Source organism: Asticcacaulis sp. AC402 (genome assembly GCF_000495835.1).
GTDB lineage: Bacteria > Pseudomonadota > Alphaproteobacteria > Caulobacterales > Caulobacteraceae > Asticcacaulis.
Map to the genome: position 1 here is coordinate 1 of NZ_AWGC01000034.1, position 57671 is coordinate 57671.

31 protein-coding genes and 1 pseudogene (1 of these 32 running past the window's edge) are annotated in these 57671 nt (G+C 60.4%); 16 read left to right on the forward strand and 16 right to left on the reverse strand.

Annotation, left to right across the window (positions count from 1 at the left end; translation table 11 throughout):
* Positions 1–73: 73 nt before the first annotated feature.
* Positions 74–226: a hypothetical protein gene (locus tag ABAC402_RS40345; protein WP_023450865.1), complete on the forward strand. Its 153-nt coding sequence runs from the start codon at positions 74–76 to the stop codon at positions 224–226.
* A 1147-nt stretch (positions 227–1373) separates the two neighbouring features.
* On the opposite strand, the gene ABAC402_RS36550 is transcribed toward ABAC402_RS40345, so the two are convergent.
* Complete coding sequence (locus ABAC402_RS36550) at positions 1374–2540, reverse strand: polysaccharide pyruvyl transferase family protein (RefSeq protein WP_023450867.1); 1167 nt, start codon at positions 2538–2540, stop codon at positions 1374–1376.
* Positions 2541–2738: 198 nt separating this feature from the next.
* Between ABAC402_RS36550 and ABAC402_RS36555 the strand changes: the two genes are divergently transcribed.
* The 3 genes from ABAC402_RS36555 to ABAC402_RS36565 all read left to right on the forward strand — a co-directional run bounded on the left by ABAC402_RS36555 (position 2739) and on the right by ABAC402_RS36565 (position 5593).
* Complete coding sequence (locus tag ABAC402_RS36555; RefSeq protein WP_023450868.1) at positions 2739–3488, forward strand: hypothetical protein; 750 nt, start codon at positions 2739–2741, stop codon at positions 3486–3488.
* 110 nt (positions 3489–3598) lie between these two features.
* Entirely contained in the window at positions 3599–4690 is a 1092-nt protein-coding gene (locus tag ABAC402_RS36560) for a glycosyltransferase 61 family protein (protein ID WP_162148539.1), read from the forward strand.
* 27 nt (positions 4691–4717) lie between these two features.
* On the forward strand, positions 4718–5593 hold the full coding sequence (locus ABAC402_RS36565; protein ID WP_023450870.1) for a hypothetical protein: 876 nt from the start codon (positions 4718–4720) through the stop codon (positions 5591–5593).
* A 22-nt stretch (positions 5594–5615) separates the two neighbouring features.
* On the opposite strand, the gene ABAC402_RS40350 is transcribed toward ABAC402_RS36565, so the two are convergent.
* The gene (locus ABAC402_RS40350) at positions 5616–8159 is read right to left on the reverse strand and encodes a glycosyltransferase (RefSeq protein ID WP_023450871.1); all 2544 of its coding nucleotides are present in this window, start codon (positions 8157–8159) and stop codon (positions 5616–5618) included.
* Positions 8160–8328: 169 nt separating this feature from the next.
* Here ABAC402_RS40350 and ABAC402_RS36570 point away from each other — a divergent pair, with 169 nt between their 5' ends.
* The gene (locus tag ABAC402_RS36570; protein WP_023450872.1) at positions 8329–12285 is read left to right on the forward strand and encodes a glycosyltransferase; all 3957 of its coding nucleotides are present in this window, start codon (positions 8329–8331) and stop codon (positions 12283–12285) included.
* Between the two features lie 241 nt (positions 12286–12526).
* A complete protein-coding gene (locus ABAC402_RS39505) occupies positions 12527–13864 on the forward strand; it encodes a hypothetical protein (RefSeq protein ID WP_023450873.1) in 1338 nt (445 codons plus the stop codon).
* Between the two features lie 181 nt (positions 13865–14045).
* Here the strand turns inward: ABAC402_RS39505 and ABAC402_RS36580 are convergent, their stop codons facing one another.
* The gene (locus tag ABAC402_RS36580; RefSeq protein ID WP_023450874.1) at positions 14046–17003 is read right to left on the reverse strand and encodes a glycosyltransferase; all 2958 of its coding nucleotides are present in this window, start codon (positions 17001–17003) and stop codon (positions 14046–14048) included.
* A 306-nt stretch (positions 17004–17309) separates the two neighbouring features.
* On the opposite strand from ABAC402_RS36580, the gene ABAC402_RS36585 reads away from it, so the two are divergent.
* The gene (locus tag ABAC402_RS36585) at positions 17310–18386 is read left to right on the forward strand and encodes a GSCFA domain-containing protein (RefSeq protein ID WP_023450875.1); all 1077 of its coding nucleotides are present in this window, start codon (positions 17310–17312) and stop codon (positions 18384–18386) included.
* Positions 18383–19282 (forward strand): WcbI family polysaccharide biosynthesis putative acetyltransferase, encoded by a 900-nt coding sequence (locus ABAC402_RS39510; protein ID WP_023450876.1) that lies wholly within the window; start codon positions 18383–18385, stop codon positions 19280–19282. Before ABAC402_RS36585 ends, ABAC402_RS39510 begins: the two co-directional genes overlap by 4 nt.
* A 13-nt stretch (positions 19283–19295) precedes the next feature.
* Here ABAC402_RS39510 and rfbA read toward each other — a convergent pair whose 3' ends face one another.
* The 7 genes from rfbA to cysQ form a co-directional block, all read right to left on the reverse strand.
* On the reverse strand, positions 19296–20165 hold the full coding sequence (gene rfbA, locus ABAC402_RS36595) for a glucose-1-phosphate thymidylyltransferase RfbA (protein WP_023450877.1): 870 nt from the start codon (positions 20163–20165) through the stop codon (positions 19296–19298).
* 13 nt (positions 20166–20178) lie between these two features.
* Positions 20179–21066 (reverse strand): dTDP-4-dehydrorhamnose reductase, encoded by an 888-nt coding sequence (gene rfbD / locus ABAC402_RS36600; protein ID WP_023450878.1) that lies wholly within the window; start codon positions 21064–21066, stop codon positions 20179–20181.
* A gap of 4 nt (positions 21067–21070) precedes the next feature.
* Positions 21071–22123, reverse strand: a complete 1053-nt coding sequence (gene rfbB / locus ABAC402_RS36605) for a dTDP-glucose 4,6-dehydratase (RefSeq protein ID WP_023450879.1) — start codon at positions 22121–22123, stop codon at positions 21071–21073.
* 20 nt (positions 22124–22143) lie between these two features.
* Positions 22144–22689, reverse strand: coding sequence for a dTDP-4-dehydrorhamnose 3,5-epimerase (rfbC, locus tag ABAC402_RS36610; protein WP_023450880.1), 546 nt, complete (start codon positions 22687–22689; stop codon positions 22144–22146).
* A gap of 79 nt (positions 22690–22768) precedes the next feature.
* On the reverse strand, positions 22769–24712 hold the full coding sequence (cysN, locus tag ABAC402_RS36615; protein WP_023450881.1) for a sulfate adenylyltransferase subunit CysN: 1944 nt from the start codon (positions 24710–24712) through the stop codon (positions 22769–22771).
* An 86-nt stretch (positions 24713–24798) separates the two neighbouring features.
* Positions 24799–25707, reverse strand: a complete 909-nt coding sequence (cysD, locus tag ABAC402_RS36620) for a sulfate adenylyltransferase subunit CysD (protein WP_023450882.1) — start codon at positions 25705–25707, stop codon at positions 24799–24801.
* 109 nt (positions 25708–25816) lie between these two features.
* A complete protein-coding gene (cysQ, locus tag ABAC402_RS36625; RefSeq protein ID WP_023450883.1) occupies positions 25817–26611 on the reverse strand; it encodes a 3'(2'),5'-bisphosphate nucleotidase CysQ in 795 nt (264 codons plus the stop codon).
* Positions 26612–26693: 82 nt separating this feature from the next.
* Here cysQ and ABAC402_RS36630 point away from each other — a divergent pair, with 82 nt between their 5' ends.
* Positions 26694–28262, forward strand: a complete 1569-nt coding sequence (locus ABAC402_RS36630) for an amidase (RefSeq protein WP_023450884.1) — start codon at positions 26694–26696, stop codon at positions 28260–28262.
* An 87-nt stretch (positions 28263–28349) separates the two neighbouring features.
* Here ABAC402_RS36630 and ABAC402_RS40355 read toward each other — a convergent pair whose 3' ends face one another.
* Complete coding sequence (locus tag ABAC402_RS40355) at positions 28350–28490, reverse strand: hypothetical protein (protein WP_023450885.1); 141 nt, start codon at positions 28488–28490, stop codon at positions 28350–28352.
* A 307-nt stretch (positions 28491–28797) separates the two neighbouring features.
* Here ABAC402_RS40355 and ABAC402_RS36635 point away from each other — a divergent pair, with 307 nt between their 5' ends.
* On the forward strand, positions 28798–31131 hold the full coding sequence (locus ABAC402_RS36635) for an RICIN domain-containing protein (protein ID WP_023450886.1): 2334 nt from the start codon (positions 28798–28800) through the stop codon (positions 31129–31131).
* Between the two features lie 269 nt (positions 31132–31400).
* Here the strand turns inward: ABAC402_RS36635 and ABAC402_RS36640 are convergent, their stop codons facing one another.
* From ABAC402_RS36640 to ABAC402_RS36650, 3 genes are all read right to left on the reverse strand, one after another.
* Positions 31401–31724: a hypothetical protein gene (locus tag ABAC402_RS36640; protein ID WP_023450887.1), complete on the reverse strand. Its 324-nt coding sequence runs from the start codon at positions 31722–31724 to the stop codon at positions 31401–31403.
* A 90-nt stretch (positions 31725–31814) separates the two neighbouring features.
* Positions 31815–33170 (reverse strand): L-serine ammonia-lyase, encoded by a 1356-nt coding sequence (locus ABAC402_RS36645; protein ID WP_023450888.1) that lies wholly within the window; start codon positions 33168–33170, stop codon positions 31815–31817.
* Between the two features lie 57 nt (positions 33171–33227).
* The gene (locus ABAC402_RS36650; RefSeq protein ID WP_023450889.1) at positions 33228–34388 is read right to left on the reverse strand and encodes an AGE family epimerase/isomerase; all 1161 of its coding nucleotides are present in this window, start codon (positions 34386–34388) and stop codon (positions 33228–33230) included.
* 172 nt (positions 34389–34560) lie between these two features.
* On the opposite strand from ABAC402_RS36650, the gene ABAC402_RS36655 reads away from it, so the two are divergent.
* The 5 genes from ABAC402_RS36655 (at position 34561) to ABAC402_RS36670 (ending at position 55494) form a co-directional block, all read left to right on the forward strand.
* Complete coding sequence (locus tag ABAC402_RS36655; RefSeq protein WP_023450890.1) at positions 34561–35133, forward strand: hypothetical protein; 573 nt, start codon at positions 34561–34563, stop codon at positions 35131–35133.
* A 364-nt stretch (positions 35134–35497) separates the two neighbouring features.
* A complete protein-coding gene (locus tag ABAC402_RS36660) occupies positions 35498–40612 on the forward strand; it encodes a M10 family metallopeptidase C-terminal domain-containing protein (RefSeq protein ID WP_023450891.1) in 5115 nt (1704 codons plus the stop codon).
* A gap of 170 nt (positions 40613–40782) precedes the next feature.
* On the forward strand, positions 40783–43269 hold the full coding sequence (locus tag ABAC402_RS40465; protein ID WP_023450892.1) for a M10 family metallopeptidase: 2487 nt from the start codon (positions 40783–40785) through the stop codon (positions 43267–43269).
* A gap of 746 nt (positions 43270–44015) precedes the next feature.
* On the forward strand, positions 44016–49415 hold the full coding sequence (locus ABAC402_RS36665; protein WP_023450893.1) for a M10 family metallopeptidase C-terminal domain-containing protein: 5400 nt from the start codon (positions 44016–44018) through the stop codon (positions 49413–49415).
* 469 nt (positions 49416–49884) lie between these two features.
* Positions 49885–55494 carry a M10 family metallopeptidase gene (locus ABAC402_RS36670; protein WP_023450894.1) on the forward strand — a complete coding sequence of 1870 codons (5610 nt, stop codon included), beginning with the start codon at positions 49885–49887 and terminating at the stop codon, positions 55492–55494.
* 342 nt (positions 55495–55836) lie between these two features.
* Here the strand turns inward: ABAC402_RS36670 and ABAC402_RS36675 are convergent.
* A pseudogene (locus ABAC402_RS36675) lies at positions 55837–56263 on the reverse strand (aldo/keto reductase); the annotation flags it as partial.
* A 102-nt stretch (positions 56264–56365) separates the two neighbouring features.
* Between ABAC402_RS36675 and ABAC402_RS36680 the strand changes: the two are divergent.
* Positions 56366–56926 (forward strand): hypothetical protein, encoded by a 561-nt coding sequence (locus ABAC402_RS36680; protein WP_023450896.1) that lies wholly within the window; start codon positions 56366–56368, stop codon positions 56924–56926.
* A 342-nt stretch (positions 56927–57268) separates the two neighbouring features.
* On the opposite strand, the gene ABAC402_RS36685 is transcribed toward ABAC402_RS36680, so the two are convergent.
* Positions 57269–57671, reverse strand: the 3' portion of a protein-coding gene (locus ABAC402_RS36685; RefSeq protein WP_023450897.1) for a macro domain-containing protein. The gene runs 221 nt beyond the window's last position; only the last 403 of its 624 coding nucleotides appear in the window; its start codon lies off the right edge, out of view; it ends in the stop codon at positions 57269–57271.

Genomic DNA, 57671 nt, shown 5'->3' on the forward strand with positions numbered 1-57671 from the left:
GACTCTGACCCCTTTATTTGAGGACTTGATCAGTTCTCGAGGATCCAGGTGAACGAACCGCGGCGAGCATTTCGTGGTTGCCAATCCGGGCAGCCTGGCTTCGCGCCTGACGGGGATCATCACGGGCGATATCCAGGTGACGGTGCCGCAGTTCGACCTCGAAGCCTATAACGGTGGCATCATGGCCAGCCTGACAGAGCTATATGGCGCGACAGCCGACCGTTAGCCGTCACCACTCAGGCCTGAAGGCAGAGGCGCAAACGATCGCGCGAGACAGTCTGGCCTGAATTTAGTATACTAAATCATGGCACCGTAATGCTCCCAACACAGCACCGGTGACACCGTATGCGTCCGTTGGCGTTGGTTGGTCCGCTCCAAATCCTACTACAAAAGGTGCAACATATCATGTGGCCAAAACTCAAACAGTGGCGGCTGACGTCAGTGTTCCAATGAGCTCTGGCGCGAAAGCTGCCTCAGTTAGATTCCAAGCATTGGTAAGTATGAGTAAGAAATTTTTGAAGGAAGTGGGGTTAAATTTTAATTAAAATGGGATGGATGGTGTTCGGTGTTATCTCGTTTGTGGTGTCGGCTAGCTCGATTGTTTGGGTTTACTCAACTGATTTGCTTGCGACGCTTGTTCTCATTTTTTGGGCCTCTTTATCTGTGATACTCGTATATGGGTGCAGGTGCCCTAAATGTAGAATGGGTATTGCCGAGAACGATACTCTTTACAGTCCGATGCAAGGTTTAAAGTCTTATTGTCCCAGATGTGGACGCACGCGAAAAGGGGTTTGGCCCTACCAATATCTAATTCAACAGGAACGCTGGGATGGCGATTGATTAGCCGCTGTAACGCAAAAATACGGTGAAAAATACCGTGACATGATATCATTTACATAATTTGCAGTGCTACTGCACTATCCTCAACGGGTTTGTGAAGGAGGTGTCATGGCCAGACGAGCACGCATAACGGTTCCGGGTGTTCCGTACCGCGTGACGTAACGCGGCAATCGTCGCGAAGCCATTTTCTTGGAAGCTGGCGACCAAGAGATTTATCTCGATCTGCTGGCGGAACAGCTGCGCCGGTGTGGTCGCATTCCCTTCGCGCCTTCGCGTCTTCGCGTGAGATATCTTGACGGTCTTTGTCCACCGCCACATGCTGTCCGAACTGTCGCAAAATTTCACGCGAAGACGCGAAGACGCGAAGAAGAAAGAAATTTAAGGGTCAGCGACAGGTTTTGAACATCAGAGCAGCGGTAATTGAGATTCAGGCGACGACCGGGTCTGATCTACAATGGCCTTTAACATCCGAGATCGAATCTCCGGTAATGTCACCACCGTACGCAACATCAGGAGCCCGGTCTGAAGCAGGATCAGGCCAGCGAGAGCAAGCGATCCGAAGCCGACAGATTGTTGTCGATCAGGAACTTGGCCAGACCGTCGGCGCGCATGCGGCGGTTTTCGTCAAAGGCCAGGCCTTCCTCGCGCGACCACGTCACCAGCCTCAAAGCCTCGTCGACACTGACATTTTTGAAGTCGGTCGCGGCCATCGACTTGATGCCGGTGGTGACCGATAACTCGCGCGTGCGGTTGTCGATATGGACGACCAGGCCCGGCCGCTTGGCCTGGACGGCGAAGGCGACGCCGTGATAGCGCGGGCCGATGGCGGCATCGTAGTGGCGCAGGAAGTCGATCCAGCTATAGCCGTCATAGAAGGCGAAGGCGTGGCGGCCGAACCAGCGCACCATCTCCTCGACTGACCCGAAACGGCCGCCGTAGGCTTCCAGGACGTTCGGCAGCTTCGACTCGTCGTCTTCCGTGAACTGGCCGGTGGCCAGCGAGATCATGATGTCCGGATGCTGGATGACATAGGCGCCATGCGTCGCCGTCACGATATCGACCAGATTGCCCTCCAGGGCGCGGGTCTGCGGGTGATAGGGGTTGCCGGCAGCCACCGCGATCTTGGCATCGGTGTCGCTGACCTCGGCGGCGGCAATGCTCTCGCCCAGGGTCTGGTCGGGCGAAATGAACAGGGACGGGCAGCCGGTGACGAAGGAGTCGAAGCCGATATCGGCCAGGACGCCGCGCGTATAGTCGCCGCGCACGCCGATATTGGACTGCGACGAGTCATTCAACTTGCCGACAACACTCAGAAAGTGACGTGTGCCTTCGGGTATCTCGATCTCGGTTTCATAGTTGGTCGTCTGGGCACCCAGTCCCACCAGGGTCACGGGCAGGCCGAACAGATCCAGGCGATCGCCCCAGCCCTTAAGGTCGGCATGCTTGCCGATCTGGTTGGCGCAGCAGATGACCAGGTGATCGAAATGCTGGCGGACACGGTCGGGATTTTCGTGCCAAGCGGTAACTGCGTACCTGTTTCCCAGCGATAGCTTGGTGCCCATGACGAAGGCAAGGTTGCCGGTATTGCCGCCGACAGCCGCACTGTAGCGCTTGGTAACCGGTTCAAAGGCTTCAAGTTCTTTAAAACTGCGGATATCCGCAAGATTATCGATAATGCCGACCCGCTTCGTCTTGTTCATTCGTCTTTGTCACCAACCTGCACAGGGAGAGTTTCTCTAGAGAAATTCCATCACCATGGCAAGCCGCGAGGTCGGCATAAATTCCCGGCGCGGCTGAAATTTCCTCGCTAACGTTTGGATGTTGCGGTGCAACGCTTTTTTCCCTATAGTTTCTGTGGCTTGCCGGGGGGCAAACACAACCAAGGTGGAGCAAGAGTGATGGCCAGGATCGAAAGCAGCAAGAAAAAGACGGGAAAGCCCCGCGGCAAGGTCGTGAAGGCGCTCCGCCCGACGCCTGCCGCGATCGACAACGGCCTGCCGGCGATCCAATGCTGGTTCCAGAGCGAGAAAACAGCCTTCCAACTTGATGACGGCGGCCGCATCTCCGCCTGGTTCAGCAAGCAGGGCAGCGGCGGCAATGCCGTTCAGGACGATGTCGCCTTTCGAGCGGCGCCGGGTACAGATGCGTCCTGCGTCGTTTTTGACAACGCCTATTTCGACATGCCGCAGTTGGAAGAAACGGCCTTTGTCGCCAGCAATCAGCTGACGGTCGGCCTGAACATCCGCTTTATCGCTGACGCCGTTGCGACGCCTGGGGTCATCCTGTCCAAGGGCGATTTCACCTCTCGCACCCTCTATATGGATTTTTTCAAGAATACCCTGCGGGTCAAGCTAGGCCAGGCCGGGATCAAAACGGTCGACGTTTCGCCCTGGTATGGCAAGCAGGTCCGGCTGGTGGTCATCGCCGACGGCACCAACTACAGCGTCTATATCGATGATGAGGCTGTGATCAGCGACGTCGCCTACGGGACGATCGGCGCCGATGCTGCACCCTTTCGCCTGGGCGCGCGCGACAAGGCCGAAAAAGGGGCCTGTCCTCTGGCTGACGCCGCCATCGCCGCCCTCGTCATGGGCTCCACTGCCGCCAGCGAAGCCCAGCGCCAACAATTGGGCCAATATCTGGCGTAGCGCGCTTTTCATACCGGCCGGATACTTCTAAAAAACGAGGTGCCTTGAAGACGCGAAGGGTGCGTCGGTCCGTCATGACCGGCGCGTCCTCTCAACTTTTGGAGACCTTGATGCCCGAACTGGCGAGTCTGACCGTCGAGTTCATTGCCAACGCCTATGTGTTGCCCCTGACGAAACTGCACCTGGCCGGCGCGGGGCGCGGCCATTTCGATGGCGGTGCCTACTACGCAGACGGCAACGTGTGTCCGGCCGCCCTCCACATCAAGGAGGCGTATGACAACCAGCCCGTGCCGTTCGATACGCAGGGCGTGACCGGGCAATTGGAAGGCAGCCACGTGTTCGGTGGCATGCTGCAGAATGAGCACTTCGGTCACTTCATGGTAGAGTCCCTGTGCCGGCTCTGGGCCCTGTCGACTCTGGACGGCGATTTCAGGTCGCTGGTCTATTACAACCGCATACCGCGGGCGCCGACGGCGAACTTCATACCGCAGGTGTTGGACCTGCTGTGTCCCGGCGTCCCGATCACCCTGATTCGCGAACCTACGCGGATCGCGCGCCTGGCCGTGCCGACGCCGATCTGCAATCCCAAAAACGGTGTCCTGCTGGGACATTCGGCGATGGCGGCGATGCTGGCGCCGGTGCGGGCCTTGCGCGGGGCAGGGCATAAGCGAATCTATGTGTCGCGCGCCAGGCTGAAGCCAGCTGACGGTATGATCCTGGGCGAGACTTTCATCGAGAAAAGCCTGGAAGCCGAAGGCTACCACATCGTCTATCCGGAAGAGCTGTCGATAAGCGAACAGTTCAAGCTGTACAACGATGCCTACATGCTCGTCTTTGCCGATGGCTCGGCGGCGCATCTCTATGCCCTGGTGGCGCGGCGCAATCAAAAAGTTTTTATTATCTGGCGGCGGAAACTCAACTATACATATATCCGTCAAATTCAAAGCTTTGGAGGTTACAAGGTCCACGGTGAGTCCACCATCACAGAACTGTTCGTTCCGGCCGATGCTCCGGAGGCTGTCACCCAAGGCAAGGGACGGCCGGATTTCAACAGTCTGAAAGCTCAGCTTCAGCGAGCGGGCTGCATAACGGGCCGTGGCTGGCAGGCGCCAACGGAGGATGACATTCGCAGGCAACTCGCGGATATAGAAGAAACTTTAAATATCAGGCTGGTTCGTCAGACGATCCAGCCCGGGACCTAAGGGTCAGACAGGTACAAAGGTAGAGTGATGAAGGTATTGGAAGGCAAGGACGGCTTCCTGTTTCTCGACAACGATTCCAACGGCGTGGTCGCCCAGCATACGGGCGCGACTCCGCTGACAGAGCACAACCTGGCCCAATGGCGCGAGACCCTTGAGGCGCGGGCAAGGAAACTGTCAGAGGAGGGTTTGCGGCTTTTTTTCGTCGTGGCCCCCGACAATCACGCCATCTATCCGGACAAGCTTCCCGATGCCGTGTCCCCAGCGGCCGAACGGCCGGTGCATCAGGTGCAGAAGATCGCGGGCAGCATAGAAAACATTACCTTTGTCTATCCTTTACCCGAGATCCTCGCACAGCGGCCGCATCACTTGATGGCGTGCACGACCGACTCGCACTGGTCGCACTATGCCGCGTTTCTCGCCTATCGCGCGGTCATGGCTGAGATCATCAAGATCCGGCCGGATGTCCGCGTCCTGGAGGCGGAGGACATTACCTTCGATGCGCGGGATTTCCTGGGCGACCTGGGCTCTAAGCTGGAGCCGCAGATCGTCGGCCGGACCATTTACGGCAAGGTCGCCAAGCCGCGCGTCAAGCTGATCAGCGACAACAAGGTCGTAAACCGTGGCAATATCGTTGTTTATGAACAGGCAGACACCAGCCTGCCATCGGCGGTCATGTTTCGCGATTCGTACGGCCTGTGGCTGGCGCCGTTTCTGGCCGAGTCCTTCCGCCGCCTGATGGTGATAGCCTCACCGGTCTATGAACACGACTATGTGGCGGCGGAAAAGCCGGACTTCGTGCTGACAGAGTTGTCGGAACGGTTCCTGATCCGACCACCCAACGACGTGACCGATCCGACAACGCGCAGCCTGATCGAGGCCAAGACCGCTCAAACCGGTGCGTAAGGCGCGCACGTAAGGTCCTTGCTTAACGCAGTGCCGATTGCAGCACGTCGCGCATGGCTTTGAAACTGTGCGACCGCGCAATATGGTTGCGGCCGGCTTTTGACAACGTCACCCATCGCCGGGCCGGAAGATTGTAGAGCCTCAGAGTTTCGGCAATGAGGGCCTCGGCGGTATCCGCCGGGAAGACCGTCTTTCCGGCCATCAATCCCATGCCTTCGGCACCAATACCTGTCGCCACCACCGGCACGCCGTGGGCGAGGGCGGCCAGCACCTTGCCCTTCGCCCCGGCGCCGTAACGCAATGGCGCCACAAACACCCGGGCCTGGTCGAACCAGGGAGTCAATTCGGGCACTGTGCCGGTGACGAGAACTCTGTCGCCAGCCCGGGCTCTGAGGCTGTCGGGCGGGTTGGAGCCGACCAGAAGCAGGCGCGCCTGCGGTAACTGTTGTGCCAGCCGGGGCCACAGCGCATCGAGCAGCCACAGGGCGGCATCGACATTGGGCGGATGGTTGTATCCGCCCAGGAACATCACGTCCTTGCGTTTGGCGTGGGCGGGTCCGGGCGCGGCCACGGTTTCGATCAGCGGCAGCACATGAACGCGGGCTCCCGGTACTTCCTTTCGCAAGATGTCGCCTTCGACGGTCGAATGGACCAGGACAGCGTCGCAGGCGCCGGCCAGATGCATTTCCTTCTTGCGGTAACTGGCCGCGGTCTCCAGCAGGGCCGGCGTGTTCTCAACCTGGGCCTGGCGTTCCAGCCGTAGAAAATGCAAGTCGGCATTGAGGAACAGGATGCGGGCGCGCGGCGCCATGCGCTGAATAAGGCTGAGGTTCTTGGCGGCGACGTCGGCGCGGATCAACTGGACGACATCGTACATCATCCCGGTACGGCCGAGAAGAGCGCCCAGAGAGGTGTCATAAGGGGCGTAATGACATTCCACCCCCATGGCCTGGAGCGCCTCGACCTTGTCGCGTTCGAACAGGAAATTGTCTTCGGGCACGAAGCTGACCTTGTAGCCCAGGTCCTGATAGGCGCGAATCAGATTGACCGTCGCCTGCGAGCCGGCATCCTCGCCCGGTGTCGGGTTGGTCATGTCGATGATCAGCACACGCTTTTGCACCTCGCGTTCGCGTTCGGCCCAAACCTGAGTACCGTTGGCGCGATGGTGTTGCAGGCTATCGTGCCAACGGGCGAAGAAGGTCTGGCCGTTCTTGACCTGGTGCGCTTTGGTACCCTTCGTGGTGTCGGTGCCCGAGGTCTTGCCTTCGTAATGGATGACGCGCGAAAGGGGCTGGTAAATCGTGCGATAACCCCTGGCGCGCAGGCGGAAAGCCAGGTCAGTGTCTTCGTAATAGGCCGGACGGTAGAGGTCGTCGAAGCCACCCATCTCCTGCCACACCGTCACCGGCAGGCAGATTGCGGCGGCGGAAACATAGTCTGCGTCGCGCGCATGGCAATAACGCGGTCGGTTGGGATCGTCGTCGCGGCCATAGTTCCAGGCCGAGCCGTCGCGCCAGACAATGCCGCCGGCTTCCTGCAGGCTGCCGTCGGGATACAAGAATTTGGAACCCGCCAGGCCCGCGGTCGGAAAATCGCCAAATGTCGCGATCAGGCGGTCGAGCCAGCCTTCGCATACCCGGGTGTCGTTGTTGAGAAGGACCAGATAGCGCCCAAGCGCTGTCTCTGCCGCCTTGTTGCAGGTGGCGACGAAGCCTTCATTGTTCGTGTAGCTTAGGGCGTGGATGCCGGTGAGCTTTTGCAGCCATCGCTTCGTGTCGTCGGGAGAGGCGTCGTCGGCGACGATAATCTCGAAACGGTGACGGCTGACGTGGGGGAGCAGGGCGTCGAGGCAGTTCAGCGTATAGCCCAACTGGCCGTAGACCGGGATGACGATCGAAACCTCAGGCTTCTCCTGGGAGCGGGCCGGGTAGGCGTTCAGCGCTGCCACGGCCGCTTCGACATCCGGCGTCTCACCGGTCAGCCCGAAGCGGGCCATAAAGGCCACGCCACGGCGGCCTTCGGTCAGCACGGGATCGTCAGGGCGGCTGTTATAGATGCCCGTGTCGTCAGTCCTGGACTTGCATTCGACCGCGTCGCCACGCAGCGGCCAGCGGTGTTTGCGCGCCTCTTCGGGCGCAAAGCCCGGCCGGCCCAGGCCGCTGTGCGCGCCGCCGCTGTCCAGCCGGCTAAAAATGTCTCCCAGCCGTGTTGACGGTTCGGTGCGCCGGCCTTCATTTTCGCCGGCGCGCAGATAGTGGACAAACGGATTGATCCCGCGCCCTGCCACGTCGCGGTGGGCATCGAGGTAGAAGTCGGTGCTGAAATCGGCTGCCGGATCGAAGCCCTCGTGGATACCGAAAACAACATAGTGGGTAACAGGGTCGAGGCGAGCATGCGCCGTGCCTGACAATTGCAACTGATAGAAGCTGTAGTCGAGTTGCGCACCCCCGCGCAGGTAACGCATGGCCCGGAAGGCTTCCGCCGCGGCTCCCCAACCGTGGCGTCGCGCCTTGCGCAAGGCCCAGACGGCGTCCGACAGAAGATAACCTTTTGCGAGATTCAGCATGATTACCCAGATTCGGCCCGGAGTCGAAAGTGTCGCCGCAGCCCGGGCATTGATGCGGACGGAAACGCGCCGCGTCAAGGCAATGAAATGGTTAAGGGCTTGAAAAAGCGGACTTCGCAGGGCAAGACAGGGAGACGGAGCGGGGGCTCCGTTTTGCGCAGGGTTTCCTATGGCGGTCGACGCAATTGTGAGGGGGCTGAAGGCGGTCAAGTCCAGGCTTCTTGCCTTAGCCGAACCCCTGATTCGCTCGCTTGAGCCAGAACCGGGTGCGAAGGAAATCGCTACCGTCCATGCCTTGATCGAGGACCTGCGGCAGGCCGAAGCGGTGACACAGGGGCAACTGGCTCGGCGCATCGCAGATTTGCTGGAAAGCGGGCCCAAAAAGGCCAGCCTGGCAAAACTGGCCATTGTCGACCATCCTTTGGCGCAGGCTGCCTTTGGCGAAGTCTTCACGCGCGACCATATCCAGTTGCTGATCGACCTGGCCAACGCCGCGAAAGAGGCCGGTACGCCCGAGTTCGAGACCGGCTTTCACCGGATTCTGGCCACGCGGCAGCCCGACTTTTACTGGCCGCAATATCGCCTGGCAGTGTTCGAACTGGAGCGAGGACGGCCCGACCTGGCGCTGCCCCGGTTGTGCAAGGTAACTGAGGCCGAGCCGGGCTTTTTCTGGGGCTGGTACCATCGCGCTTCGGCCGAGAATGCCGTCCTTGGCGCTGAGGCCAGCCTGTCCGCCCTGCGCAAGGCCATGGAAACGGCCAATGAGCCGTCGTTGCATCTGGACGTACAGGCCTTCACCATCATGGCCGGCCTGCCATGGAGCGACGAGATTGGCGACCTGCTCAACCGTATCCTGAGCTACCGCGTCTTTTCGGATGATGACCTGAGCCGGGTGACAAAGGCCCTGGCTGGCGCTGTGACGCGTGGCGAGGCCATGGCGCCCGAACCGCTGATGCCGGCCCTGGCGGCTGATCTGGCGGAGGCGGGTAACGGCGGGGCCATTGTCAACTGGTGGCCGGTCCATGTGCTGGTGGCCCTGGCAGCGACCGCTGCGTGCTCGCCCCACGCCGGGGATCTCCTGCGACAAGCCGTGCTGGCGGTGCGCGTTGCCACGTCGCGTGGCAGCGCCTGGGAAATCTTCGCCGGGTATCTATACGCTCCGGCCGAAGCGACGGTGCGACGACTGGCCGCTGTGGCGCGGACGCCGGAGATCACGGCTCAGATTATGGAGCTGGCCGAGACTTGCCTGATCGAATTTGATGGCGGGACGATCACGGAAAGCCTGCTGGATCTGCTGGCGGCCGAAGATTTGTCACCCTTACAGACCCGGCGCGTGGCGCGCTTGCGCATCGGGGCCCTGACCCGCCGCGGCGCCACAGCCGAAATCGCCGCCGCTACCGCCGGCATGGGCCGCGCCGAACTGGAGGCCGACACCGGCTTGCTTTTCGCAGATATCCGCGCACGCTTAGCGCTTGCGGATGGTTCGGGTTCGGATTCGGGTTCGGGGCTGGGTCTGGTCAGAGAGATCGAAGCCATTCTGGTCATGGTGGAAGAACCTGGCCGGTTGGCCGATCCGGACCGTGCCCGAGTCGGACGAATGCTGGACGAAGGCGTGCAAAAGGCTTTCGCCAGTCTGTACGATGTGGCCAAGGCGCGCGGCCTGAACGGCGATGAACGCCTGGAGGCGCATGACTGGCGGAGCCATCTGCAGCGCGTTGCTGCCATCGTTGCGCGGCTGGAAGCGGTCAAACACCGGCCGGCGGAACGCATCCCCTTGTTGCGGCCGAAAGTGGTGATCCTGACCAGCCCCTACTTGCCTCAGGTACGCCACTATCGCGCCGAGCAGATGGCCGAATTACTCCAGGTTCTGGAGATCGACCATGAGGTCCATGACCTCAACGACCTGACCGCCGATCAGGCGCGGCGGATCTGTGCTGACGCCTCGGTGGTGGTGTTTCAGCGCCAGCCGGCGACGCCTTTTGTGCTCGGCCTGATGGCCGCCATGCGCAGTCTGGGCAGCAAAATCCTCTACGATATCGATGACCTGATCTTCGACACGGCGCATTTCCCGCCGCCGTTATCGGACTACGAAGGCAATATCGACCGTGCCACCTATGTCCATCTCGTGTTTGATTGTGCCCTGTTCAGCGAGGCGCTGAACTTTGCTGACGAGATCATCGTGTCGACGATGAGTCTGCGCGACCGGGTGACGGAGGTGCTGCGCGACGACAAGCCGATCCATTTGCGGCGAAATTTCGCCGGCGCCGAGGTCCAGCGCGCGGCCACGCGCAACGCAGCGGTGGAACGTGATGGTAACACGGTGCGCCTGTTTTATGGCAGCGGCACCAAGGCTCATAAAAGCTACTTCATTCACACTGTCATCCCGGCCCTGGTCGAAGTGCTGAAAAGCCATGCCAATGCCCGCCTGGCCCTGGTTGGCTATTTCCCGGAACTGCCGCTGTTCGATGCCGTGCGCGACCGGGTCGACGTGTTGCCGCCAGCCATGACCTTCGCCGATTTTCTCGACCTGATGGCGCAACATGATATCAGCATCGCACCGCTGGACCTGTCCGAAGCCACCGATGCCAAGAGCGAGTTGAAATGGTTCGAAGCCGCTGCCGTCGGCCTTGCCTCCGTGGTATCGCCGACGAGGAACTATTGCGAGACCATCGAGGACGGCGTCCATGCCCTCTTCGCCGACGACCAGAGGCAGTGGCAGACAGCCCTGTCGCGGCTGATCGCGGATGCGACCTTGCGCCGCGACCTGGTAGCGCGATCGCAGGCGGTAATTGCCGAACGCTATTGCGCGGAGCATTGGGCCGGCGAGCTTCGCGACAGCGGAGCACTGACGGTCGATCCGGTCCACCTGATGCCGCCAGACCTGATGCCGCCAGACCTGATGCCGGGCAGGGGCAAGACCCGGCTTTTGGTCGCGAACACCTATTTCTGGCCACAGTCGATCGGCGGCGCGACGCGGATCGTCGAGACCTATGTCGACGACCTGCTGCAGCGTTACAGCGAGGACTACGACGTCTTTGTCCTGTGCGCCCAGGGCGAGCCGGACGCAGACTCGGACTATCAATGCGAAACTTTCTGGTATGGCAGCGCCCTGGTCACCCGGATCAATGTGCCCGCGCGTGACTGGTCCGATCCGTTCGACGACAAGGTCGAGGCCCTGATCACGGAGTTGATCAAACGCTGGCAGATCGATGTCGCCCATCTGCACAGTATTCAGATCCTGACGGCTTCGGTTGCTCGCGCCCTGAAAGCGGCCGGTGTGCCCGTTCTTCTGACCCTGCACGACGGCTGGTGGCTGTCCGAGCATCAGTTCCTGGTTGACGACAGCGGCCAGCCGTTCAAGCCCAATGCGCAAGGCACCGAAATCCACAGTTCGTTCACGCGGCGGATGACAACCCAGGCGCGGATGCGTCGCCGCAGAGATCTGGGTGCGATGCTCAAAACCATCGATCAGGTGGTGGCGGTTTCGGAGGCCTTCGCCCAAGTTTATCACGATGCCGGCTTTCCTAAGGTGGGCGTTCATGAAAACGGCGTTGTACCGGTTAAGATCGAGTTCGAACGCCATAGGCCCCAGGGCCGGGTCCGTGTCGGCTTTATCGGCGGCCGATCCGAGCACAAGGGCTATGGCCTGCTGCATCGCGCCGTATCGAAGGGGGGCTTGCCCAATATCGACCTGGTTGTGGTCGACCATGGTCAGCCCTATGGCTTTGAACGCGAGGAAGCTTTGGGCGACAGCCGTTTGATCACCCTGGGCAAGGTGCCGCAGTCGCGGGTGGCCGAACTCTATACCCGTTTCGACGTTCTGGCGGCGCCGTCGATCTGGCCGGAAAGCTACGGCCTGGTGACGCGCGAAGCGCGCTTTGCCGGCCTACCGGTCCTGGTCAGCGATGCCGGCGATCTTGCCCGCGGCATCGAGGACGGCCTTGATGGCTGGATCGTACCAGCCCATGACGAAGCGGCGCTTTGCGCCATGCTGGCGCGGTTGAATGCCGAGCCGGGCCTCGCCGATATCCGGCCCCGTATACCGAAAGTGGTGACGGTGTCCCAGGCCGTCGACGACCTGGTCGTGCGCCTGCGCCAATTGATGTCGGCGAGGGCGCGAGGTTGACTTTCGCCGGAAAGCAGGCTGAACCTGACGCTCTTTTTGTTGTCTGGAGCGGGATGGTTTTGGTCAGGATCGCAAACGCGCTTTGGGTTTTTGTTTTGTCGCGCAATTTAACCGAAAACGGGAGCGCCCGTGCGGGTGCGTCACACTTTATCGGATTGCGCTCTAGTTTTTGTTTCGTCGCGCAATTTAGCCGAAAAGTGCGTCACACTTTATCGGATTGCGCTCTAGCCGAGATTTGCTGATGATTGCCGATTGCGATTCCGCCCATGCCCTGAGTGAGGTTGAGGCGGCGCGCGCCCGTAACGACAAGGCGGCGATGGCGACATGGGCCGAAACCGCCACGGGCTGTGATTTCGAGGATCCGCTTGATTTCGTCAGGATCGGCATTCACCTGCGCGACGTCGAACTGTTCGATCCGGCGACAAGGATGTTCGATTTCGTACTGAAGCGCGATCCCGGCCATGGCGCCGCCTGTTATGAACTGGCCTGGCTGCACATGCTCCATGGCCGCCATGTCGAAGCTTTCCTGGCGCTGGAGCCCGGTCTGGAGCGTAACCTCTCCGATGCCCGCGCGCTCAGCCTTGCCATCCGGCTGCTTTTCGGCATGGGCTCGAAAACCTATACCCAGGCAATGATCGGACAGTTGAAGCACGTCCAACCGAACCATCCGGCATTGGCGTGGCACGAGGCGTTCAACGACTATGTCTCGACTTTTTCCGAAAAGATCGCGGTCATGGCCTGCCTGAAGGTCGAGCGATTGCCGGCCTATCTTAAGGAACCGGCTGTGGCTACCCGTATCGAGGAGGCGCTGCGCGTCAGGGCCGGGTTTTCGCTTATCCGTTTGGGCGATGGGGAGGGGGCTTTTCTGCGCCTGTCGGACGCCGACGAACGCAGCTATTGCGGCCTTTACCGCTATAACCGGCTCGATCGATCGCATGTCTGGTTCAACGGTACGATCGACATCTATGCCAGTGGTTTTGCCGAAACAGCGTTCGGCCTGGACAAGGTGATCGAAAACGCCGATGTCGCTGGCCTGCCTTACAAGACGTGGATCGAGCACGAATACCGCATCGTCAGCCCGACGGGCATAAGTTCACTGGTCAATGTATTCCGCCTGCTGGCCACCTTCTCGCCCAACCCGGCGCGGTTCTACACTGCCCAGCGTATTCACATCGAGTTGGCGCGATCGGGGGCTTTGAAGCGCATTATTCAGTCGCAAAAAGATATCGGACTGATTGCCTGCCACCCGGCGCTGCCGGCGTTTATCCGCGATACCTATGGCGTCGAGGTCTCGGATTTCCATCGTATTCCGGGCGAAAAGCTGTTCGAAACCATTATCGGCGGTGAGGCGGCAGCGGGTATCCACTATCCCGACCGCTTCAACGCGATCATGGACAGCTTGGGCCGCGCCGACCTGAGCGGGAAGCTCTACCTTGTTGCTGGCGGCATACTGGGCAAGTTCTACTGCGACCGCATCAAGAAGAGCGGCGGCGTGGCGGTCGATGTCGGTTCTCTGGTTGATGCCTGGATTGGCGCCAATACCCGGCCGGGCTATGAGAGCCTGAAGGGGACGATTTAGAGCGCAATCCGATAAAGTGTAACGCACCCGCACGGGCGCTCCCGTTTTCGGAAAAATTGCGCGACAAAACAAAAAGTTAGAGCGGGGTCTTGATTCCATCAAAACTCATCCCGCTCTAGAGCTACGCTTGCGACCTCGCCTGCAGGCAAAGCGGTGGAACGATAAGGTGCTATAGGGCTGTTTATGCTGGTGCGTTGTCAGCTTCACCGAAATAGGCGTCCAGATCGGCATAGGGCGGGTTCTTCCACGGCATGACCGGAGCCTTCCACAAGGCATCCAGATCGACCGTCATAAGCTCGGTCGCCAGGTCGGCAATATCGTTGCGCAAGCCGAAATCCAGCACCACGCCACGCGAATAGGCCGCGACCCGCTCGCCCTGGGCGCCGACGTTGAGCGCGATCACCGGTATGCCGATGGCCAGTGCAATCGACAGGGCGTAGCAATAGGTTTCCGGCCAGGTCGACAGGCCTAACACCGCGTGGGGCCGGATCTTGTTCAGGACCTCTATGGCTTCGGCATTGTTCTGGTAGGCGCCGTGGACGAAGATCGCCTTGTCATCGGGCAGGTCCTCAAGGTCGCAATAGCCGACCAGATGGATCTCCATATCGATCTCGTAGGTATTGATATAGGATTTCAAGGCCCGCAACAGGCGCGAACCCTTGTGCGGCCCGATGGCGCCAAGGACGGCGAAGACCAGCTTTTCGCCCGGCCGCGGGAACTTGTTGTTCAGCGGGCGCAGGCCCTGCAGGTCAGGTTCCCAGTGCGGCCGCACGACAACTGGCAGTTCCGGTTGGCCCCACAGATAGCGCGGTGCGCTCTGTGACGGTGAGACAACCCGGCGTGCGGCGGTCAGCAAGGACATGTGATGGGCGCGCCATTCGACAACATCGAGATCCGGCGTCGTGGCAAAGGTTCGCACGCAGCCCTGGCACTTTTCGACCGGCTGCGGGCCGTCGCAATAGGTCTGGCTAACGTGGGTGAAGTTGGCGCGCGGACAATGGACGGCGAAATCGTGCAGGACATAGACCAGCCTGTCGGCATGCTCGGTCAGCAAAGCCGTCAGGGCCGAGCGCAGACGGGCGGCCGCGCCGATCATCGAGTTGAACAGTATCCATTGCGCCCCGCCCGCCAGACGGCGCAGCGCCGTGACAAAGGCTTCGAGCGGCACGGCGCCCAGGTTGTCGAAGCGCGTCGCCACGCCCGGGAATTGCGGCAGGATGGCGACGCAGGCGCCGCCTGTGATGGTGATGTCGATAAAAGCCGTCTTGGCCGTTTCGGCCAGGCCGGTCATCTGGTCGACATAGGTCTGGATGCCGCCACCCAGGCCATGCGAAATCGAGAGCACATAGGGGTGTTCGGCACACAGTCGGGCCAGGCGCTCCAGGTCGTAGGCCTGACGGACCGGTTGCAGGGGGTCGCCGTGCATGAAATCGAACACCGCCATCTCGTACAGGGGGTAGCGGCCTTTCAGCACCGCCTGGCCTTCCTCGTACTCGGTTTTGTGGGTTTCGGCGAAGGAGACGCTGCCGTAGTGGGTGACGAAAACGTCGGGCGCGGCGACATTGCGCATGCCTTCGCGCAAAGCCCGCTGGCAGAAATCGACCTCTTCGCCATAGCCCTTGCCGAAGGCGGCGACGTCCAGTCGGCCAACGCGGTCGAGCGCCTCGCGCGAGATAAACATGGCGAAGCCGACGCCGGTCAGGACATCGACCGGCGCCTGATCAAGGGTACATGCCATCGAGGCGAGATCGGCATGGGGCACTTCCAGGGCGAAACGGTTGTCGGTGCAGAAGCGCGGATAGCTCATGATGGTGGCATTGTTCGACATCGGCGTGATGGTCGCGATGGTCGGATCCGCCGTGAGGTGGGCCTGCATTCGGTCGAGCCAGCCGTCGTAGACCACGGTATCGGCATTCAGCAATACGACATGGGCCGGGCCGGCGGCTTCCACAAGGCTCAGCCCCTTGTTGACATTGGCGACGAAGCCGAGATTGACCTCGTTATAGACATGGTCGGCGCCGAGCTTTCCGCAAATGGCGGCTATGTCTTGTGACAGTTTGGGATCGGGCGAATGGTCGTCCAGCACCAGCAGTTTGAACGGGGTTTCGCACCGGGCGGTCACGGCAGCCTTAAGCGCCCCGAGCGTTTCATCATAGCCGCGATAGACAGGCAGGATGACATAGACGAAGGGTACGACGGGTTCGTTAAAAGCCAGATAGCCAGGTGACAAGGCGATCGTGTCGAATTCGGCCATTGTGACCGTCGCCGGGCGCAGGGCCGGATAGCCCGTAGGCGTAGACAGGCGGCCTTCAGCTTGCCCAGTGGTCAGGTAATGATGGAAGGCGTTGACGCCCAGGGCCTTTACGTCCGGATTGAAATGCAGGTAGTCGGCCGATGAGAATTCACGGTTCGGGTCGAAACCGGCGGCCTCGCCGTAAAAGTAATAGTGGGCGGCCGGATCGATGTCCGTTTCGTTCAGCCCGGGCAATTTGGAGCGGTAGTAATCGACATCCAACTTGTCGCGGATCAGGTTGAGCGCCGCCGCTTCGACAGGCGGAAGCGAAAACAGACGGTTCATGGGCCCGGAGCGGCGCAGTTCCTTGAAGCCATAGCGGGCATAGTGGAGCAGGGGATTCGTGCCGCTGTCCGCGACATCAGCATTGTGCTCGAGATAGAACTGCTCGTCGAACCGTGGTATCGGCTTCAGCCCGCTGTTATAGCCGTAGATGAAGTAGTGCATCACCACGTCGACGCCGCATTTCACGTCGTGGCCCGATTGCGAAAAATAGTAGGTGCGGTCGGTGAAGGGTTTCATGCGCTCGTAGAGCTCGATCCCAAGCTCCGACAGGACTTCGACCGCAAAAATCTTGGCCATGCGGCGACGGCCTTCGTACTGGCCGTGCTTGATATAGTGGATCAGTGGACTTCCGGCGACATGAACATCAGGATTGGACGTCAGGTAAAACTTCGTGTCGAAGCGTGGCGACGGGTTCAGTCCGTCCTTCCATCCCTGGGTATTGTAGTGATCGAGCGCCTCTTCTTGGGTTTCAAAGGGCGGGTTGCCGAAGTTCTGCCTGTAGAAATCGAGGTCGAACAAATCCAGGACGGTGAAGGTCGTCCCGTACAATTCCTTCAGCATGAGGTGACCTTGTTGCGGCTATTATGTCAGAAAGCCTTGGATGTTAAAAATCTTGCGGTTTTTAGGCCGTGGGGGCTTGCGCTGTCAAGCCGGCTGCTGCGCTGCAGTAGGTTCTTTGGGGGCAGGCCGTGGTCGCCGCTGGATGCCTGCGATGGCCCCGGACGCTTGCGCCTGGCCGACCATCACTTTATGGCGAAAGCGGTTCTGGCAATCCGATTTTCGATGACAAGGCGGTAATTGCCTCTTAGACTTCCCGATAATTCATTCATTGCGTTGTTAAATCAAGGCTTGGCCCTGGCTACGATCATGCAGAATCCCTATGCCGGGAAGCCCGACCACCAGTTTTGGCGCCGGAGCGTAACCGGACGGGCAAGCGATGGCGTCGATCCCGTCGTCCATACGGGCTTTACTCTGACGCGCGATGCCAGGGTGGCGACCGCGGGCAGTTGCTTTGCCCAGCATGTGGCGCGCACCCTCCGAGAGACAGGCTTTAACTACCTGATTACCGAAACGGGGCCGGCGCATGGCTTTTCGGGGACGGAAAATTACGGTGTCTTCTCGGCGCGCTACGGCAATATCTATACTGTGCGACAACTGCTCCAGTTGTTTCGCCGCGCCTACGGGTTGTTTCAGCCGGAGGATAGCGCCTGGCGCCGCAGTGACGGCCGCTACGTCGATCCGTTCCGGCCCTATATCCATGAGGCCGGTTTTGCCTCGCCCGAGGAGGTTGAGGCCGAGCGCGAAAGCCATCTGGACGCCGTACGCCGGCTGTTCGAGGACAGCGACGCGTTCGTTTTCACCCTTGGCCTGACCGAAGCCTGGGAACGGCTGAGCGACGGCGCCGTTTTCCCGCTGGCGCCCGGCGTGGTTGGGGCAGAGGTTAAGCCGGAGGATTATGGCTTCCATAACTTTACCGTCGCCGAGATGGAGGCGGATTTGGGCGAGGTCCTCAAGCGGTTGCATCGTATCAATCCGGCGTGCCGTGTGCTGCTGACCGTGTCTCCGGTGGCGCTGATTGCAACCTATGAGGACAGCCATGTGCTGACGGCCAATACCTATTCGAAGTCGGCGCTGCGGGTTGTGGCCGGACAACTGGCCCAGGCCTTCGATTTCGTCGACTATTTCCCGTCCTATGAGATCATTCTGGGACCCCATGCTGGAGCTTCCTTTTTGGCGCCCGACCTGCGCGAAGTGACGACGGAAGGTGTCGCCTGCGCCATGGCGATCTTTGCGTCGCACTACCTTTCAGAAGACGAACGCGGCACGTCGCGTCCGGTTGGCAAAGACGTGCCCGACGTTGATGACATCGCGCGACAGCGAGCTTTTATGGCGGAGATTGCATCTGTCATTTGCGACGAAGAAAATATAGATACGCCTTCATGACACCGTGTTTGAAGATTTCCATTGTCGGAGGCTGCCAGAGTGACGGCCTTCGAGAAGCCACCCTGGCCCTGTTACCCGGCAGCCATGTCCAGTCCTGGCACGTCGGCGTCAGCCCGATAGATCCGCCAGACGTTATTCTGGACAAGATTGCCGGATCCGATCTCGTCCTGTCTCAGATTCAGCCGGAACAGGGCTATGATGTCCTGACGGCTGAGATGTTGACGACAAAGGGGTATCAGGCGCACTTCGTCCCGACCTTTATCTTTCCGGGGTTTCATCCTGACCTGATCTATATTGCCGATGAAGAAGGCCTGGTGAATGCCGTTCACTGCGCGTTTCATTCGCGTATTGCCGTAGCCGCGTTTCTTTTGGGCCTGACGCCACAAAAGACTCTGCCGCTTTATAATGCTGTCGTATTCAATGAACTGGGATTTTTTTCGACCTTCCCGGCCGCCAGGGCGGCGGTTGAACAGGGGTTGAGCGAGGCGGGCTTTCAGTCGGATGGTCTGGTTGATGGCTGGCTCCGCGACATCGGCCCCTTCATGTACATGGCCAACCACCCCCACATTCGCGTCCTGGCGACACTCTGCCAACAACTCTATGCCCGGCTCGGCTTGATTGCTCACACGACTCCCGTGCCCTCCGTCAAGACGGACCATCTTGGCAACAGCTTTACGTGGCCGGTCTATCCCGCCCTTGCCAAGCGACTGGGTGTGCCGGGATCAAATGACTTTCAGCGCCCGGCGTGGCTGGTGAAGCGGTGGGAGTCGCGCAAGATTTCCCTGGCCGCCTACCTGAGGGATTTGTTCACCTTCTACGCGACGCTACCGCGCCATCGCGTGGAATCCGATGCGGTCATGGACGTGAGGACAAAATTAGCCAGCCTTCTCGGCTGACAAAGGCGCGACGTCAGCCGTTGGCCAGGCACTTGTAGAGATACTTGCCATATTCGCTTTTGCCGAGATCTTCGGCCAGTTTTTCGAGCTGGGCGGCGTTGATGAAGCCCTTGCGCCAGGCGATTTCCTCGGGGCACGAGATCTTGAAGCCCTGGCGCTTTTCCAGGACACGGACGAATTCCGCCGCATCCAGCAGCGAATCCGGTGTTCCGGTATCCAGCCAGGCATAGCCCCGTCCGATCGGCTTGACGCTGAGTTGGCCGCGCTCCAGATAGATTCGGTTGACGTCAGTGATTTCGTATTCGCCGCGCGCCGACGGCGTGATGCTGTGGGCTATGTCAACCACTTGAGCGTCATAGAAGTACAGGCCTGTGATCGCCCAGTTGGATCGCGGCTTAATCGGCTTTTCCTCGACCGACAAGGCCTTGAATTGATGATCGAACTCGACCACGCCGTAGCGCTCCGGGTCGGAAACCTGATAGGCAAAAACACTCGCGCCGTGCTGGATCTTGGCAGCTTCCTCAAGGAAGGTGGCCAGGGACGGGCCATAATAGATGTTGTCACCCAGAATCAGGCAGGACGATTCACCGTTCACGAAATCCGCGCCGATCATGTAGGCCTGCGCCAGGCCATCAGGGTTTGGCTGTGCGGCATATTCGAGGTTGATGCCCCAGCGGCTGCCATCGCCCAGAAGTTTTTCGAACAGCGGCAGATCATGCGGTGTCGTAATGATCAGAATATCCCGGATGCCGGCCATCATCAGGGTGGTCAGCGGGTAGTAGATCATCGGCTTGTCGTACACCGGCATCATCTGCTTGGAGACCCCGATTGTCATCGGATGCAGCCGTGTTCCGGAACCGCCGGCCAGGATAATGCCCTTCATAAACGCCCTCTCATTACTGTTGAGCCGTGGCCAAAGCATCGAGGCACTGAGCAAGCGAGGTCGGCCACGGGTCCAGCCTCAAGCCGTAGATAGAGTACAGCTTGTCGCCGCTCAAGCGCGAATTGGCCGGCCGTTTCGCCGGGGTCGGATAATCGCTGGAAGGAATTGGATTGACCTTGACCGCCTTGCCACCACGCGCCACCGAATTCGTAAAGATGGCTTCAGCAAATCCGGCCCAGGTGGTTTCGCCTGAGCCGGTCAGGTTGAAGATACCGCGCAAGCCTGGGTCAGGATCAGCAACGACCTTCTGCGCCACGGTCAGTAGAGCGCGGGCGATTTCCGGGGCATAAGTCGGGCAGCCGCGCTGATCCGCCACCACGTTCAGTTCGTCGCGGCTCTCACCCAGGCGCAGCATGGTCTTCACGAAGTTATTGCCGTAGGGCGAATAGACCCAGGCCGTGCGCAGGATGACGAAATTCTCGGTATTGGCGGCGATCTGGCGTTCGCCGGCCAGTTTGGTTGCGCCATAGACGCTGGCGGGTTCCGGTGTATCGGCCTCGTCGTAGATGCCGTCCTTGGTGCCGGGGAAGACATAATCGGTCGACAGGTGCAGCAGGGGGACGTTAAGGACGTTGGCAATGCGGGCCAGTTCGCCGGGGGCGTCGCCGTTGATGCGCCGCGCCAGATCGGGCTCGGACTCGGCCTTGTCGACGGATGTATAGGCGGCCGAGGAGATGATGACGTCCGGGTTGGCAGCGCGAATCGGCGCTTCCAGGGTTTCGGGCTTAGACAGGTCGATGTCGGGCAGGCCGATGCGGATGACCTCGATGCCGAGTTTTTCGCCCAAGGCCTTTACCGAGGTATCGACCTGGCCTTCCGTTCCGGTGATGAGGACGCGCATCTTGTTATGCTTTCAGGACGCCGAGGCGTTCGCCGGTGTAGACGCCGCCGCGCAGAGGGGCCCACCAGGCTTCGTTGTCGAGGTACCACTGTACGGTCTTCTCGATGCCGGTGTCGAAGGTTTCGCGCGCCTTCCAGCCCAGTTCGGTTTCCAGCTTGGTGGCGTCGATGGCGTAGCGGTGGTCGTGGCCGGGGCGGTCGGTGACAAAGGTTATGAGATCTTCGTGCGGATGGTTTTTCGGGCGAAGCTGGTCCATCAGTGTGCAGATGCGGCGCACCACGTCGATATTCCTGCGCTCGTTGCGGCCGCCAACATTGTAGGTTTCGCCCGGGCGGCCCTTCGAACAGATCAGGTGCAGGGCGCGGGCATGGTCGTCGACATAGAGCCAGTCGCGGATATTGCTGCCGTCGCCGTACACGGGGAGGGGCTTGCCGTCCAGGGCGTTGAGGATGTTGAGCGGGATCAGCTTTTCGGGGAAGTGGTAGGGGCCGTAATTGTTCGAGCAGTTCGAGACAACAACCGGCAGGCCATAGGTGCGGTGCCAGGCCTTGGCCAGGTGGTCGGACGCGGCCTTCGAGGCCGAATAGGGCGAGGACGGATCGTAGGGGGTGGTTTCCTCAAACAGGCCGGTTTCACCTAGCGACCCGTAGACCTCGTCGGTCGAGACGTGCAGGAACCGGAAGTTCGCCTTGGCGTCGCCTTCGAGAGCGCCCCAGTAGTGGCGGGCGGCCTCGAGCAGGGTGAAGGTGCCCAGGACATTGGTTTCGACAAAGTCACGGGCCCCGGTAATCGAGCGGTCGACATGGCTTTCGGCGGCCAGGTGCATGATGTGGTCGGGCTTGAAGCCAGTGATGGCGGCGGTCACCGCGTCGCGGTCGCAGATGTCGGCCTTGACAAAGCGGTAGTTCGGCGCCGTTTCGATCGGAGCCAGAGACTCCAAATTTCCGGCATAGGTCAGTTTGTCGAGATTGAGCACGTCTGCGCCAACCTCGGACACCAGGTACCGCACCACGGCCGACCCAATAAAACCGGCGCCGCCGGTCACAAGAATGCGCATGGTTCGAAGTCCGTTGAAAATCAGGAAATTAAAGAAGAAAGCGGGGGTTGAACCCTGTCTTTATCCGACAAAACTGCTGTTGCGATGTCGATCGGCCAGACGATGCCGATTTCCGGGTCGTCGAAGGCCAGGCCGGCATCATTCGGCCTGGAATAGGGGTTGGTGACCTTGTAGAAGACTTCGGTATCGGGCTCAAGGGTGCAGAAGGCGTGGGCAAAGCCGTCGGGAATCCACAGCTGTTCGCCGTTTTCTGCAGTCAGCGTCGCGCCGACCCACTTGCCGAAGGTGTCAGAGCCGGGGCGAATATCGACGGCGACGTCGAAGATCGAACCCTTCAGGCAGCGGACCAGCTTGCCCTGGCCGAAAGGCGCCGTCTGATAGTGCAGCCCGCGGATCGTGCCCACCTGCCGTGACAGCGACTGGTTGTCCTGAACGAAGGTGACGTCCTCGACGTTTTCACGGAACCAGGCGTCCTTGAACGCTTCCATGAAAAAGCCCCGGTCATCGCCGATCATTTTCGGACGGATAAGGGCCGGGCCCTGGATATCGAAACGCTCAGACAGCATAAGGCCTCTTGGGAGTGTAGCACAACACACCCAATCAGCAAATCACCTGCCAGGAGTCAATTCCTAACCTGGCGTCAGATCAAATTTCGTAATCCGGTCCGAAACTTAGGTAGCCCTTCTCGGCCATGTAGGCGACAATCTGGCCGGCCAGTTCCTCTGACGAGAAACGGGTCGTGTCCAGAACCAGCTCGGCATTGTCCGGTGCCTCGTAAGGGCTGTCGATTCCGGTAAAGTTCTTGAGTTCGCCGGCGCGGGCCTTTTTGTACAGGCCCTTGACGTCACGGGCTTCCGCCACCTCCAGTGGTGTAGCGACATGGATCTCGATGAATTCGCCGGGCGCGACCAGGTCGCGCGCCAACTGGCGCTCGGCGCGGAAGGGCGAAATGAAGGAGACCAGGGTGACGAGGCCGGCATCAACCATCAGGCGCGATACCTCGGCGACGCGGCGGATGTTTTCCACGCGGTCCTCCGCCGAGAAGCCAAGATCCTTGTTCAGTCCGTGGCGGACATTGTCGCCGTCGAGCAGATAGGTGTGGTGGTTCATCGACAGCAGGCGTTTCTCGACCAGGTTGGCGATGGTCGACTTGCCCGCGCCGGACAGGCCGGTAAACCATAGCACGGCTGGCTTCTGGTGCTTGATGCCGGCGCGTGAGGCTTTCGACACATCGAGCGCCTGCCAGTGGACATTGGTCGCGCGGCGTAAGCCCCGATCAATCATGCCAGCACCGAGCGTCAGGTTTGACACCCGGTCGATCACGATAAAACTGCCCATGGCGTGGTCGTCGCTATAGGCGTCGAAGGCTACAGGCTCCTGGGTCATGATGTCGACGACGGCGACTTCATTGAGCGGCAGCGCCTTGGCGGCCAGTTCATTGAAAGTATTGACGTCGATCTTGTGCTTGATCGCGGTGACGGTGGCCGACACCGTCTTGGCGCCGAGTTTAAGGATGTAGGGCCGGCCGGGCAGCAACGGCTCTTCATTCATCCAGATAAGGTGGGCCTGGAACTGGTCGGAGACCTCGGGGCGGGCGGCGGCCGGGACGATGACGTCGCCGCGCGAAATGTCGATCTCGTCTTCCAGTGTCACGGTGACGGCCTGGCCGGCGCGACCATACGCCAGGTCACCGTCCCCCCCTTGTCCTGGCATGGTTACGACACGGGCGATTTTCGATGCCTTGCCCGTGCGGGCGACCACAATCGCATCACCCGGACGCACCGTACCCGAGGCGATGGTGCCGGAGAAGCCGCGGAAGTTCAGGTTGGGGCGGTTGACCCACTGAACCGGCAGGCGGAACGGCCGGTTTTCAAGATCGCTGTCGATATCGACGGTTTCCAGGTGTTCGACCAGGGTCGGGCCGTCGTACCACGGCATGCTTTCGCTGGGTTCCAGTACATTGTCACCGTACCGCGCCGACACGGGGATGGCCTGCAAGGTCTCGAAACCGAAGCCGGCCGAAAACGCTTTGTAGTCAGCAGCGATCTGGTCGAAGACAGCCTGGTCGTAGCCGACCAGATCGATCTTGTTGACCGCCAGCACGACGTGCTTGATCCCCAGAAGCGAGACGATGAAGCTGTGGCGGCGGGTCTGGGTCAGGATACCCTTGCGGGCGTCGATCAGGATGACGGCGAGGTCCGAATTGGAGGCACCTGTCGCCATGTTGCGCGTATACTGTTCGTGGCCCGGCGTGTCGGCGACGATGAACTTGCGCTTGTCGGTGGTGAAGAAGCGATAGGCGACGTCAATCGTGATGCCCTGTTCGCGCTCAGCCTGGAGACCGTCGACCAGCAGGGCCAGGTCGATATCCTCGCCGACCGTGCCGAACTTTTTGGAGTCGCGCTCGATGCCGGCCAACTGGTCTTCAAAGATCAGCTTGGTGTCGTAGAGCAGGCGGCCGATCAGGGTCGACTTGCCGTCGTCAACGCTGCCGCAGGTCAGAAACCGCAGCAGCGACTTTTTCTCGTGGCTGGCCAGGTAGTCGACCAGGGCCTTGGTATCGAGTTTGTTTACGGTCAGGGCGTTCATACAAGCGCTTCCCAAAAAGTGTAACGCACTTTTTGGACAAAGAAGCGCGTCAAAAAAAGATTTGAGCCGTTGGCGAAGCCAGCGGCTTAAAAATAGCCCTCGCGCTTTTTCTTTTCCATGGAGCCTTGCTCATCGTGGTCGATAAGCCGACCAGACCGTTCCGAGGTCCGCGCCGTCAGCATTTCGGCGACGATGTCTTCCAGTGTGTCGGCTTCGGATTCAACGGCTGCGGTGAGGGGATAGCAGCCGAGCGTACGAAACCGCACCGACTTCATCTGAGGCTTTTCGCCGGGCAACAGCGGCAGGCGGTCGTCATCGACCATAATCCACTGGCCGCCGCGTTCTACGACCGGGCGCGTCTTGGCCATGTACAGCGGAACGATGGGGATATTCTCCATCAGGATATACTGCCAGATGTCGAGCTCGGTCCAGTTGGACAGCGGGAAGACGCGGATGCTTTCGCCCGGCTTGATGCGGGCATTGTAGAGATTCCACAATTCCGGGCGCTGGTTCTTGGGGTCCCAGCCGTGGTTCTGGGTGCGGAAGGAAAAGATGCGCTCCTTGGCGCGGCTCTTTTCCTCGTCGCGCCTGGCCCCGCCGAAAGCCGCGTCAAAGCCATGGTCGTTGAGGGCCTGTTTCAGCGCATCGGTCTTCATGATATTGGTATAGACGCTCGAGCCATGATCGAACGGATTGACCTTGTCGCGCAAGCCGTCAGGATTGGTGTGCTTGAGCAGGGTCAGGCCCAGGCGTTTGACCGTGTCGTCGCGGAACTGGATCATCTCGCGGAACTTCCAGGTCGTGTCGATATGGAGCAGCGGGAAGGGCGGCTTGGACGGATAAAAGGCCTTTATTGCCAGGTGCAGCATCACCGACGAGTCCTTGCCGATCGAATACATCATGACCGGGTTTTTAAACTCCGCCGCCACTTCCCGCATGATGAAGATGGCTTCCGCTTCGAGGCGGCGCAGATGGGTAAGCGGTTCGGCGGACACGTGGGTACCTTATAGAGGCCCTGGGCTGGGCTTGTTACCGCTATGTAGGCAGGCCACTAAAAAACGACAAACGACAAAATCTGAATCCAAAGGTGAGCAGATTTGTCGGTCAGGGTGCTGGGCAGCGGGACTCGATGGCCGGATCACCGAAGGCAACGAAGTGCGGATTGGCGAAATCCGTCTCGCCCGGCGTGTTGCGTTTGCCGTAGGCGAGTGGGCGGCCGTCCAGGGTTTCGACCCGGCCGCCGGCAGCGCGCAATACGGCATCGCCGGCCGCGGTATCCCATTCCATGGTCCGGCCCATGCGCGGGTAGATGTCGGCCTCTCCGGCGGCGATCAGGCAGAATTTCAGCGACGAACCTGCCGGTTTGAACTCGGCGACAGCGAAAGCCTTCAGATAGGCTTCCGTTTCGGCACCGCCATGGGAGCGCGAACCGATGGCGGTCAGCGCCGCGGGGGCCGGGCGGACCATGATCTGTCGGGCAGGGCCGACGGCTCCGTCGCTGATGTCGGCCATAAAGGCGCCTTTACCGGTGGCGCCCCAATAGATCCTGCCCAGGGCCGGAGCGAATACGGCGCCCATGACCGGGATGCCGTCCTCGATCAAGGCGATGTTAACGGTGAATTCGCCATTTTTGGAAATGAACTCCCTGGTTCCGTCCAGCGGGTCAACAAGAAAGAATCGTTTCCCCGTTTGGGGAATTCTCCCGGCGGCGGCCTCTTCTTCGGCGACAACGGGTATGTCGGGCGCCAGTTCCCTAAGGCCCTTAAGAATGACGGTCTCGGCGGCCTGGTCGGCAGCCGTGACCGGCGACGCGTCAGATTTTGACATGACGGCGAAGTCGGTAGCGTAGATGCGCAGGATTTCGGCGCCGGCAGCCAGCATGATCGGGTTCAGGTTCATGCGGTTTCATAATCGCCTTGCGATAAGCTTGTAAAGGCGGGAAAACTGTATCTATTGTGACGGCATCCCAGGAGGCTGCCCGATGTTCGTTACCCGTCTGTTACCTGTGTTGGCTTTGGTGCTGCTGGCGGCGTGCGGGAGACCGGAGGGCGGGCCAGCACGCGGGTCGTCTTCGGCAGCGGCAACCACGCTTTCGGCGGCCGACGCCCTGGCGAAGGGCGTACCGGTGGCTGAACTGCAGGCAGCTTTGCAACGTGGTGACTTTACCGCTGCGCAACTGACCCAGGCGGCGCTGGATGCCATCAAGGCCGGTGACGGCGAACTACACTCGGTGATCGTGGTCAATCCTGACGCGCTGGCGCAGGCCAGGGCCATCGATGAGGCCCGCAAGGCAGGCAAGAGCCTTGGGCCGCTGATGGGGATACCGGTCCTGATCAAGGACAATGTCGAGACCTCGGACAACATGGCGACGACGGCCGGATCTCTGGCGCTGAAGGACAATATTACCCGACGTGACGCGCCGGTGGTGGCGCGGCTGCGGGCCGGCGGGGCGATTATCCTCGGCAAGACCAACCTGTCGGAGTGGGCCAATATCCGTTCGACCCGGTCGATGAGCGGGTGGAGCGCGGTCGGCGGTCTCGTCGCCAATCCGCACGACAAGGCGCGCACAGCCTGCGGATCGTCGAGCGGCTCCGGCGCGGCTGTTGCTGCCGATTTTGCGCCCCTGGCTGTGGGCACCGAGACCGATGGCTCGGTGACCTGCCCGGCGTCGATGAATGGGCTGGTCGGGCTGAAGCCGACCGTGGGATTGGTGTCGCGCACCCATGTGGTGCCGATTTCGCATAGTCAGGACACGCCGGGGCCGATGGGGCGGTCGGTCAGCGATGTCGCCGCGATGATGACGGTCATGGCGGGCAGCGATCCGGCCGACGTGGCGACGATGGAGGCTGACAAGTTCAGGAGCGACTATGCGGCCGGTTTGAGCAAGGATTATCTCAAGGGCCTTCGGGTCGGCGTGCTGCGCGATCGCATCGGCAGCGATCCGAAGACCGCGGCGGTGTTTGAGGCGGCCCTGAAAACCCTGACCGACGCCGGGGCCGTGCTGGTCGATATCAAGGAGTCGCAGGTGCCTGGGCTGGATGAGGCCGAATGGACGGTGCTGCAATATGAGTTGAAGGCCGATCTCAATACCTATCTGGCGACGACCCCGGCCGTCGTGAAGACGCGGACCCTGGCCGACGTCATCGCCTTCAACAAGGCCAACGCGGAAAAGGAAATGCCTTTCTTCGGCCAGGAATTCTTTGAACAGGCCCAGGCGAGGGGGGATTTGCGTACGCGGGAATATGTCCTGGCCTCGGTCAAGGCGAAGACGTCATCCGCCCTGAAACTGGACGGATTGCTAAAGACCAATAATGTGACGGTTCTCGTGGCGCCAACCTATGGTCCGGCCTGGATGTCGGATCCGATCTGGGGTGACCAGTATCCCGGTCCGTCGGCGACGCAGTTACCGGCTACCTCAGGCTATCCGCATCTGACAGTGCCTATGGGTGACGTCCAGGGGTTGCCGGTGGGTTTAAGCTTTATCGGACCGAAGTGGAGCGAGGCGACGTTGCTGAAGGCAGGCTATGCCTTCGAAAAGGCGCGAAAGTAGGGATTAAGAACCACGGGCGGACGTGGATAAACACAGATTTCTAAGCTGAAAATCCATGGTCATCGGTGTCGGCGCGTGTTTCAAATTCTACGTCGTCAGCCAACCGAAGGTCTCCGGGCCGACATAGACAAACGGCATCAGGTCGGAGCTGTCGGCTTCGGCGGCCATGACCAGCAGATCGATGTCGTCTGTTGCGGCCAGGGCGTCGGTTTTGTCGAGCCTTTGCATGTGGATGACGCGGGTCAGAAAGTCCGTCAGTTCGTCCTGACGGTGTCATTCCTGTATACAGATCTGACGGCAGAATAGCATGTTGCACGTCAGGTTTGACACCAGCCGCGTTCCATAATTGCGTGCACGTCTGTTCCGTCTCAGGCCTCGCCGACGGGCAATGCGACAAGACAGGTGACACCCGCATAGTCTCATAGTAGATTTGCCGCGTTGACAGCGGCCCTCCGCGCCCCGGAAGCCGCCTATGTAGTCATGCGTGCGTTGCCTTCCAATAAGTGTTGTCACCACTCCATTCGGGGATTTCAGAATGATGTCCGTTGTCATGAAAGCGGCTGCTCGTGCAGCCGCAGTTGCCCTTTGCCTGACTGCCCTTTCGCCTGCCACCGCGATGTCCGAGGATACTTTTGATCCTGGCCTGCTGATCGGAAAAGATGCCTCGACCTACGCCAAGTTTCAGATGCCGGTCTTCGACAAGCTGGGCGAGGTGAAAATCACGACGCCGCCCGACGACACGCCGCCGGTGATGCGAGTGCGCTGGACGGCACCAAAGTCCGACTATATCCAGATCAACCCAAAATCCGCCATCCCCGGCGTATTTGTCATCAAGTTTGCCGAGGGCAGCCATGTAAGACTGGGGGATATGGGCCTTTACATTAACCGGTCTGGTTTCGAGTCGACCGCCAGCGAGGCAGAGAGACTAAAGCGCACGGGCCTGGACGTCGCCGCCGCGGAAGCGCAGGTCGAAACGATCAATGCCATCCTGGCCGACGCCGGCAAGACCTGGGGCTTTGAGTTGACACCGCTGTTTAAGTCGGTCTTCGGAGACTCCGATGTTCCGGGCCAGGGTCCGAACGCCCAGTTCGTTGAAAAATCCGCGCTGGAACAGCGGACCATGGAGGAACTGGCCGACCTGGACCTCTATTTTATCGTATCGGCCAAGACCTTCCACGACATCAAGGCCGAGGCGGCATTACTCAACAAGCTCAATGGTTTCGAGGTCATCGAGCAGGTCTACCCTGGCGTCTATGCGGAAGGTGCCCAGGCCATGCCGACCGCGAACGTCAGCAACCAGCAATGGTACCTGGACGCGGCGCCTACCGGGGTCAATGCCCGGCCGTTGTGGTCCATGCCTGGCGGGCAGGGTCAGGGCGTCACCGCCGTGGATGTCGAGTTCGACTGGGTGACCGACCATGAGGACCTGCCGCCGGGCCTGAGTGGACGGCCGGCCTGCGCCTATGACTACGGCGGATCGGAACATGGTACGGCCGTGCTGGGTGTTATGGCGGCCGTACACAACGGCCTGGGCGTCGACGGTATGGCACCGCAGGCGAATTACCGGCTGGAATCGACCTGCCGTCCCTTCGACTATATCGGCGCCGGCATTGCCGCCCTGTTCACCGGCGAACGCGTCTCGGGCCGGGCGCACAACATGGTCGTCGCCAAAGCCATTGCCCTGGCCGGCAGCCCGTTGCGCGCCGGTGACGTCGTCCTGATCGAGCAGCATACCTATGGACCGGACGAGTCGGCGCCGCCGGTGGACAATTGCAACGCCAGTCAGTTCAGCTTCGTTGCCATGGAGTATTATCCCGACAGCTTCGACATCATCCGCCGGCTGACGGCGCGCGGTATCGTTGTGGTCGAAGCCGCCGGCAACGGAACCCAGAACATGGACACGGCCGTGTTCAGGGGCCGTTTCAATCCAGCCCTGCGCCATTCCGGCGCGATTCTGGTCGGCGCCAGCGCCCCCAATATCAATACGCCGGCGTCGGGCGCGTTCAACGCTATCCCAGGAAACTACGGCGCAGCCTGTTTCACCAATACCTCCGCCCGCGTCGATGTTCACGCATGGGGCGGCGGAGTCGCCACCACCGGCTATGGTACTGATCTGATGTTCAATCCGCCGCGAACGGCGCGCGATCCGTTCAACGGACGCTCGATCGGCGGCACAATCCCGCGCTATTATTCCGCCAGTTTTGGCGGCACCTCCAGCGCGGCAGCCATTATCGCCGGAGCGGCCGTACAGTTGCAGGGGCTCAAACGCGCCCAGACCGGCGGTCTGTCGTTATCGCCGGTTGGCATGCGTGAAGCCTTGCGCGCCTCGGGAACAGCGCCCGCCGGCGGTGCGGCCATCGGCGTCCAACCCAACCTGACAGCGGGTGCAGCACTTATAAGCGGTCGCGTTGGCGGCTTCGAAGGCCCGGGTGTCTACGTCATCCGCTCGCTGGCCAACGGCAAGGTGCTGGATGTCGATGTGTCGTGGTTTCGCGGCCAGGACGACGGCCAGAGGCTGGTCCAGTGGAGCCAGCACGACGGCCTGAACCAGAGGTTCCGCATTTCCGCCGCCGGGACCGACGGGGCGGGCCGACCGCTGTTCACATTGCAACCGCTGCACAGCCGGAAGGTGCTGGACGTCGAAGGCGCCAGCGGCGCCGACCTGGCGCGCATCATCCAGTTCCGGTTCACCGGAGGCGCCAACCAACTCTTCCGTATCGAGGCATCGCCGGATCCTCGCTTCAACGTCATCGCCACCTTTAACGGTATGCTATTGTCGACGACCGGGCGGGATGACGGCTTTGATATCGTCCAGCATCCGGCCGGTGCGGGGCTCAGCCAGATGTTCGTCCTTACACGTGTCGAATAGGTCGCGTGGCGGGCCGGGTCCGCAACCCAGGCCCGCCGATACCGACTCTGAGTACGCGTTTCTCGTGTTTTTTCAGCTCAAGCGCCGCCGCACGGGCGCCCCCGATAGCGTCACGCATAAGCTCGGGCGCGCCAGAAACCTACGCTGGCGCGCTTGCCAGACTGCGATGAGCCCAAAGCGCAATCCGATAAAGTGGACGCCACCGCACGGGCGCTCCCGTTTTCGGAAAAATGCGCGACAAAACAAAAAGTTAGAGCGAGATGGCGATTCTACCTAAAGCCATCCCGCTCTAGGTCCTCGCAGGCTGGTAAATGCTGAAAATCCGTGTCTGTCCGTGTCCATCCCTGGTTCAAATTCTCCATCGGTATGCAGCCGAAGGCCTCCGGTCCGACATAGATGAACTGCATCAGGTCGGGGCTGTGAGCCTCGGCTGCCATCACCCGCAGGTCCAAGTCGTCGGTCGCCGACAACAGGTTGATCTCGCCGAACTTGTCCATGCCGATGACACAGTTAAGAAAACCCGTAAGCTCCGCCAATGCGTGGGCGTCGAATTCCATCTGGATGGCTGCCTTGACGACCGAGCTGAGCTTCATGCGCAAAGCCCGGCGCGAAATCGCGCCGGAAACATCAGGATCGCCGTAACGATCCCGCGCCGGATAGCAAGTTTAACGTCGAGGTCGAGATCAGCATTCGACGACATTGACGGCCAGACCGCCGAGGCTGGTTTCCTTGTATTTGACGCGCATGTCTTCGCCGGTCTGGCGCATGGTCTCGATGACGGCGTCGAGGCTGACGATGTGGTGGCCGTCGCCGTTCAGTGCCAGATAGGTGGCGTTGATCGCCTTGATCGCCCCCATGGTATTGCGTTCGATACAGGGCACCTGCACCAGGCCGCCGATGGGATCGCAGGTCAGGCCGAGATTGTGCTCCATGCCGATCTCGGCGGCATTTTCGATCTGGCCCGGGGTGCCACCCAGCGCCGCTGCCAACCCGCCAGCTGCCATGGAACAGGCAACGCCCACCTCGCCCTGGCAGCCCATTTCAGCCGCCGAAATCGAGGCATTGGTCTTGTAAAGGAAACCTATGGCGGTGGCGGTCATCAACAGGGTGCGCGTCCCGTCCACTGTCGCATTGGGGACAAAGGTCTCGTAGTATTTGATCACAGCCGGCAGAACGCCCGCCGCGCCATTCGTCGGGGCGGTGACGACGCGGCCGCCGGCGGCGTTTTCTTCGTTGACCGCCAGGGCGTAGAGGCTGACCCATTCGAAAATCTGCGACGGATCGATGCGTGGGCCGCGTGCCATCAGCTTGTCCACCATAGCCTTGGCGCGGCGGCGGACATTGAGCCCGCCGGGCAAGACGCCGTCCTGTCTCACGCCACGGTCGATACTGGCCATCATGGCGACCCGGACGGCATCCAGGAAAGCGCAGGTCTCGTCGCGTGGGCGGAAGGCGTCCTCGTTGCGGAACATCAGCTCGGCAATGGTAAGGTCTTCACGCTGGCAGATGGTGAGTAGTTCCGCGCCGGAAGTAAAAGCATAGGGCAGGGCGATGTTGCTGGAACTGGCAATGACGTCATCACCCTGAATTGCGCCGCCGCCAACCGAGAAGTAGGTGGCGGTTTCGATGGCGCCGTCCGCGTAAAAGGCTTCGAACTGCAGGCCGTTGGAATGTTCCGGCAGGAATTCGCCCATGCGGAACAGCAGATCGGTTTCGGGATCGAAGGTTAGGGAATGGTGGCCGCCAAACGTAAGGTGTTTGTGACTGCGGATGTTCTCGACCATAGAGCCTATCATCTCCGGGTCGATCCGGTCGGGAAGCCAGCCCGACAGGCCCAGTAGCACGGCGGTGTCGGTGGCGTGGCCCTTTCCGGTCAGGGCCAGGGAGCCGTACAGCCGACAGACGACACGGACGGGTGCGCCGCGATCGCTGAGTTTTTCGGCAAAGTGCTGGGCGGCGCGCATCGGGCCGACCGTATGCGAACTGGACGGTCCGACGCCGATGGTGAACAGGTCTGTGACGCTTAGGGCATGAGGCATGCCGTATGACTCCCACACCCGCGTGGCAGCGTCAAGAAGGTTTCAAATGAGACTGGTTTACAGGCTCAAGGTCGCCAGTTCGTCGATAGCGCAGATGATATGATAGAGCGTGCTGGCCGGGGCGGGCTCGGTTTCGAACGTGCCGTCGGGACGCATGCGATCGCTGTACAGGCCCTCGATCTCGGTGTTGAAATAGAGTTGCAGACCTTCGGCGCCCGAGACGGCGCCGGCAATGGCGGCTTCGCGTTCGGCCTGAGTCGTGGCGGCGTCGGCCAGCTTGACATAGGCCTTCATGCGCTCGGTTTGGGCCCACAGGCGGGACTTGTTGTCCCTGACCGAGAAGTCGTCCCACAGTTCGAAGATGGTGGCGTTGCGGATCGGGTCGGTGCCGTAGTCCTGCGCAATTTTGATCAGCCGTTGGGCGGCCTTGGCGTATTTTGGATCGCCGGTCATCTTCGTCCAGCGCAGCAGCAGCCAGCCCCATTCGAACTGATGGCCGGGCTCGATAATGCGGCCCATCTCGCCTTCCAGCGGGTTCCAGTCGCCGTCGAAATATTCGCGCAGTGAGCCGTTTTCCGGGTGCAGGAACCTGTCCAGGCACAGGTCGGCGATCATGGCGGCTACCTTGCGCCAAGTGTCGTCTCCGCCGGCTTCGATCCAGGCCAGGCAGGCCTCGAACATGTGCATGTGCGGATTGGTCTTCAGTGGCAGGGTGCGCGGATTGGATTCCTCGAAGCCGCGGACCGGGTGGGAATAGTCGCGCACAATGGCGTCGCGGATGGCGTTGGCGGCCGATTCCAGAGCCGGGTCTTTGCGCACCGCGAAGGCGGAGGCATAGGCCAGCATGGCAAAGGCGTGGTCGTAGAAGTCGAATTCGCCCTTGACGACCTCGCCATCGGGTTTGAGCACGGCGTAGAGATAACCCGTTTCGGCATTGCGCGCGGGGCCGCTCAGCCAGGCCAGGCCCTGGTCGATCGGGCCGTCGGTCTCGCCGGCATAGCCCATGGTCCTTGCGAGGGCATAGGAATAGACCTGGCGAGCCGCGACGCGGGTACGGCGGTCGACATCACAGGGTGTGCCATCAAGATTGATTTTCTCAAAGAAGCCGCCTTTTTCGCGGTCGCCGCCGACCTCCCACCAGATCGGCAGGGCCTTATCAAACAGCCACTGGCGCAGCGAGGTCTGGGCGGAAGTCAGGCGCAGGGCAAGATCGGACATGGGAGCCTCATGGATTGGAGACGAAGTTTATGTTGCGTAGCACAATAGAAATTACAGGAGCAAGGGCGCAAGTCGCAATGACACGCCTCTGACAAATCTTTTGAGGCGATGGCATGGAAAAAAACATGCCGCTATCCGCCATGGAAAAGACCCGCCGTTGTGCTGTTCTCCCGTGCGACAGCGACGGGGCCTATGTCGCGGTTATGCGGCGCTACGGCGGCTGGGCGACGCCATCGCCTTCGACTCCGCCAACTGTCTGGTCCGCAATGCCGGCTGCGATGCTGGTGGCGCCGATACCGCGCGCCCAGGATATCAAAAAGGCGGCAACGGCACGATGTACAGCGGCACCGGCAACGACACCTACTATGTCCAAAACACGGGCGACAATGTCGTCGAAGCGGGCGGGGCGGGCAATGTCAACGCCACCGGGAACAGTTTGGCCAATATGTTGAACGGCAATGACGGCAACAATACGATCAATGGCAAGGGCGGGGCGGACAAGCTGACCGGCGGCCTCGGGGCGGACATCTTCCTGTTCGAAACCGGCAGCGGCGCCGACACCATCGGCGACTTCAGCGCTGTTCAGAGCGATCTGATCAATGTCAATGCCTATACCGGCGGCGTGGCCAATGCCGGCATGGTGGCCCAGGCCGGAAGTGATGTCGTGATCACCCTGGGCGGGGGGAATGCCATCACGGTTACAGGCGCCGTCGTGGCGGACGTTCTGGCCCATATGGTATGGTGATAGCGGTCGGGATCGCTTAATCTGGTATTGGCGGTTTGCGGGTGTTTGCTGGCCATTGGGCCTGCCAGCAGTTTCCGTGCGGGTAAATTGTACCTTCGCTGGCTACAGAAAAGATGAAGCGAATCAACAGGGTAAAGCGACATTAACCCGAGTGCGCCGTTCGCTCAGAGTTCGAAAATAAATTGTTTCGAAAATTCAAGGCTCAAGGCTGAAACAAGGCCAGTGGTCAGGCTTAACTCTAAAAATTCTGTTTTATGGGAACGGCTCTCAGGTGTATGACCCATGATGGGGCAGGCATGGTTTTGTAGCGTATTCTCTTCAGTAAATTCGTTTTTTCTCCACATTTTCAATAAGGTGGCTCCTCATGCGTGTGCGTTTCGGTCTCGATTTCGAGGAAGCCGGAAGGGCTTCCGGTCTCTCCCTGTCCCTCGATGCTTCGGCCGGCAAGGTTCTGGCGGTCGCAGCACCCGCGCCGGTTCTGGCGGCGCCCGCGGCGGCATCTTCCAAGGCCTTGTTCACCGCGACCGCGGCACCCGTCCTGGCGCTCTCCACCGATACCGCGGCCGTGACCGCGGCTCCAGTGGCAGCGGGTGAAGATCCGCTGGTTAACATCTCGTCGGACGGCAAGGTGCGCGAGGCGCGCGAATATTACGGCCCCTCCGAGGGCCTTAATGACAGTTCGGGAGTCGGTCTGACGGCGCTTCTGTCGCAGTATTACGACTCAGGCCAAAGCCGATACGAGTTCAGTGGCAACCAGGATATCGATGCCGTCCTGATCGGCTCGCGCTGGACGGACTTCACCCTGACCTTCAGCTTCCCGACCTCGGGCAGCTTTTATCAGACGCCCTATTATGACAGCGGTTATCTGACCAGCCATGTCGATTTCAACGCCGCTCAGCAGAACGCGGCGCGTTATGCGCTGAACCTGGTGGCGGGCTATACCGGGCTTTCTTTTACTGAGATCACCGAAACGGCGACGACCCACGCCAATATCCGGTTCTCCCAGACCAACGACACCTCGCTGCCGTCGGCCGAGGGCAACTTCCCGGACTCGGATAGCTGGGACGGCGATATCTGGTTCAGTGCCTGGAACAACCAGCCCTTCTACACCACGCCGAAGATCGGCAACTGGGGGCAGGCCACGATCATGCACGAGATCGGCCACACCATGGGGCTGAAGCATGGGCATTCCGATCTGACCGCTACCGAACTGACAGCGCCAGGCTACCTGCAGGGCAGCGGGCCGCGCTATGGTTCGGCGCCGCTGCCGTCGGACCACGACAACTGGGGTTACTCGCTGATGACCTACCGGTCGGCCTCGGGCTACGCCGCCGATTTCCAGGGCGACCAGTTCAACCAGCCCCAGACCTTCATGCAGAATGACATCGCCGCGCTCCAGTACATGTACGGCGCCGATTTCACGTACAATTCCGGCAATTCGGTCTACACGTTCAACATCAATACCGGCGAGATGTTCATCAACGGAGTCAGCCAGGGCGCCACGGAAACCAGCGGCGGCTTCGGTAAGATACTGCGGACCATCTGGGACGGCAACGGTGTCGACACCTACGATTTCAGCAACTTCACCGGTAACCAGAGCATCAACCTGAATCCGGGCGCGTGGTCGACCATGAGCACGGCGCGTCTGGTCGATCTGCGGCCGCGCGACGGTAGCGTGGTGGTCAATCCGCCGGGCAATATTGCCAATGCGTTGCAGTACAGCAGCGACTCGCGGTCGCTGATCGAAAACGCCAATGGCGGCAACGGCAATGACACCCTCATCGGCAATGTGGCCGACAACGACCTGAGCGGCAATGCCGGCAACGACGTCATCGATGGGCTGGGCGGTAATGACGACCTGTACGGCGGGGCAGGCAACGACTTCCTGGCGGGCGACACGGGTAACGACTATCTCAGCGGCAGCACAGGCAATGACACCGCCTACGGCGAGAGCGGCAACGACTACCTGTACGGTGGTACCGGCAATGACAGCCTGGTCGGCGGCACCGGCAACGATACCTACCTTGTCGATGCTGTCGGCGACGCCGTCATCGAACTGTCCGGCGGCGGGACTGATCTGGTCTACAGCTATGTCACCTTCACCCTGGCGACCTATTTTGAGAACCTGATCCTGCTGGGCAGCACGGATATCAACGGCACTGGCAACAGCCTGAGCAACGACATCATCGGCAATACCGGCGACAACACCCTTAGGGGCGGGGGCGGCGCCGACTCCATCAATGGCGGTTCCGGCAACGACTCGATCTGGAACACCAACTTTGCTGATCACACGCTGGTAGGCGGTTCCGGTAACGACACCATCGGCGGCGGCTTCTCGTACGGCGGCACCTGGGATGGGGGCTCAGGCAGCGATCGCGTCGATATGACCCTGCATAATTTCGCCGCCAGCTACAGTCTGACCAGCGGCACCTATACGACGACGGGTGGCACGCAGAACATCCTGAATTTCGAGCACGTCAATGCCGGCAACCAGAACGACACGATACTTGGGTCGGATGCCGTCAACACGCTCTACGGCAACGGTGGCAACGACCTCATCTCAGGCCAGGCCGGGGACGACAATGTCTATGGCGGCGACGGCGACGATACCCTGATCGGCAGTTCCGGTGACGACTACCTCAATGCGGGCGAAGCCGGGACCAATGCCGGCGATGTGCTCAGCGGCAGCGACGGCAACGACATTATTCTCTCGTCCGGGAACGGTAACTATACGGGCGGGTCGGGCAATGACACGATCTTCGCCGGCATCACCAACGGCTTCGGGCCGGAAGATATCGACGGCGGCACCGGAATCGACCTGCTGGTTGCCAGCACCTTTACCGGCAACTATGCCATCAACCTGACGACCGGCGAGACCAACTTCTTCTACGAAAGCTTTATTGGCTTCGAGGACGTAATCACCGGCAACGGCAACGATACCGTCACCGGCACGTCCGGCGCCAACGACATCACCACCGGCGCCGGCAACGATAGCATCAACGGCGGGGCCGGAGTGGACGATATCAATGGCGGCGCCGGCGATGATACCATCAGCGGCAGCACCTCCTACGATGTGCTGGATGGTGGCGCGGATTTCGACGTGGTCGACTATGCGTTCATCCTCGGCGGAACCGGCGCGGTGATCGACCTGGCGGCCGGAACCTGGACGTCGGGCTTCAATGTTGAAACCATGATCAATTTCGAAGGCGCCATCGGCGGCACGATCGCCGAAACCATGCAGGGCACTTCAGACGTCAACCTGTTTGATGGCAATGGCGGCAATGATGTGCTCAATGGCTATGGCGGTAACGATACGCTGATTGGCGGCTCGGGCAATGACAGCCTGAACGCCGGTAGCGGCCAGGACAGTGTCGATGGCGGCACCGGCAACGACACCATCCAGTCCAGCGGCTTCGGCACCTATCTGGGCGGTGACGGCAACGACCTGATCTATGTCGGCAACGGCTTCCCGGAAAGCCTCGATGGCGGGGCCGGCAACGATACGCTGGATGCGGCCGCGACGACCTTCGACTATGAGATCAACCTGGCGACCGGGGTCACCAACTTTCCCGACGAATCCTTCGTGAACTTCGAGAGCGTTTTGACCGGTTCGGGCAACGACACCCTGACGGGTACGGCGGGCGACAACCGTATGCTGGGCAGCGACGGCGATGACGTTATTGTCGGCGGCGGGGGCGCGGATACGATTCTTGGCGGCAATGGCGACGACACCATCACCTCGTCCGGTGCCGGACTGTACACTGGCGGCGACGGTGATGACTACATCTTCGCCGGCTTCGGCGCGCCGGAGAATATCGACGCCGGTGACGGCATCGATACGCTGGATACCACCCTGTTCACCGGCGATTACAGCGTCAATCTGGCCAGCGGCCTGACCAACTTCGCGGGTGAGGATTTCGACGATTTCGAGAACCTGATCTCCGGGGATGGCAATGACACCCTGGCCGGCACCGGCGTCGTCAACACGATCAAAGGCGGCGACGGCGACGACATCGTCAATGGCGGGGCCGATTACGATTCGCTGGACGGCGGCGCCGGCAACGACACCTATGATATCAGCACCTTCCTTGACCTGTCGGGCAGCACGATCGACCTGACCGCCGGCACCTATAGCGACGTCGGTGGCACGGAGACGGTGCTGAACTTCGAAAACGTCCTGGGGGCGGGCGGCGCCGAAATCTATATCGGCACCGCTGGCGCCAACTGGATCGACGGCGGGGCGGGCGCCGACAGTCTGAGCGGTGGCGCCGGCGACGATACCTATGTCGTCGACAATGCCGGTGATGCGGTCGGCGAAATCGCCGGCGGCGGCAGCGATCTGATCCGGTCGTCGATCACCTTCTCGCTGGCCGGCATTCAGGTCGAGGCCCTGACCCTGACCGGGGCGGCCAATATCAACGCCACGGGCAACAATGGTGGCAACAGCCTGACCGGCAATGACGGTAACAATGTCCTGGACGGCGCCAACGGCAACGACACCATGGCCGGCGGTCTGGGCGACGACAGCTACTATGTCGCGGTGGCCGGTGACAGCGTGGTCGAGGTGGCGGGGCAGGGGACCGACATGGTCTTCTCGCTCATCACCTACAGCCTGGCCGGCAAGCAGGTGGAAAACCTGACGCTGCAAGGGGGCGCTGCCATCGACGGCACCGGGAACGGCCTGACCAATGTGCTGGTCGGTAACGGCGCCAACAACACGCTGACCGGTGGCGGCGGTCATGACCGGCTGGAAGGCCGCGCCGGCGCCGATACCATGGTGGGCGGCACCGGCAATGACACCTATCTGGTCGAGGACAGCACCGACGTCGTCAATGAGCTGGCCGGCGAAGGCCTGGATCTGATCGAATCGGCGGTGACCTTTACCCTGGGCGCCAATATCGAAAATCTGGCCCTGGCCGGGGCGGCGGCGATCAACGGCACTGGCAACGACCTGAACAATGTCCTCAGCGGCAATATCGCCAACAACATCCTGAGCGGCGGGCTGGGCAACGACACCTACTACGTCCAGAATGCCGGCGACAATGTCGTCGAACTGGGCGGGCAGGGGACAGATGTCATCTACTCGACGGTGACCTATACGCTGAATGGTCGGTTCGCCGAAACCATCACCCTGACCGGGGCCGCCCACCTCAACGCCACGGGCAACAGTCTCGCCAATACACTGAACGGCAATGATGGTAACAACACGCTCAACGGCAAGGGCGGGGCGGATACGGTCAGCGGCGGTTTGGGCGCGGATATCTTCCTGTTCGAAACCGGCAGCGGCGCCGACACCATCAACGACTTCAGTCTCGCCCAGAGCGACCTGATCAACATCAACGCCTATACGGGCGGGGTGGCCGACAATACGATCGTCGTCCAGAACGGCGCCAATGTCGAAATTACCCTCGGCGGCGGCAATATCATCGTCGTTATCAATGCGCTGGAGGCCGATGTCGAGGCTCAGTTGGTATGGTAATACTCTGAAATCCAAGAGTAATTGGCCCCGTGGTTTGCGCCGCGGGGCCTTTATGCTTTTCGCTGCGTAAACCTTTTCGTTACACCATTTTGAAATAGCGACAGGCGTTATATGGTGCGCGCGGAACGGGGCGCTTCGCTTTTTTTCCCTCATTTAACAGGATGGAGTCCATGCGCGTGCGTTTCGGTCTGGAAAATGATGATGCCGGCGTCGCCGGTCTGGCCATGTCCTCGCCGTCGGCGGGCAAGGTGTTGGCAGTGGCCGTGTCAGCTCCGCTTGCCGCGAGCGGGATTAACCAGAGCTCCGGGGCGGGCCTTGCCACGCTCCTGACCCAGACATTCGACGCCACCGACAACCGCTACGAGTTCAGCGGCCGGCAGGAAATTGACGCCGTGCTGATCGGCTCGAAATGGACGGCGACCAACCTGACCTTCAGTTTTCCGACCGCAGGCGACCTGTACCAGACGCCCTATTACGAAAGCGGCTATCTCAGCAGCCACCTCGCCTTTAACGCCGCCCAGCAGGCGGCGGCGCGCTATGCCCTGGGGCTTGTCGACGGCTATACGCAGCTGACCTTCACCGAAATTACGGAAACCGCCGACACCCACGCCACGCTGCGTTTTGCCCAGACCTCTGATCCCTCGCTGGCCACGGCCGAAGGCAACTTCCCGGGTTCGGACAGCTGGGATGGCGACGTCTGGCTGGGCACCTCGGTCAGCCAGCCCTTCTACCAGACGCCCGAAGCCGGCAACTGGGGCATGGCCACACTGTTGCATGAGATCGGCCATGCCCTGGGCCTTAAGCATGGCCACCAGGACTATACGACGACCGATCTCAGCGCCGGGGGTTATGTCGATGGCCCGGGGCCGCGCTACGGAACGCGTGCTTTGGCCACACAGCAAGACAGTTGGGCCTACTCGCTGATGACCGCCCGCTCGGATCCCGGCAATAATCCTGGCGCAAGCCCCAGCTTCCAGGCCGATCAGTTCAATCAACCCCAGACCTATATGCAGAACGATATTGCGGCGCTGCAGTATCTCTATGGCGCCGATTTCACGACCCAGTCCGGCAATACGATCTACACCTTCGACGCCACGACCGGCCAGATGTTCATCGACGGCCTCGCCCAACTCATGCCGACCCAGAATGCGGGCATCGGCAAGATATTCCGGACCATCTGGGACGGCAATGGCATCGATACCTATGATTTTTCCAACTTCACGACCCACCAGAACATCAATCTTGATCCGGGTGCATGGTCGACGATGAACACAGCGCAACTGGCCGATTTGCGCCCGCTGACGGCTGCCGTGACGGTCACTGCGCCAGGCAATATCGCCAATGCGCTGCTGTACAACAACGATGCGCGATCGCTGATCGAGAACGCCTATGGCGGGGCGGGGCGTGATACGATTTCCGGCAATGATGGCGCCAACCTGTTGCGCGGCAATGACGGCGACGACCGCCTGTACGGTTACGGTGGCGCGGATCTGCTCTCCGGCGAGTCCGGCCATGACTATCTCGATGGCTGGACCGGCAACGACACCCTCTTCGGCTCCGATGGCAATGACACCTTGTGGGGCTATTCGGGCAACGATTCGCTTGGCGGCGGCAACGACAATGACACGCTCAACGGGGAAAGCGGCGACGACTATCTCTTCGGCGGGGCTGGTGCCGACAGTATGGTCGGCGGATCAGGCAACGACACCTATGTCATCGATGATGTCGGGGACATCACGGTCGAGGTCATGTGGACCGGCGGCAATGACTGGATTTATTCGCCGTTCAGCCACACGCTGGAGGAGGAATACGAGAACCTCAGCCTGTTGGGAACCGGCCATCTGAACGGTACAGGCAATAACCATTCCAATGTCATCCGGGGCACCGACGGCAACAACCGGCTGGACGGCGGCGGCGGTGGCGACACCCTGACCGGGGGACTGGGCAACGACACCTATGTTATCGATTCGGAATGGGCCCGGGTGATCGAGCTGCACTTTCAGGGCGACGACACGGTAATATCGTCGGCCAGCTACTCGCTGGACGGGCGGGCAGTGGAGACCCTGATTCTGACCGGAGCCGGAAATCTCAACGGGACCGGTAATTCGCTGAACAACTTCATAACGGGGACGTCCGGCAACAACCGGCTGGACGGCCGCGGCGGCGGCGACAGGATGACCGGAGGCTTGGGTGACGACACCTACTATGTCGATAATGCCCAGGACACTGTCGTCGAACAGCACCTCCAGGGCAATGACACGGTCTATGCCTCGGTCTCCTATTCCTTCTTCGGCCGGGCGGCGGAGGTGCTGATACTGACCGGGAACGGCAACATCAACGGCACGGGAAACTCGCTCAGCAACAGCCTGACCGGCAATAACGGTAACAATATCCTCAACGGCGGGGCCGGGATGGATACCCTGACCGGTGGTGGCGGGACGGACGTCTTTATGTTTGACGCCGGCAGCGGCCGGGACACGGTGACCGACCTGCGTATTGGCGACCGGATCAATGTCAACGCCTATACGGGCGGGGTGGCCAACAACGCCATGGTCGTTCAGAGCGGCGCTAATGTGGTTATCGACCTGGGCGGTGGGAATGTCATAACCGTCCTGGGAATCGCCGAGTACATTGTCGAGGCCCGGATGATCTGGTAGCCGGCCAGCAAGATGTGTGGGGAAGGGAGCGAGTTTTGAGACATATGCCAACCCGCGATGACCTTGACTCGCCACGGTTTGGCAAGCGCGCCAAAAGACGTTTCCGGGGCGCCATAGCCGCTCAAGGCGCCCTCGGGGACGCCTGGAGCGTAATCCGATAAAGTGTGATGCCACCGCATGGGCGCTCCCGTTTCCGGATAAATTGCGCCACAAACAAAAAATCAGGGCGGAGTACTGAGTCCAAAAAAACTTATCCGGCTCTGGTCGGGCGGCAATGTCATTACGGTTGTGGTGGCGGCACCGGCCCACGTCCTGGCCCGGATTGTGTGGTAACCAGGTAACGATCTTTCTGGCGCGGAGGGCGTTGATGCGACGACGTCTATAGCCCCTCCGCTGGCTTATTGGGCTTTTAATCCGGGCCGTCCCGGCCATCCCGGGAAGATCGCTCGAGCGGGTTAAGTTTACCCGTACGGAAAGAAGAAAACGCCAAAAACACGAAAAGAATCAATCTTGTAAAAACCCGCCGCCTTTCGCTCGACGCTATGCAAAAAAGTGAAAAACAAATGTTTCGATTTTTCAAGGCTCAAGGCGAAAATAAGACCAGTTTTCCAGACGGTTGGAAAAAAAGTCTTTCCGGAACACCGCTCGCAGGTGTATCTTCCGCGCGGGGGCGAGTAGGGGGAGTGTATTTTTCAGTTAGTACCGGTTAGTACCGATTTTTCCTCATTTTGAACAGGGTGGCTCCCATGCGCGTGCGTTTCGGTCTTGATTTCGAGGGGGCCGGTGCGGCTTCCGGTCTCACTATCACTGCAGCGTCCCCAGCCAAGGTGCTGGCAGTCTCTGCTCCTGTCCCGGCCCTGGCGGGATTCGAATCGCCCGGTTTCGAGTTCGGCGCCCTTGGCCCGATCGTTTCCGGTGCCGTAATCGCGCTGAATGGCGGGGCTTCCATTGGCCCGGCCAGTGGGTTGCACTCCGCGCCAGCTAACGAATTGTCCGGGGCTCCTCAGGGCGATACATCCAGCACCCTGACCAGTGGCTATGTTTTCTGCAGTTGCGGACTCTGTGCCGGTGGAACCAATGGAACTGGTGGGCGGTTTACGGCCGAAGAGGTCGCTGCAGCCGAAGCCGGGCGTGGCGTTGGCAAGGGTTCGGGCGCCGGTACGTCAGAACTGCTTCCCGACTATGTTTTCGATGCGGTCGACAACCGTTACGAATTTACCGGCAACCAGGATATCGATGCCGTTCTGTTCGGCTCGCGCTGGACATTGAGCACCATCACCTTCAGTTTTCCAACGTCAGGCGCCCAGTATGCGACGCCCTATTACGATCCCGGCTACCTGACCAGCCACGTCGCCTTCAACGCAGCTCAGCAGGCGGCGGGGCAATATGCGATGTTGACCCTGATGCGAGGCTACATCAGCACGTTTGTCAACGAGATCGCGCCATCGCTGGCCACGCCTGCGACCATCCGCATGTCGCAGACCACAGACAATTCGCTGGGTTCTGCGGAAGGCAACTTCCCCGGTTCCGACAGCTGGGACGGCGACATCTGGTTTGGCCAGACCGGTCAGCCCTTCTACCTGACGCCACAGATCGGTAACTGGGGCCAGGCGACCATCATGCACGAGATCGGCCACGCCATGGGGCTGAAGCACGGTCACCAGGACTATACCGGTTTCGACCTGACGGTCGGCGGCTATCTCGACGGTCCCGGGCCGCGTTTCGGTACGCGCGCGCTGCCGGCCAATCACGATAGCTGGGCCTATTCGATCATGACCTACCGCTCGGATCCGGGTAACAACGCCGGCGGTAATCCCAGCTTCCAGGGCGACCAGTTCAACCAGCCGCAGACCTTCATGCAGAACGACATCGCCGCTCTGCAATACATGTATGGCGCGGACTTTACCTCGCCTGAAGCCAACGCGACGAATACCATTTATACGTTCAATCCGGTCACCGGCCGGATGTCGATCAATGGTGTTGGCCAGGAAACGCCGACTTTCGATGCCGTCAACAATGTCGGCAAGATCTTCCGGACCATCTGGGATGGCGGCGGCGTCGACACCTACGACTTCGACAACTTTACCGGCAACCAGACGATCAACCTGAATCCCGGCAGCTTTTCGACCATGAACACGGCGCAGTTGGCGGACCTGCGGCCGCTGAGCGCCACCTATGTCGCGGCGCCGGGCAATATCGCCAACGCCCTGCTGTATAACGGTGACACCCGTTCGCTGATCGAAAACGCCAACGGCGGTTCCGGCAACGACACTATCTCCGGCAATGATGCCAACAATGTCATTCATGGCAATGGCGGCAATGACTACGAAGATGGCGATGACGGCAATGACACGCTGTACGGCGAGGCCGGCAATGACACGCTGGATGGCTGGAACGACAATGACAACCTCTATGGCGGTGACGGCAATGACCTGATGTACGGCTATTTCGGCAACGATTACCTGTTCGCAAGCACCGGGCTGGATACTCTGCGTGGCGAAAGCGGCAACGACTATCTGAGCGGCGGCACTGGCATTGACAGCATGGTGGGTGGCACAGGCAACGACACCTATGTCATGGAAGAGGCCGGCGATATCGTCGTCGAGGACGCGAGCGAAGGTACCGACCTCGTTTATGTCTATTTCAACTATACCCTTCTGGCCAATTTCGAGAACCTTACATTGCTCGGATCGGGCAATATTGACGGTACCGGCAACAGCGCTGCCAACCTGATCTATGGCAACAGCTTCAACAACGTCCTGCTGGGCGGCGGCGGCGGCGCCGATACCATCTTTGGCCAGGGCGGTGATGACTATATCTGGAACACCAATTTCGCCAACCATTCGCTGAACGGTGGTTCCGGAAACGACACCATCGGTGGTGGTTTCCAATACGGCGGAACCTGGGACGGCAGCTCCGGTGTCGATATGGTCGACATGACACTGCATAATTTTGTTGCGACCTATAACCTGTTGACGGGAACCTACACCACTGGGGGCGGGACACAGAACATCCTGAACTTTGAAAACGTCAATGCGGGCGATCAGAACGACACGATCAACGGCAGCGACGCGGTCAATGCGCTCTACGGCAATGGCGGCAATGACATCATCAACGGTCTGGGTGGGAGTGACTCCCTCTTTGGCGGGGCAGGTATCGATACGCTCAACGGCGGTACCGGCAACGACACCCTTCTGGGCGGTGCCGGGGCCGATATCGTCAATGGTCAGGACGGTAATGACGTCATCACCTCCAGTGGGGATGGCGGCACCTATGATGGCGGTACGGGCAACGATACCGCATTTGCCGGCCTTGGTGGTGAAACCATGATCGGTGGATCGGGCACCGACCTGCTCGATACGACGTCGTTTGATGGCAACTACGTTGTCAACCTGACAACGGGACTGACGAATTTTGGTGGCGAACTTTATACAGGGTTTGAACAACTGACGTCCGGCGCTGGCAACGATTCGCTGACTGGCACGACTGGCGCCAACGTCATCAATGGCGGTGGCGGCAACGACACCATCCTGGGTAGCGGCGGTGCCGACACGATGAATGGTCAAGCGGGCGACGACTATATCTGGGCCAGCCTGGGTACGCCGGAAAGCCTTGATGGCGGCGCGGGTACCGACACGCTGAACACGTCCTTGTTCGGCGGAGATTACCTGGTTAACCTGGTCACCGGTGCGACAAACTTTGCTGGCGAACTGTTCGTCAACTTCGAGAACCTGATCAGCGGCAGCGGCAACGACACCCTGACCGGGACGAATGGAGACAATTCGATCGAAGGCGGCGACGGTAACGACCTGATCGACTCGGGCAGCGGTAACGATACGGTCCAGGGCGGCGCCGGTAACGACACGATCGGTACGACCACCTTCTCCAGCCGGTCCTATCTCGGCCAGGGCGGGGACGACGTGATCAGCGGCGGGTTCCTTTACGGGGACACGTGGGATGGTGGGGCTGGCGTCGATACGGCAGACCTGACCCTGCATGATTATTCCGCGACCGTCAATCTGGGGGTGGGAACCTACACGACGATCAATGGCACGCTGAACATTCTCAACTTCGAGAATTTCAATGCCGGCGGTCAGAACGACATTATTGTCGGCACGTCTGCAGCGAACGTCATCAACGCTGGGGCTGGTAATGACGATATCGATGCCGGCGGTGGCGCAGACACCATCAACGGCGATGCAGGCGACGACTATATTCATGCCAGCTTTGCCGGCACAAAGGTCTATAATGGCGGTGCCGGCAACGACACGGTCGGCGGGAACTTCAGTTACAACAGCAGCTTTGACGGCGGTGACGGTGTCGACCTGCTGGATATGAGCTTTGTGGCGAGCACGCTCCTGCCGGTCACGTTCGATATGAACACCGGTGCCTGGGTTGATGGGATCGACACCTTCACCGCGGTGAATTTCGAGAACTACATTGGGGTCGGCGTCGCCGAGTCCGTCACGGGCACCGCAGGTGCTAACTCGATCGATGGCGGTGACGGCGACGACACGATTATCGGCGGTGCGGGCAGCGACACGATCAATGGTGGGGCAGGTAACGACTCGATCAATGCCGGTGTGTTGTCCGATGGTACGGATACGGTCGATGGCAACGGCGGGGACGACACAATCGTCTCGTCGGGGCAGGGAACCTACAATGGTGGCCTCGGTGATGACTACATCTATGCCGGGTTAACGGACATTGGCGGCGAAGTCCTGGATGGCGGCGACGGTACCGACACGCTCAATACGAGCCTGTGGGGCGGCAACTACGTCATTGATCTGGTGACCGGCCTGACCAACTATCCCGGTGAGGATTATGACAATTTCGAAAACGTCATAACCGGCGTTGGTAACGACAGCATCACCGGTACGGCAGGCTCTAACTGGATCGATGGTGGCATAGGCGCCGATACGCTGACCGGCGGGGCGGGTGATGATACCTATATCGTCGACAACGTGGCCGACGACGTCAATGAAACGGGCGGGAACGGCAACGATCTGGTCCGGTCTTCGGTCAGCTACTCCCTGGCCGGCATGGTGGTCGAAACCCTGACCCTTACGGGTGCGGCCAATATCAACGCCACCGGCAACGGCAATGGCAACACGCTGAACGGCAACAGTGGCAACAATGCCCTCGATGGTGCCGCCGGCAGCGATACCATGTTGGGCGGCCTGGGCGACGACAGCTACTACGTCAATGTCGCCGGCGATGTCGTTACGGAACTGGCCGCAGAAGGCAATGACACCATCTTCACGGCGCTCACCTACAGCCTGGCCGGCAGGCAGGTCGAAAACCTGGTCCTGCAAGGCGCGGCCGCCATTAACGGCACCGGCAACGGCTTCGCCAACGTCCTGACCGGCAACAGCGCGGTCAATACGCTGGACGGCGGAAGTGGCAATGACCGTCTCGACGGTGGCGCCAGTGCTGACAACCTGATCGGTGGCACCGGCGCCGACACCTATGTCGTCGACAATGCCGGTGATACGATCACTGAACTGGCCGGCGGCGGCGCAGACCTGGTCGAGTCTTCGACTACCTACGGCCTGGCGGCCAATGTTGAAAACCTGACACTGACCGGGGTAGCCGCCATAAACGGTACAGGCAATAGCCTGAACAACGTCCTGACCGGTAACTCGGCCAACAACGTTCTGGCCGGTGGGCTCGGTAACGATACCTACTATGTCCAGAACACGGGCGACAACGTGGTCGAAGCCGGTGGGGCGGGGACGGACACCATCTTCTCGACGGTGACCTACAACCTCAACGGCCGTTACGCCGAAACCATCCAACTGACCGGTGTTGCGAACATCAATGCCACGGGCAACAGCCTGGCCAATAATCTGATGGGCAATGACGGCAACAACACGATCAACGGCAAGGGCGGGGCCGATAACCTCGCCGGCGGCCTGGGTCTGGACACCTTCCTGTTCGAGACCGGCAGCGGCGCCGACCAGATCATGGACTTCAGCTTCGCTCAGGGTGATATCATCAACCTCAATGCCTACACCGGCGGGGTCGCCAACAATGCCCTGGTCGTTCAGGTCGGCGCTAATGTGGTTATCAACTTTGGTGGCGGCAACATCATCACGATCGTGACGGCGCTCGAAGCCAATGTTGAGGCTCAGATTATTTGGTAATCTATAAACACTTATTGAGTCCTGGGGCTTTGCGGTTCTGCCGTAAAGCCCTTTTTTTATCCGGAATGCGCAAGATTGATGTGCGGGCAAATTGTATCTGCTGCGGCCACATAGGCCGGACGAAAAGTACGCCATTTCAACTTGGTAACAAATGCTTTACCGGGCGTGCCGGACGTTGGATTTTTCGTTGAAAAATCAACGATCCAGCCGTGGTTAACCGTGGTTCATAAAAGTTTCGCAAGAAAACGGTCTTCCGCCGTGCACCGCAACGGGTGTAAGTGTCCATCGGGGGAATGTTTGCCGTCGTGTAAAGCTGTTGCGGGAGTCCTTCGATTTTGTATCGAAGCGGGGGCTTCCGAATGCGTCCCTGTTTCCTTTCCGATCGTCGGATGTTGGCAGCGCCGTCATGGTGTGCGTCCGGCGGGATGGGCTTGTTTCTTGTCATTTCACATGTCCTGAGGGTGCTCCCATGCGCGTACGTTTCGGTTTCGATTTTGAGGAAGCCGGTCAGGCTTCTGGTCTCAACTCATCGGCTTCGGCCCTGGCCCTGTCGGCGGCAGCGACGCCGACTCTGGTTGCGCTTGAAGCGTCCAACTTTGCGCTGACCGCGCCGAAGCTGGCCAGCGACAGCCTGGCCGCGGGATTGGTTTCGGCGCCGTCCGAAAGCTACCTCGGCCGCGGTGAGACGGCTTCGGCTACGGTGTTCTCGGCGCCGGCGGACGGCAATACTTATGCCGGCAACAGCTATACGGGCGCGCACTTTACCGGCCATATGTCCGGCGGCGCCACGGGCGGCGGTGTCAATGGCTCCTCCGGACCCGGCCAGACCCAGCGCATCAGCCAGTATTTCGATGGGGGCCAGGGGCGATATGAGTTCAGCGGCAACCAGGATATCGACGCCGTCCTGATCGGCTCCAAATGGTCGAGCACCAGCCTGACCTTCAGCTTCCCGACGTCGGGCAGCTTTTATCAGACGCCCTATTACGACAGCGGTTACCTGACCAACCACGTGGTCTTCAATGCCGCGCAACAGGCCGCTGTGCGTTATGCCCTGAATACGCTGATCTTTGGCTATACCTTGCTGTCCTTTACGGAAGTAACGGAAAGCAACACCACCCATGCCAATCTGCGTTTTTCGCAGACGACCGATTCGGATGCGGGGTCGGCGGAAGGGAACTTCCCAGGTTCCGATAGCTGGGACGGCGACGTCTGGTTCGGCCAGACCGGCCAGCCCTTCTACCTGACGCCGCAGATCGGCAACTGGGGCATGGCGACGATCATGCACGAGATCGGGCACGCCCTGGGTCTCAAGCACGGCCATCAAGACTATACCGGCTTTGATTTATCGGCCGGCGGTTATGTCGACGGACCGGGACCACGTTACGGCTCCGCTGCGCTGGATGCCGCCCGTGACACGTGGGCCAATTCACTGATGACCTACCGTTCGGCGTCGGGCTATGCCGCCGACTTCCAGGGCGATCAGTTCAACCAGCCCCAGACCTATATGCAGAATGATATCGCGGCGCTGCAGTATCTGTACGGCGCCTGGTTCGGCTACAACAGTGGCGACACGACCTATAGCTTCAACGTCACGACCGGTGAAATGTTCATCAACGGTTTCGGCCAAGGTACGCCAACGCTGAATGGCGGCCAGGGCAAGATCTTCCGTACCATCTGGGACGGTAACGGTATCGACACCTATGACTTCAGCAACTTCACTGACAACCAGACGATAAACCTGGCGCCCGGCGCCTGGTCGACCATGAGCACGGCCCGCCTGGTCGACCTGCGGCCTCTGGATGGCGGCGTCAATGTCGCGCCTCCGGGAAATCTCGCCAATGCCCTGCTGTACAATGGCGATACCCGCTCGCTGATTGAAAACGCCAATGGCGGGTCGGGGAATGACAGCATCTATGGCAACCAGGCCGGTAACACGTTGCAGGGAAATGGCGGCAACGACTATCTCGCGGCCGGAACGGGCAATGACACGTTGTACGGTGAGGTTGGCAACGATGTACTCGACGGCTGGTACGACAATGACATCGCCTACGGCCAGGAGGGCAACGATGTCCTTTACGGCTATTTTGGTGATGACACGCTCAGCGGCGGGAGCGACAACGACACCCTGTTCGGCGAAGACGGCAATGACTATCTGGAAGGTGACAGCGGCGACGATTCCCTGAGCGGCTCGGTCGGGAATGACAGCTATATCGTCAGGGAGGTGGGTGACGTGGTCTCGGAAGCCGCGGATAGTGGCACGGATCTCGTATGGGCTGAGATCACCTACACTCTGGGCGATAACTTTGAAAACCTGAATCTGTTCGGATTCTATGCCGTCGACGGAACAGGTAACAGCCTCAACAATGTCATCAATGGCAACAGTTATAACAATATACTGAGTGGCGGCGGCGGCATCGACACGATCAATGGCGCTGGCGGGGACGATGTCGTCTATTCGACGGGCTTTGGTAGCTTTAGTGGTGGCACCGGCAATGATACGGTGTGGATCGGTAACGGCTATCCCGAAACCCTGGATGGCAATGACGGGATCGACCTGCTGGAAGCGTCGACGGCGGCCTTCAACTACGCCATCAACATGGTCACGGGCGTGACCAATTTCCCTTCCGAGTCGTTTGTCAATTTCGAAAACCTCAACAGCGGCTCGGGCGATGACACCCTCGTCGGAACCTCCGGCGACAACATCATCAATGCCGGTGCGGGCAATGACGACGTCGACGCCAATGGCGGCAATGACACCGTGGATGGTGGTGACGGCAATGACTACCTGCAGAGCAGCGGCGGCGGCTTGATGACCTACTATGGTGGCGCGGGCAACGACACCGTGACGGGCTACCTCAACTATCCCAGCTGGGCCGACGGTGGCGCCGATATCGATACCCTGGATCTGGCCTTTGTCCTTTTCAGCGCCTTGCCCGTCAGCTTCAACCTGGCGACGGGCGTCTACAGTGACGGCGCCGGTAACCACACCTTCCTGAATTTCGAAAACTATCTCGGTCAGGGCGGCGCGGAGACAATCACGGGGACCTCGGATGATAACATCATCAATGCCGGCGGCGGTGACGATGACATCGATGCCGGCGGCGGCAATGATACGGTCGACGGTGGCGACGGTAATGACTACCTGCACAACACCAACGCGTTCGGTGGCGTGGTAAACTGGTACGGTGGTGCCGGCAATGACACGGTGACAGGTGTTTTCAACTATACCAGCTATGTCGACGGTGGCGCCGATGTCGACACGTTGGACCTGTCCTATATCACCGGAGGCATTCCGCCGATCGCCTTTGACCTGGCGACCGGCGTCTACACAGATGGCGGTGGCAATCTGACCCTTCTCAATTTTGAGAATTATCTCGGCCAGGGCGCTGCGGAAACCATCGGTGGCACCGATGCCGCCAACCGGATCGATGGCAATAACGGCAATGACTCGATTTCCGGGCTGCTGGGGGCAGATACATTGAACGGCGGCGCCGGTAACGACACCCTGCACGCCGGGACCTATGACGCTGCCGATCTGGTCGATGGCGGTTCCGGTAACGACGTCATTACCGCTTCAGGCAATGGCGCCTTCACCGGCGGTACCGGAAATGACTATATGTACGCCGGACTGGGTGTCAACGAGACGCTCGACGGTGGCAGTGGTACCGACACCATCGACACCACGCTGTGGGCCGGGTCCTATGATCTGGACATGGTCACCGGACTCACCAACTACGGTGGCGAATCCTATGTCAATTTCGAGCATGCCGTGACGGGTGTCGGCAACGACACCGTCTACGGAACAGGTATCGCTAACCGCATCGAAAGCGGGGCTGGCAATGATTATGTGGATGGTCTCGGCGGTCTGGATACCCTGGTCGGCGGCACGGGCGACGACTCCTATGTCGTCAATGCCGGCGCCGATGTCGTCGTCGAAGCGGTGGGCGAAGGCAATGACGTGGTCTATTCGACGGCGACCTATGCGCTGGCCGGCACGTCCGTGGAAACCCTTGTCCTGCTGGGCGTTACCAACATCAGCGGCACCGGCAATGACCTCGACAACACGCTTTACGGCAGTGGCGGCAACAACATTCTGGACGGAGGCCTGGGCACTGATCTCTCCTACGGTGGCCTCGGGAACGACACCTATGTCGTCAACGTCGCCGCAGATATCATCGTGGAGATGGCCGGCGAAGGCACTGACCTGGTCCAGGCGTCGGACAGCTATAGTCTGTCATCCGATGTCGAAAACCTGACCCTGACTGGCGCGGGCAATATCAACGGCACCGGCAATGGGCTGGGCAATGTTATCACCGGCAATAGCGGCAACAACGTCCTCACCGGCGGGCTGGGCGACGACACCTATTATGTCCAGAACGCCGGCGACAGTGTCGTCGAAGTCAATGGCGAAGGGATAGACGTGGTCTACGCCGGGCTGACCTGGACCTTGGCCGGCAGCTATGCGGACAATCTGTACCTGACCGGCGTCGCCAATATCAATGGCACCGGCAACGGCGCGGCCAACACGATTGTCGGCAATTCTGGCACCAATGCCCTGATCGGCGGCGGCGGCCACGACGTGCTGGATGGCGGTGCCGGGGCCGATACCCTGACCGGCAATACCGGCAATGACAGCTACTGGGTCGACAATGCCGGCGACAATGTCGTCGAAGCCAGTGGCGAAGGGACCGCGGATGTCATCAATGCCTCGGTTAGCTACAGCCTGACCGGGCGCAATATCGAAACCCTGATCCTGACCGGAGCGGCCAATATCGACGGCACCGGCAACAGCCTGGCCCAGAGCCTGATCGGCAACAGCGGTAACAACATCCTGACGGCGCTGGGCGGCAACGACTACCTCGATGGCGGCGCCGGCGGCACGGATACGCTGATCGGCGGCACGGGCGATGACACCTATATCTTCGGCACCGGGGATACCCTGACCGAGGCGGCCGGCGAGGGCACCGACACCGTGCGTTCCGCCGTCACGGTCACGCTTGCGGCGGAACTGGAGATCCTGGAACTGACCGGAGCTGCCAATGTTAATGGCACGGGCAATGCGTTGAACAACAAGCTCTACGGCAATGCCGGCGACAACGTGCTGACGGGCGGGGCCGGTAACGACAGCTTCTATATCCAGAATATCGGCGACAATGTTTCCGAAGCCGTCGGTGGCGGCACCGACAGCATCTTCTCGTCGGTGACCTACAGCCTGGCCGGCAAGCAGGTCGAAAACCTGACCCTGGTGGATGCAGCCGCCATTGACGGCACCGGCAACGGCCTCGCCAACGTCCTGACCGGCAACAGCGCGGTCAATACGCTGGATGGCGGAAGCGGCAATGACCGTCTCGACGGGGGTGCCAGCGCTGACAACCTGATCGGCGGCACGGGCGGCGACACCTATGTCGTCGACAATGCCGGTGATGTGATCACCGAACTGGCCGGCGGCGGTGCTGACCTGGTCGAGGCTTCGACCACCTATATCCTCGGCGCCGAGGTCGAAAACCTGACGCTCGTGGGCGCCCTGGCCATCAGCGGCACGGGCAATGGCCTGAACAACGTCCTGACGGGCAACTCCGCGACGAACGTGCTGGCCGGCGGACTGGGCAATGACACCTACTATGTTCAGAACACCACCGATAACGTCGTCGAAGCGGGCGGGGCGGGGACGGACGTGATCTTCTCGTCCGTGACGTATAGCCTTAACGGCCGTTTCGCCGAAACCATCAACCTGACGGGGGCGGCCAATATCAATGCCACCGGCAATTCGCTGGCCAACACGCTGAACGGCAACACCGGCAACAATACGCTGAATGGCAAGGGTGGGGCCGACAACCTCACCGGTGGCCTGGGGGCGGACATCTTCCTGTTCGAAGCGGGAAGCGGCGCCGACCAGATCCTGGACTTTACCATCGCCCAGGGCGATATCATCAATCTCAATGCCTACACGGGTGGCGTGGCCAACAATGCCCTGGTGGTGCAAAATGGTGCAGATGTTGTAATCAACCTTGGCGGCGGTAACATCATCACCATCTTGACCGCGCTCGAAGCCAATGTTGAGGCCCAGATCGTTTGGTAAAAAACACCTTTGACGTATGTAACACCAACCCGCGTAAGTCTTGACACACCGCGGGTTGGCAAGGCCGCCAGGGTAAGTTTCTGGCCGCCCAAGCTTTTGCGAGAAGGCATGGGGGACGCCTGGAGCACAATCCGATAAAGTGTGCAGAACTTTTCGGAAAATTGCGCGACAAGACAAAAACTTATAGCGCAATCCGATAAAGTGTGCAGCACTTTCCGGATAAATTGCGCGACAAAACAAAAACTTAGAGCGAGATGGCGATTCTACCTAAAGCCATCTCGCTATAGTGCTTAGCAGCCCCTGGGCCAGGGACGAGCATACGATTGTGCCGGCGCCCGCGTCGGCCGTGGCGCGCATGGTCTCTTCCCGCGGCGTGAACGGATCGACGCGGTGGCAATAGAAGATGTCGACATAGTCGACACCCATCCGCTTCAGGCTCTGGTCGCACGCGGCAATCCGGTATTTGCGTGACCCGTTGATACCGCCGTAAGGGCCGGGCCACATGTCCCTGCCGGCCCTGGACGAAATGATCAGTTCGTCGCGCAGCCCCGGAAATCGGCGACCAGGATGCGGCCGAAGTTTTCCTCGGCTGCCGCAGCGGCGGGCCGTAATTGTTGGCCAGGTCGAAATGGATGACGCCGCGATCAAAGGTCCGGCGGGCGATGGCGCGTCGGGCTTCATGGACGTCGATACCACCGAAATTCTGCCACAGGCCCAGCGAAATCGCCGGCTGTTTCAGCCCCGATGCGCCACAGCGGCGGTAGGGCATGGTGTTGTAACGGTCACGGGCGGGCGTGAACATGGTATCTCCTCTTATCTTTTGTTAAGGAGTGGGCTAAACTGCCGCCGACAACCGGGGAAGGGGATGCCCATGAAAAAGTTCGCAACGACGGTGTTGATGTTTGCCCTGGCCGGATGCGGTCCGCAGTCGGGCGAGCAGTTCGGAATCTATGCCGACGGCGAGAACCATATCACCGTCAGTCACGCCACCAGCCGTATCGTCTACGCCGCCGACGGAACGTCGGGCGAAGCTTTGCTGAAACAGGCCGAGGCGGGGCAGGGGCTCAGCTTCACTACCTGGCGCAACAAGGTGTCGTGCGGTATCACGGACTCGTCGGGCAATGTCTTTGCCGTGCCGCGCGGCGACCGTTTTGACAAGGACAACGCCATCTTCACGGTGGAAAAGGACTCTCCGGAATTGGCTAAGGCCAATGCGGGGCAGACCATTGCAGGGCTGGCCGGATCACGGGTGGTGACCCTGCGCACTGACAACCTGGTGCGGATCAGATATCTCTACGACGATGCTTCGGGGATCCGCTGGATCGATCAGTATAATCCCCAGGGCGAACTCGACCGACGCATCTGGCTGGAGCGCGGCGTCGGTTTTCTGGCCCATTGCCGCGGTTTCTCGGTCGACGATTACAGGGATTGAGCGCCGGTGACTTGTGGAACAGGTCAACCGGTAGCTTCCCGTCATCTGTCACCACATCCCGTCCCTGCCACATCAGGACATAGTGCCCCAGATAGGTGCCGTCGGGCGCTGTCGCCCGGCCCCAGATCTTAGGCCAGGTCGCCGTTCAGGGACAAGCCAATGGAACAGGTCTCCCACTTTAGCCGCGTCGGATTGTCGACCGGGCCTGGCCGCCTGAGCCGCAGTCCCAGCCAAGAGCATCAACGCCGTCAAATCTTTTACCAAAGCGCGCATCACCCATTCCCGGTGTCAGTGGAAGAGGACCATGCTGTCACTCCGCGGTTACGGCAAGTTAAGTAAGAGTCATTGGAGGCGGATGGGTTTGTCCGTGTATAGGTGCTGATGGTCTTCGCTGGCCTCGGCCCAACTGGTCGGAAGACGTGGCGGCGCGAACAGGACATCTTGAAAAGCCTGATGCATCTGACGGGCGCATATAGTGGCTGGAACGCGGCCGACCCCGGTTCCCATAGCCGGAAAGGCGAGTGTCGTTAGTCGCTCACCGATTGGCTTGCCAGACGGCAGGACACCATGCCGAACCAGAAGGAGGACGGCTCTGGTCGCCAGGTAGGGATTGACGGTCACTTCACCTAGGTACATCGGCACGCGCATGGTCGGGGCTGCGACCAGGTATGGGATGGCGGCATGTCCTGTTTCGATGAGCTCGGCCTGGCCGATAAGCAGTTCACCGTGATGCTTTTCGAGGATG

Coding starts and splice junctions, on each gene's coding strand:
- ABAC402_RS36665 (WP_023450893.1), top strand. CDS start 44,016: ATGCGCGTGCGTTTCGGTCTTGATTTCGAGGGGGCCGGTGCGGCTTCC.
- ABAC402_RS36550 (WP_023450867.1), bottom strand. CDS start 2,540: ATGAACAAGACGAAGCGGGTCGGCATTATCGATAATCTTGCGGATATC.
- ABAC402_RS40355 (WP_023450885.1), bottom strand. CDS start 28,490: ATGCAAAGGCTCGACAAAACCGACGCCCTGGCCGCAACAGACGACATC.
- ABAC402_RS36645 (WP_023450888.1), bottom strand. CDS start 33,170: ATGCCTCATGCCCTAAGCGTCACAGACCTGTTCACCATCGGCGTCGGA.
- ABAC402_RS36555 (WP_023450868.1), top strand. CDS start 2,739: ATGGCCAGGATCGAAAGCAGCAAGAAAAAGACGGGAAAGCCCCGCGGC.
- ABAC402_RS36660 (WP_023450891.1), top strand. CDS start 35,498: ATGCGTGTGCGTTTCGGTCTCGATTTCGAGGAAGCCGGAAGGGCTTCC.
- ABAC402_RS36585 (WP_023450875.1), top strand. CDS start 17,310: ATGCAGAATCCCTATGCCGGGAAGCCCGACCACCAGTTTTGGCGCCGG.
- ABAC402_RS36565 (WP_023450870.1), top strand. CDS start 4,718: ATGAAGGTATTGGAAGGCAAGGACGGCTTCCTGTTTCTCGACAACGAT.
- cysQ (WP_023450883.1), bottom strand. CDS start 26,611: ATGAACCTGAACCCGATCATGCTGGCTGCCGGCGCCGAAATCCTGCGC.
- cysN (WP_023450881.1), bottom strand. CDS start 24,712: ATGAACGCCCTGACCGTAAACAAACTCGATACCAAGGCCCTGGTCGAC.
- ABAC402_RS39505 (WP_023450873.1), top strand. CDS start 12,527: ATGATTGCCGATTGCGATTCCGCCCATGCCCTGAGTGAGGTTGAGGCG.
- ABAC402_RS39510 (WP_023450876.1), top strand. CDS start 18,383: ATGACACCGTGTTTGAAGATTTCCATTGTCGGAGGCTGCCAGAGTGAC.
- ABAC402_RS36580 (WP_023450874.1), bottom strand. CDS start 17,003: ATGCTGAAGGAATTGTACGGGACGACCTTCACCGTCCTGGATTTGTTC.
- rfbB (WP_023450879.1), bottom strand. CDS start 22,123: ATGCGCATTCTTGTGACCGGCGGCGCCGGTTTTATTGGGTCGGCCGTG.
- ABAC402_RS40350 (WP_023450871.1), bottom strand. CDS start 8,159: ATGCTGAATCTCGCAAAAGGTTATCTTCTGTCGGACGCCGTCTGGGCC.
- ABAC402_RS36635 (WP_023450886.1), top strand. CDS start 28,798: ATGATGTCCGTTGTCATGAAAGCGGCTGCTCGTGCAGCCGCAGTTGCC.
- rfbC (WP_023450880.1), bottom strand. CDS start 22,689: ATGCTGTCTGAGCGTTTCGATATCCAGGGCCCGGCCCTTATCCGTCCG.
- ABAC402_RS36640 (WP_023450887.1), bottom strand. CDS start 31,724: ATGAAGCTCAGCTCGGTCGTCAAGGCAGCCATCCAGATGGAATTCGAC.
- ABAC402_RS36570 (WP_023450872.1), top strand. CDS start 8,329: ATGGCGGTCGACGCAATTGTGAGGGGGCTGAAGGCGGTCAAGTCCAGG.
- rfbD (WP_023450878.1), bottom strand. CDS start 21,066: ATGCGCGTCCTCATCACCGGAACGGAAGGCCAGGTCGATACCTCGGTA.
- ABAC402_RS36630 (WP_023450884.1), top strand. CDS start 26,694: ATGTTCGTTACCCGTCTGTTACCTGTGTTGGCTTTGGTGCTGCTGGCG.
- ABAC402_RS36670 (WP_023450894.1), top strand. CDS start 49,885: ATGCGCGTACGTTTCGGTTTCGATTTTGAGGAAGCCGGTCAGGCTTCT.
- ABAC402_RS40465 (WP_023450892.1), top strand. CDS start 40,783: ATGCGCGTGCGTTTCGGTCTGGAAAATGATGATGCCGGCGTCGCCGGT.
- ABAC402_RS36680 (WP_023450896.1), top strand. CDS start 56,366: ATGAAAAAGTTCGCAACGACGGTGTTGATGTTTGCCCTGGCCGGATGC.
- rfbA (WP_023450877.1), bottom strand. CDS start 20,165: ATGAAGGGCATTATCCTGGCCGGCGGTTCCGGAACACGGCTGCATCCG.
- ABAC402_RS36560 (WP_162148539.1), top strand. CDS start 3,599: ATGCCCGAACTGGCGAGTCTGACCGTCGAGTTCATTGCCAACGCCTAT.
- ABAC402_RS36650 (WP_023450889.1), bottom strand. CDS start 34,388: ATGTCCGATCTTGCCCTGCGCCTGACTTCCGCCCAGACCTCGCTGCGC.